Origin of the sequence: Nitratidesulfovibrio sp. 1201_IL3209, from assembly GCF_036763125.1 — a bacterium.
Lineage (GTDB): Bacteria > Desulfobacterota > Desulfovibrionia > Desulfovibrionales > Desulfovibrionaceae > Cupidesulfovibrio.
On the sequence record NZ_JBAIYT010000002.1, the window covers coordinates 115,344 to 173,014 of the forward strand.

General features: G+C 69.5%; 46 protein-coding genes (1 of these 46 only partly in view). 35 read left to right on the top strand and 11 right to left on the bottom strand.

Annotated elements, in window-relative coordinates; genetic code table 11:
• The 4 genes from V6B97_RS02060 to nth form a co-directional block, all read right to left on the bottom strand.
• Positions 1-225 carry the 5' portion of a PilZ domain-containing protein gene (locus V6B97_RS02060; RefSeq protein ID WP_333504825.1) on the bottom strand. It extends 123 nt beyond the left edge of the window, so the window shows 225 of its 348 coding nt (coding positions 1-225); the start codon lies at positions 223-225; the stop codon falls past the left edge of the window.
• A gap of 337 nt (positions 226-562) precedes the next feature.
• Complete coding sequence (locus tag V6B97_RS02065; RefSeq protein WP_333504826.1) at positions 563-1,534, bottom strand: chemotaxis protein; 972 nt, start codon at positions 1,532-1,534, stop codon at positions 563-565.
• A gap of 184 nt (positions 1,535-1,718) precedes the next feature.
• The gene (locus V6B97_RS02070) at positions 1,719-2,552 is read right to left on the bottom strand and encodes a ribonuclease H-like domain-containing protein (protein ID WP_333504827.1); all 834 of its coding nucleotides are present in this window, start codon (positions 2,550-2,552) and stop codon (positions 1,719-1,721) included.
• The gene (nth, locus tag V6B97_RS02075) at positions 2,549-3,301 is read right to left on the bottom strand and encodes an endonuclease III (RefSeq protein WP_333504828.1); all 753 of its coding nucleotides are present in this window, start codon (positions 3,299-3,301) and stop codon (positions 2,549-2,551) included. The genes V6B97_RS02070 and nth overlap by 4 nt, the downstream gene beginning before the upstream one ends.
• Before the next feature lie 424 nt (positions 3,302-3,725).
• Here nth and cutA point away from each other — a divergent pair, with 424 nt between their 5' ends.
• Both cutA and V6B97_RS02085 read left to right on the top strand, forming a co-directional pair.
• Positions 3,726-4,046 (top strand): divalent-cation tolerance protein CutA, encoded by a 321-nt coding sequence (cutA, locus tag V6B97_RS02080; RefSeq protein ID WP_333504829.1) that lies wholly within the window; start codon positions 3,726-3,728, stop codon positions 4,044-4,046.
• A 1-nt stretch (position 4,047) separates the two neighbouring features.
• Positions 4,048-4,974 (top strand): carbohydrate kinase family protein, encoded by a 927-nt coding sequence (locus V6B97_RS02085; protein ID WP_333504830.1) that lies wholly within the window; start codon positions 4,048-4,050, stop codon positions 4,972-4,974.
• A gap of 268 nt (positions 4,975-5,242) precedes the next feature.
• On the opposite strand, the gene V6B97_RS02090 is transcribed toward V6B97_RS02085, so the two are convergent.
• The 3 genes from V6B97_RS02090 to V6B97_RS02100 all read right to left on the bottom strand — a co-directional run bounded on the left by V6B97_RS02090 (position 5,243) and on the right by V6B97_RS02100 (position 6,558).
• Entirely contained in the window at positions 5,243-5,587 is a 345-nt protein-coding gene (locus V6B97_RS02090; protein ID WP_333504831.1) for a ferredoxin-thioredoxin reductase catalytic domain-containing protein, read from the bottom strand.
• Complete coding sequence (locus V6B97_RS02095) at positions 5,584-5,847, bottom strand: glutaredoxin family protein (protein ID WP_333504832.1); 264 nt, start codon at positions 5,845-5,847, stop codon at positions 5,584-5,586. Before V6B97_RS02095 ends, V6B97_RS02090 begins: the two co-directional genes overlap by 4 nt.
• Positions 5,848-6,045: 198 nt before the next feature.
• On the bottom strand, positions 6,046-6,558 hold the full coding sequence (locus V6B97_RS02100; protein ID WP_333504833.1) for a hypothetical protein: 513 nt from the start codon (positions 6,556-6,558) through the stop codon (positions 6,046-6,048).
• Between the two features lie 658 nt (positions 6,559-7,216).
• Between V6B97_RS02100 and V6B97_RS02105 the strand changes: the two genes are divergently transcribed.
• The 33 genes from V6B97_RS02105 to V6B97_RS02265 all read left to right on the top strand — a co-directional run bounded on the left by V6B97_RS02105 (position 7,217) and on the right by V6B97_RS02265 (position 51,609).
• A complete protein-coding gene (locus V6B97_RS02105) occupies positions 7,217-9,283 on the top strand; it encodes an elongation factor G (RefSeq protein ID WP_333504834.1) in 2,067 nt (688 codons plus the stop codon).
• A gap of 195 nt (positions 9,284-9,478) precedes the next feature.
• On the top strand, positions 9,479-10,345 hold the full coding sequence (locus V6B97_RS02110; RefSeq protein ID WP_333504835.1) for a GntR family transcriptional regulator: 867 nt from the start codon (positions 9,479-9,481) through the stop codon (positions 10,343-10,345).
• A 96-nt stretch (positions 10,346-10,441) separates the two neighbouring features.
• Positions 10,442-11,233, top strand: coding sequence for a hydroxypyruvate isomerase (hyi, locus tag V6B97_RS02115; RefSeq protein WP_333504836.1), 792 nt, complete (start codon positions 10,442-10,444; stop codon positions 11,231-11,233).
• A 184-nt stretch (positions 11,234-11,417) separates the two neighbouring features.
• Positions 11,418-12,575, top strand: a complete 1,158-nt coding sequence (locus tag V6B97_RS02120; protein WP_333504837.1) for a lipid II:glycine glycyltransferase FemX — start codon at positions 11,418-11,420, stop codon at positions 12,573-12,575.
• Complete coding sequence (gene garR / locus V6B97_RS02125; RefSeq protein WP_333504970.1) at positions 12,532-13,554, top strand: 2-hydroxy-3-oxopropionate reductase; 1,023 nt, start codon at positions 12,532-12,534, stop codon at positions 13,552-13,554. The genes V6B97_RS02120 and garR overlap by 44 nt, the downstream gene beginning before the upstream one ends.
• A gap of 377 nt (positions 13,555-13,931) precedes the next feature.
• A complete protein-coding gene (locus V6B97_RS02130; protein WP_333504838.1) occupies positions 13,932-15,593 on the top strand; it encodes a ribonuclease J in 1,662 nt (553 codons plus the stop codon).
• 142 nt (positions 15,594-15,735) lie between these two features.
• The gene (locus tag V6B97_RS02135) at positions 15,736-16,518 is read left to right on the top strand and encodes a fumarylacetoacetate hydrolase family protein (protein WP_333504839.1); all 783 of its coding nucleotides are present in this window, start codon (positions 15,736-15,738) and stop codon (positions 16,516-16,518) included.
• 275 nt (positions 16,519-16,793) lie between these two features.
• The gene (rpsB, locus tag V6B97_RS02140; RefSeq protein ID WP_333504840.1) at positions 16,794-17,606 is read left to right on the top strand and encodes a 30S ribosomal protein S2; all 813 of its coding nucleotides are present in this window, start codon (positions 16,794-16,796) and stop codon (positions 17,604-17,606) included.
• Between the two features lie 34 nt (positions 17,607-17,640).
• Positions 17,641-18,243, top strand: a complete 603-nt coding sequence (gene tsf, locus V6B97_RS02145; RefSeq protein WP_333504841.1) for a translation elongation factor Ts — start codon at positions 17,641-17,643, stop codon at positions 18,241-18,243.
• 341 nt (positions 18,244-18,584) lie between these two features.
• Entirely contained in the window at positions 18,585-19,742 is a 1,158-nt protein-coding gene (locus V6B97_RS02150; RefSeq protein ID WP_333504842.1) for a DegT/DnrJ/EryC1/StrS family aminotransferase, read from the top strand.
• A 153-nt stretch (positions 19,743-19,895) separates the two neighbouring features.
• On the top strand, positions 19,896-20,696 hold the full coding sequence (locus V6B97_RS02155) for a glycosyltransferase family 2 protein (protein ID WP_333504843.1): 801 nt from the start codon (positions 19,896-19,898) through the stop codon (positions 20,694-20,696).
• A 114-nt stretch (positions 20,697-20,810) separates the two neighbouring features.
• A complete protein-coding gene (gene pyrH, locus V6B97_RS02160; protein ID WP_333504844.1) occupies positions 20,811-21,527 on the top strand; it encodes a UMP kinase in 717 nt (238 codons plus the stop codon).
• Between the two features lie 6 nt (positions 21,528-21,533).
• Positions 21,534-22,094: a ribosome recycling factor gene (gene frr, locus V6B97_RS02165; RefSeq protein WP_333504845.1), complete on the top strand. Its 561-nt coding sequence runs from the start codon at positions 21,534-21,536 to the stop codon at positions 22,092-22,094.
• A 186-nt stretch (positions 22,095-22,280) separates the two neighbouring features.
• The gene (uppS, locus tag V6B97_RS02170) at positions 22,281-23,048 is read left to right on the top strand and encodes a polyprenyl diphosphate synthase (protein WP_333504971.1); all 768 of its coding nucleotides are present in this window, start codon (positions 22,281-22,283) and stop codon (positions 23,046-23,048) included.
• A complete protein-coding gene (locus V6B97_RS02175; RefSeq protein ID WP_333504846.1) occupies positions 23,045-23,851 on the top strand; it encodes a phosphatidate cytidylyltransferase in 807 nt (268 codons plus the stop codon). Before uppS ends, V6B97_RS02175 begins: the two co-directional genes overlap by 4 nt.
• 239 nt (positions 23,852-24,090) lie before the next feature.
• Positions 24,091-25,611: a pyridoxal phosphate-dependent decarboxylase family protein gene (locus V6B97_RS02180; RefSeq protein ID WP_333504847.1), complete on the top strand. Its 1,521-nt coding sequence runs from the start codon at positions 24,091-24,093 to the stop codon at positions 25,609-25,611.
• A gap of 37 nt (positions 25,612-25,648) precedes the next feature.
• A complete protein-coding gene (gene dxr / locus V6B97_RS02185) occupies positions 25,649-26,986 on the top strand; it encodes a 1-deoxy-D-xylulose-5-phosphate reductoisomerase (protein ID WP_333504848.1) in 1,338 nt (445 codons plus the stop codon).
• Entirely contained in the window at positions 26,983-28,047 is a 1,065-nt protein-coding gene (gene rseP, locus V6B97_RS02190) for an RIP metalloprotease RseP (RefSeq protein WP_333504849.1), read from the top strand. The genes dxr and rseP overlap by 4 nt, the downstream gene beginning before the upstream one ends.
• The gene (gene tsaB / locus V6B97_RS02195) at positions 28,044-29,063 is read left to right on the top strand and encodes a tRNA (adenosine(37)-N6)-threonylcarbamoyltransferase complex dimerization subunit type 1 TsaB (protein WP_333504850.1); all 1,020 of its coding nucleotides are present in this window, start codon (positions 28,044-28,046) and stop codon (positions 29,061-29,063) included. Before rseP ends, tsaB begins: the two co-directional genes overlap by 4 nt.
• Before the next feature lie 235 nt (positions 29,064-29,298).
• Entirely contained in the window at positions 29,299-31,035 is a 1,737-nt protein-coding gene (gene fliD / locus V6B97_RS02200) for a flagellar filament capping protein FliD (RefSeq protein ID WP_333504851.1), read from the top strand.
• 180 nt (positions 31,036-31,215) lie between these two features.
• The gene (fliS, locus tag V6B97_RS02205) at positions 31,216-32,022 is read left to right on the top strand and encodes a flagellar export chaperone FliS (protein ID WP_333504852.1); all 807 of its coding nucleotides are present in this window, start codon (positions 31,216-31,218) and stop codon (positions 32,020-32,022) included.
• Between the two features lie 83 nt (positions 32,023-32,105).
• The gene (locus tag V6B97_RS02210; RefSeq protein ID WP_333504853.1) at positions 32,106-33,371 is read left to right on the top strand and encodes a glycosyltransferase family 4 protein; all 1,266 of its coding nucleotides are present in this window, start codon (positions 32,106-32,108) and stop codon (positions 33,369-33,371) included.
• Positions 33,368-34,741: a hypothetical protein gene (locus V6B97_RS02215; RefSeq protein ID WP_333504854.1), complete on the top strand. Its 1,374-nt coding sequence runs from the start codon at positions 33,368-33,370 to the stop codon at positions 34,739-34,741. Before V6B97_RS02210 ends, V6B97_RS02215 begins: the two co-directional genes overlap by 4 nt.
• 148 nt (positions 34,742-34,889) lie before the next feature.
• On the top strand, positions 34,890-36,467 hold the full coding sequence (locus tag V6B97_RS02220) for a YIP1 family protein (RefSeq protein ID WP_333504855.1): 1,578 nt from the start codon (positions 34,890-34,892) through the stop codon (positions 36,465-36,467).
• 120 nt (positions 36,468-36,587) lie between these two features.
• Complete coding sequence (locus tag V6B97_RS02225; RefSeq protein ID WP_196609794.1) at positions 36,588-36,923, top strand: hypothetical protein; 336 nt, start codon at positions 36,588-36,590, stop codon at positions 36,921-36,923.
• 212 nt (positions 36,924-37,135) lie between these two features.
• Complete coding sequence (locus tag V6B97_RS02230) at positions 37,136-37,888, top strand: hypothetical protein (RefSeq protein ID WP_333504856.1); 753 nt, start codon at positions 37,136-37,138, stop codon at positions 37,886-37,888.
• A 165-nt stretch (positions 37,889-38,053) separates the two neighbouring features.
• Positions 38,054-40,453: an autotransporter assembly complex protein TamA gene (locus tag V6B97_RS02235; protein WP_333504857.1), complete on the top strand. Its 2,400-nt coding sequence runs from the start codon at positions 38,054-38,056 to the stop codon at positions 40,451-40,453.
• Positions 40,453-45,720 (top strand): translocation/assembly module TamB domain-containing protein, encoded by a 5,268-nt coding sequence (locus V6B97_RS02240; RefSeq protein WP_333504858.1) that lies wholly within the window; start codon positions 40,453-40,455, stop codon positions 45,718-45,720. The genes V6B97_RS02235 and V6B97_RS02240 overlap by 1 nt, the downstream gene beginning before the upstream one ends.
• A gap of 218 nt (positions 45,721-45,938) precedes the next feature.
• Positions 45,939-47,120: a 12,18-didecarboxysiroheme deacetylase gene (gene ahbC, locus V6B97_RS02245; protein ID WP_333504859.1), complete on the top strand. Its 1,182-nt coding sequence runs from the start codon at positions 45,939-45,941 to the stop codon at positions 47,118-47,120.
• Between the two features lie 187 nt (positions 47,121-47,307).
• Complete coding sequence (gene hemB / locus V6B97_RS02250; RefSeq protein WP_333504860.1) at positions 47,308-48,309, top strand: porphobilinogen synthase; 1,002 nt, start codon at positions 47,308-47,310, stop codon at positions 48,307-48,309.
• Position 48,310: 1 nt separating this feature from the next.
• A complete protein-coding gene (ahbD, locus tag V6B97_RS02255; RefSeq protein WP_333504861.1) occupies positions 48,311-49,606 on the top strand; it encodes a heme b synthase in 1,296 nt (431 codons plus the stop codon).
• Positions 49,607-49,616: 10 nt separating this feature from the next.
• Entirely contained in the window at positions 49,617-50,120 is a 504-nt protein-coding gene (ahbA, locus tag V6B97_RS02260; protein ID WP_333504862.1) for a siroheme decarboxylase subunit alpha, read from the top strand.
• 121 nt (positions 50,121-50,241) lie between these two features.
• Positions 50,242-51,609, top strand: a complete 1,368-nt coding sequence (locus tag V6B97_RS02265; RefSeq protein WP_333504863.1) for an RtcB family protein — start codon at positions 50,242-50,244, stop codon at positions 51,607-51,609.
• 546 nt (positions 51,610-52,155) lie between these two features.
• On the opposite strand, the gene V6B97_RS02270 is transcribed toward V6B97_RS02265, so the two are convergent.
• The 4 genes from V6B97_RS02270 to V6B97_RS02285 form a co-directional block, all read right to left on the bottom strand.
• Positions 52,156-52,896 (bottom strand): hypothetical protein, encoded by a 741-nt coding sequence (locus tag V6B97_RS02270; protein ID WP_333504864.1) that lies wholly within the window; start codon positions 52,894-52,896, stop codon positions 52,156-52,158.
• 84 nt (positions 52,897-52,980) lie between these two features.
• Positions 52,981-54,135 carry a quinone-interacting membrane-bound oxidoreductase complex subunit QmoC gene (gene qmoC / locus V6B97_RS02275; RefSeq protein WP_333504865.1) on the bottom strand — a complete coding sequence of 385 codons (1,155 nt, stop codon included), beginning with the start codon at positions 54,133-54,135 and terminating at the stop codon, positions 52,981-52,983.
• A gap of 13 nt (positions 54,136-54,148) precedes the next feature.
• Complete coding sequence (locus V6B97_RS02280) at positions 54,149-56,413, bottom strand: hydrogenase iron-sulfur subunit (RefSeq protein ID WP_333504866.1); 2,265 nt, start codon at positions 56,411-56,413, stop codon at positions 54,149-54,151.
• A 6-nt stretch (positions 56,414-56,419) separates the two neighbouring features.
• Positions 56,420-57,658 (bottom strand): CoB--CoM heterodisulfide reductase iron-sulfur subunit A family protein, encoded by a 1,239-nt coding sequence (locus V6B97_RS02285; protein ID WP_333504867.1) that lies wholly within the window; start codon positions 57,656-57,658, stop codon positions 56,420-56,422.
• Positions 57,659-57,671 lie beyond the last annotated feature (13 nt).

Sequence of the window (57,671 nt, forward strand, 5' to 3'; positions counted from 1 at the left end):
GGCCACGTCCACCAGGTAGGCCAGCCGGAAGTTCTCGCCCCGCAGCAGCACGCCGCGCGTGCCCTGCGGGGGCACGGCCCCGCCGTCGTCCAGCAGCAGGCGCGAACCGCCGGGGCTGATGTCGATGAGTTGGGCGATGCGGTCCGCGCCGCCCATGTGCACGCGACAGGACTGGTTCAACCCGTACGCCTTCAGAAAGACGCGCGCATGACGCCTGCGTTCCATGATGTCTCCCCCCTTTGCCGGTCCGCCGCCGCCAACGGCCTGCCTGCGGTCCGGCGTTCTGCCTGTACCCCGTCCCGGCGTGGCGTCCCCCGGCGTGCGGCCGGTGCCGCACGGACCGTGGCGCGCATCCCGCGATGCACGCCCGGCGCCCCCGATGTCCCCCGGTGTTTCCTCTGTCTTCGGGACAAGTCCCGGCCATGGGGGCGCGCCACTCCACCGAACGGCGGCGACACTACCATGGTCCCGAAAAGATGGGAACTCCGTTAGCCGACACCGGTGCGGGACGCCCGGCGTGCCACACACCTCCGATCCACGCCGCCGTGAGCGACCGACAGGATCACGCGGCCGACGTCCGCTGGCGGAACCGTTCGATCAGGCCGCGCACCCGTTCGGTAAGGCCGGGCAGGTCGGGCTTGGATATCTGGTCGTCGGCCCCCACGGCGGCGCCCTTGTGGCGCAGGGCGTCGGTGATCAGCGAAGAGAACAGCACCACCGGCAGCTTCTGCAGCACCTGGTCTTCCTTGATGCGCCGGGTCAGGTTGTGGCCGTCCATCTCGGGCATCTCGATGTCCGACACCACCAGGTCCACGTAGTCGTAGATGTGCCTGCGCTCTTCCTCCGACCGTTTGCGCCAGCCGGACAGCACGTCCCACGCCTCGCGCCCGCTGCTGGTGCGGGTGACGCGAAAGCCCGCCTTCTCCAGGGTGCTGCCGATCATGTTGCGGATGGCCGAGGAGTCGTCGGCGATGAGCACGTGCCACGGCTCGGGCACCGAGGCCGCGGCCACCACGGCTTCCGCCGCGCTGCCCATGTCCAGCCGGGGGTTCATGGAGGCCACGATCTTCTCCATGTCCAGCAGGAACACGATGCGGTCCTCGAAGCGCACCACCCCGATGACCGACTGGCCGCTGTAGGTCTGCATGTGCCTGTCCGGGGCCTCCACCTGGCTCCAGCTCAGGCGGTGGATGCGCGTGACCCCGGACACCAGGAACGCGGTGACCATGCCGCTGAACTCGGAGACGATGACCTTCAGCGCGTCGCTGGCCACCACCTGCTTGCCCAGCCATCCGCCCAGGTCCACCAGGGGCAGGACGCGGCCGCGCAGGTTGAAGGTGCCCAGCGCCGCCGGGTGGTGCTTGCTGGGCACGCCGGTGACCGTGGGCCGCCGGATGATCTCCAGCACCTTGGCCACGTTCATGCCGTAATAGCCCCGGTACACCCTGCCCCCCGGCAGGGTTTCCTCGATGTAGAATTCGATGATTTCGAGCTCGTTGGTGCCCGATTCCAGCAGGATGTTGGTCTGGCTCATGCGGCCCCCCTGAAAGGTCGTGACGTGCGTTCCAGTATGCCACACGGGCCGCCACGGGCAATTGTTTTTCCGCGCCGGGCGCAACGGTGCGTCCTTCCCGCCGTGCATGCGGCGGGGAGGACGGGGTGGGAACGGAATGCTCCGGGGTGAAACGCACCGTTGCGGGGCGGCGGGACGCGGACGCCTACGCCACCCGCACGCCCACCTTGCGCAGCACCTCGGCGCTGGCGCGGAAGGGATTGTCGGCCCGGCCGCACTGCGGCAGCGGCACCTCCGGCAGGGCGGGCAGCCCGGCCAGGTGGGCATTGTAGGCATGCACCGCCAGCGGTTCCAGGGTCAGCACGTCTTCGGCGTTGTAGGCCAGCAGGGTTTCCAGGGCGCGTTCGTCGCCGCTGTTCCGCCAGTGGTGCCACAGCAGTACGGCGGTGTAGCCGTCCACCCCGGCCAGCCCTCCGCGATCCAGCCCGAAGGCCCGCTCCACCCGTTTCAGCCCGCCGGTGTAGCCCAGCGGCTTGAGCACCCAGCGCAGGTCCAGGTGGGCCATGTCCAGCTTCTGGCGGAAGGTCTGCTCGATGAACGGCGCGTCGAAGCCGCGCCCGTTGAAGGTCACCAGCAGCCGGTAGTCGCGGATGTCGTCGGCGAAGGCTTCCAGGTTGTCGCCGTGCCGGTAGGTGCGCAGTTGCCGCCCGTCCCACAGGGCGATGGTGGTGATGTGCGATTCCGGCCAGCCGAGGCCCGTGGTTTCGATGTCCACGTAGGCCGCCTGGTGGCGGAACGTGGCGAACAGCCGCCACTGGTCCGCCGCGCCCAGACGCCGGCCGAACCACGCGGCGTCGCCCGCCGCGAGGCGCGCGTGCGAATCGGCGATGCCGGTGGCGAAGGTGCCCGCCTCGTGGCGGCGGCAGGGAATGTCGCCGCGCGCGGCCGCGTCCTCCCAGGTCAGGCAGCCCCCGCGCCACAGGCGTTCCTCGAAGGCCGCGCCCACGCCGGGCAGGTGGCGGAAGGTGGAGGTGATCATGGCTTGCCGCCGCCACGGGATTTGGCCGGGGTCTTGGCGGGGGCGGCCTTGTTTCCGCTCTTGCCGCTCTTCCCGCTTCGGACGGCCCGCGCCCCGGCGGCAGCGCCGGGCTTTTCCCCCACGCCGTGGCGCGGGCAGACCTCGATCATCTCGCATTCGCCGCAGCGCGGGGCGCGCGCGTCGCACACGTGGCGGCCGAACCACACCAGCATGTGGTTCACGTCGCCCCAGGCATCGCGCGGGAAAAGGGCCATCAGGTCGCGCTCGATCCGCACCGGGTCGGTGGATTCGGTAAAGCCCATGCGAAAGGAGATGCGCTTGACGTGGGTGTCCACGGCGATGCCCTCGTTGATGCCGTAGGCCCCCCACAGCACCACGTTGGCGGTCTTGCGGGCCACGCCGGGCAGTTGCACCAGTTCGGCCATGGTGCGGGGCACCTTGCCGCCGTGCGCCTCGGTCACGCGGCGGGCCGCGCCCAGCAGGTTGGTGGCCTTGTTGTGGTAGAAGCCGGTGGAACGGATGACCTCTTCCAGTTCTTCCTGCGTGGCGCGGGCAAGCTCGGCCGGGCCGGGCCAGCGGCGGAACAGGCCGGGGGTCACCTGGTTCACGCGCACGTCGGTGCACTGGGCGGCCAACACCGTGGCCACCAGCAGTTCCCAGGCGTCGCGGGCCACAAGATGCGTTTCGCGGGTGGGATAGCGCAGGCGCAGGAGTTCGAGCACCCTGGCCGCGCGGTCGGCGGTCTGCATGAAAGGCTCCGTGAAGGGATGTGCGCGCGGCTGCCGGATTAAGGAAACGGGGGAAACAGGGAAACGGGGAGATAGGCCGGACAACGGCCCGGCAGATGCGCGTCCGCCAGTATATGCCACGCCGTGGCCCGCCCCGCAACCATGCGACGGAGAACGGCGGCGCGCGCCCTGCATGGAAGCGTCGCGCCTTGCGCATGGCCGCCCGCCTGCCCGCCACGCCCAGCCGCTTCGCGTCATTCCGGTGCCGGGACCATGATCATCGCGTTGCCGTGCGGTGGCTTCTCCGCTATGCACATGGACGGCGCACGCCGCGCGCCAAGGCCCGATGCGCGGCCCCGTCCGCCAGCATCCGTCCCCATCCGCCACCATCGGGCCTATCGGACCTATCGAGACGGACGCCCCATCACCACCGCAGGAGGTCCCCATGGCGGTCATCGTGTACATGACGGCCCCCAATCCGGAAGAGGCCGAGCGCATCGGCCGCATCCTGGTGGAACGGGGCCTTGCCGCGTGCGTCAACGTGCTGGGGTCCATCCGGTCCATCTACCGCTGGGCGGGCGACATCCAGACCGACACCGAAACCGCGTTCATCGCCAAGACCGCCGACGCCCTCGTGCCCGCCCTGACCCAGGCGGTGCTGGAACTGCACCCCTACGAGGTGCCCTGCGTGGTGGCCCTGCCCATCACCGGCGGCAGCGCCGCCTTTCTCGGCTGGATCGACGAAGAAACCCGCAAGGAGCCCTAGCATGTCCATCTACGTTTCCGGTTCCCTCGCCTACGACCGCATCATGAACTTTCCCGGCAAGTTCGCGGACCACATCCTGCCGGAAAAGATACACATCCTGAACGTGTGCTTTCTCATCGACCGGCTGGAGGAAAAGCGCGGCGGCACGGCGGGCAACATCGCCTACAGCCTGGCCCTGCTTGGCGAGAAGCCGCACGTCCTGTGCTGCGTGGGCAAGGACTTCGACCGCTACGCCGAGGAACTGGACAGGCTGGGCCTGCCGCAGGACGGCGTCCGCAAGCTGGACGACCAGTTCACCGCCGGGGCCTACATCACCACCGACCAGAGCGACAACCAGATCACCGGCTTCAACCCGGCGGCCATGCGCTTTCCGTGCGAATACCCCTTCCCCGCGCTGGACGCGGCGGCCGACATCGCCATCGTCTCGCCCGGCAACGTGGACGACATGGTGGGCCTGCCGCGCATGTTCCGCGAACGCGGCGTGCGCTACATCTTCGACCCCGGCCAGCAGATTCCCGCCCTGTCCGGCGACCAGCTGTACGAAACCATCTGCGGGGCGCACATGCTGGTCAGCAACGACTACGAACTGGAAATGATCATGAAGGCCACCGGCCGCACCAAGGCGGAACTGCTGGAACACACCGGGTGGATCATCACCACCATGTCCGAACACGGCTCGCGCATCGACAACGGCAGCCCGGTGCTGGTGCCCGCCGTCAAGGCCGACCGGGTGCTGGACCCCACCGGCGCGGGCGACGCCTACCGCGCGGGGCTCATCAAGGGCCTGGTGGACGGCAGGGACGTGGTGGAGGCCGCGCGCATGGGCGCCACCTGCGCCAGCTTCTGCGTGGAGCACTACGGCACCCAGGAACACGCCTTTACCCCGGAGCAGTTTGCGGCGCGGCATGCGGCGGCGTTTGGCGTATAGGGCCTGCACCACTATGGGCCTTTTGCCCTCTGCCGGCGTCAGAATGGTTTTTTATTTCGGTCGAATACCACAAAAGTATACTCCCTCCATAAAGAAACCATTCTTCCTTGGCAGAGAACAAAATCCCTCATAGTGGCAACAGGCCCTAGCGGGTACCCACACGCCCGGCCCAAGCAAACAATACAAAAATACCGCCGGGTTCCCTCGGGAATCCGGCGGCGTTTTGTTTTGGGCGATAGTCAAGAGGCCGCATCAACAGACGGGACAGTTAGCCGAACAATTTCTCCGGCGGCCTGCGCTCCGGCACCACCGCGTGGGGAATCTCCTCGTCGTTCCAGGCTTGCGACACGTACAGCCCGCAGAAGCAGGCCCCGAATTCCTTCACGTCGTCCTCGCGGTACACGCAGGGACAGACGATGTCGCGGTCCTTCTCGAACTCGCCGAGGGCCAGGCGGCAGGGGCAGGCCATGTAGCCGTAGCGTTGCCTGTTCACCAGCAGGCTTTCCAGCAGGGGCATGGTCATGTCCATGTCCTTGTTGAAGAAATAGCCCTTGGGTTCCTGAATCTTGCGCAGCATGTCGTGCAGCGCCTGGGCGGTTGCGGGTCCGCTCATAAGTCCAGGGCCTCCTTGATGTCTTCCTTGTGAAAGCCCACGATGACGCGGCCGTTGCCGCAGACCAGAGTGGGGAAGGACAGCTTGGGATTGTGGGCGCGGATTTCCTCCAGCACCGCCTTGCGCTCGTCGCCTTCCAGCTGGTCCACGAACACGCACTTGTAGTCCACGCCGTGCTCTTCAAGATACTGCTTGGTGTTCTTGCAGTGGATGCAGGTGGACAGGGCGAACAGTTTCACTTCGCTGGAGTCGTCGGACATGATGGATACCTCGTTCGGCGCGCGCGCCGCATCGTTCGTTGGAACCGGGCAAGGGGAGTGCGGACCGTCGGCGCATCCTAGCAGCAGCGCCCCCGCGTGACAATCTCGGACGGGCTCGGATGGGCTCGGACGGGCTCGGACGGGCTCGGACGGGCTCGGGCAATCCCGGACAATGCGCCTGGCCGGAGCCCCCGTCCGCTACGTGGATGTCCGCCCGGCCACTGCGTCGGCAATGAGCGAGGCCAGCCGCCGCACCGTTCCGGCAAGGTCGGCGTGCTCCTCAAGGGCGCCGTCCACGCGGATGCCGTAGCGTTCGTCGCGCAGGGGGCGGCGGACGCCGTCCCCGCCGGGGCGGCCCTCGCCGTCGCGGTCGCCCAGCAGCACCGTGAGCGCGTTGTGGGTGACCACGATGGTGCGCCCGCCCGCCTGCACGGTCAGGGTGTCGCCGTCGTCCCGCACCTCGAAGCGCTGGTCCTCCGGCAATTCCTCGCGCATTTCGGCCAGGGCGGCGGCCACCGGACGCAACCGCTCGTGGGCCACGTCGCGCAGCCGTTCGGCCATGCCCGTGGCGCTTTCGCCCACGGCCCGGCGGCGCGAAAGTTCCTCGCGCAGCACGTCGCGCGGGTTTTCCGGGCGGGTCCGCCACACGTAGCGCAACAGCAGGTAGATCAGCAGGACGAACAGGCCGCCCAGAATCAAGCCGCGTATCATGTCATACTCCATGCCGCGAAAGGTGTGCCTCGCGCAAGGGGGGCCGGTCGGCGAGACCGGTCCGTGCCAGCCGGCACCCCGCCCCGCCGGAGTCCATTCCGCCCCCCCAGGCAGGGCGACGCCCACAAACCGTTGCGGGACGCGGATCGCCGGGGCGTTGTCCAGATTGCCCTTGACATCTTTCTTAACGTCTTCCTATGACTTACGTAACTGGAAAGCCATCGGCAAGGCCCGGCGGCACGTCCGGTACGGTCACGATTCCCGCGCGGAACGGTTACGGACCGGCAACGCGCCTTCGCAAACCCCAACCCGCATCGCCGCCCGAAAACCGGACGATACGCCACACGACACGGGGGAGAACGCCCGACAGCGCGACAACCGCAGCCACGGCAGCCACGGCGGCACCACGAGACGCACGGGACCACGCAATGGCCCCACGCAGCGGCAAGGGCACCCGCCACCGCCGCGCCGCCGCCGCACCACGCTGGACAGGCGCCGCACGAACGGCTCCGGCGCATGTCGCCGCAGGGACGACGCCCCGCACGAGGAAGCACGAACGGAACACGGTTTTGTTGGCGGCATCACGCATTCATGGACACTGCGCCCTGCCCGGCAGGGATTTCATCTCCACAACCATCAGGAACAAGGGAGACGGATTATGTCCAAGGCGTTGGAAACCCAAAGAACCTATGCTCTCGTAGGAACCGGAGGTTGCGGTAAGACCTCGCTCGCCGAAATGCTGCTGTATCAGGCGGGCGTGGTCGGCCGCCTCGGCAAAATCGAGGAGGGCACCACCGCCCTCGACTTCGAGCCGGAGGAAACCAAGCGGCGCGGCTCCATCCAGCCCGCCCTGGCCACCTTGCAGCGCAACGGTTCCCGCCACTTCCTGCTCGACATTCCCGGCGACAACAATTTCATCGGCGACATCGGCTACCTGCTTTCGGGCGTCGATGCCGCCGTTTTCGTCATCGACGCGGTGGACGGCGTGCGGCCGCTCACCCGCAAGCTGTGGCAGTCGGTGCGGGCGGCCGGGCTGCCCGCCGCCGTGTTCATCAACAAGGTGGACCGCGACCGGGCCGACTTCGACATGGCCTTTTCCGGCCTTTCCGCCATCCTCGGCATGCGGCCGGTGCTGCTGTACATGCCCATCGGCCAGCAGGCCAGCTTCAAGGGCCTGGTGGACGTGCTGGCGGGCAAGGCCCTGTTCTTCGGCGACGACGGCAAGGTGACCGAGGGCGAGATTCCCGCCGACATGGCCGACGACGTGGCCGCCCTGCGCGAGACCACCATCGAGAACATCGCCGAGGCCGACGAAACCCTGATGGAAAAATACCTCGAAGAGGGCGAACTGACCCCCGAGGAAATGGCCCTGGGCCTGCAAAAGGGCGTGCTGGCGGGCGACCTGGTGCCCGTGGTGGCCGGTGCCGCCATCGAGAACAAGGGCGGCGCGCAACTGCTCGACGCCATCGACCGGCTGCTGCCCTCGCCCCTGCAACGCGCCGCGTGGCTGGACGCCGACGGCAACGAACGGGCCAGCAGCCCGGACGCCCCGGCCGCCTGTTTCGTGTTCAAGACCCTGGCCGACCCCTTCGCCGGGCAGCTCAGCCTGATCCGGGTGCTTTCGGGTACCGTCTCCACCGAATCCACCCTGAAGAACATGACCACCGGCGAGCCGGAACGCCTGGGCTCGCTGCTGTACCTCACCGGCAAGACCCAGACCCCCTGCAAGGACGTGCTGGGTCCCGGCGCCGTGGTGGCTGTGGCCAAGCTGAAGGGCACCCGCACCGGCGACACCCTGTGCGACGAAAAGAACCCCTTCGCGCTGCCCAGGCCCGCCATACCGCCGCAGTTGATCACCTACGCGCTGGCGCCCAAGGAAAAGGGCGACGAGGACAAGGTCTTCGCCGCCGTGCACAAGCTGCTGGACGAGGACATCACCCTCAAGCTGGCCCGCGACGAGGAAACCAGCGACATCCTGCTTTCCGGCATGGGCCAGTTGCACATCGAGCTTTCCGTCGAAAAGGCCAAACGCCGCTACAAGACCGAAATCCTGCTCAAGACGCCCAAGGTGCCCTACCGTGAAACCGTGCGGGGCAAGGCGCAGGTGCAGGGGCGGCACAAGAAGCAGTCCGGCGGGCGCGGCCAGTTCGGCGACTGCTGGATCGAGATGGAAGGACTGCCGCGCGGTTCCGGCTACGTGTTCGAGGATGCGGTGGTGGGCGGCTCCATCCCCCGCCAGTACATCCCCGCCGTGGACAAGGGCGTGCAGGAGGCCGCCGCGCGCGGCTACCTTGCCGGATGCCCGGTGGTGGACTTCAAGGTGAAGCTGTACGACGGCAGCTACCACACCGTGGACTCGTCGGAAATGGCGTTCAAGATCGCGGGCTCGCTGGCCTTCAAGAAGGCCATGGAAATGATGAAGCCCACCCTGCTCGAACCCATCGTGCTGCTGACCGTTTCCGTGCCCGACGAGTACATGGGCGACGTCATCGGCGACCTGTCGTCGCGGCGCGGCAAGGTGCTGGGCTCCGACTCGCAGGTGGGCATCACCGAGATCAAGGCCCACGTGCCCATGAGCGAAGTGCTGCGCTACGCGCCCGACCTGCGCTCCATGACCGGCGGGCAGGGCGTGTTCACCATGGAATTCGACCACTACGAGGAAGCCCCGCCGCCGGTGGCCGAAAAGGTCATCGCCGACTACCGGAAGGAGCGCGGCGAGGAGTAGCCGCCGCGTGGCGGACGCCCGCCAGATGGGAAACGGACAAGAAACAGATGAGAACGAACGCGCCGCCCCCGGAGTTCCGGGGGCGGCGCTTGCGTTGCGAAAGTGCGTGCCGTGGGTTCGAACCGCGCCACCTTCATTTTGCATTCTGCATGCAAAACAGTTGACCCGCCCCCCTCACCCGGCTAGGGTCGCCCCATGAAGCACCCCAAGCCAGCCCCCGGCATCCCCGCACGTGGGGCCGATGCCGCTCCATCCGCCAGCATGCCGGACGACGCCCCGGCCACCACCGGTGTTCCCACCGACGACGCCCTTGCCGTCATCCGGCACGAGAACCTCGACGAGAAGGTCTACGGCCGCATCCGGGCCATGATCGCCGACGGCGTGCTGGCCCCCGGCCAGCGCGTGGCGCAGGAGGCGCTGGCCGTGCGCCTTGGCGTCAGCCGCACCCCGCTGGTCAACGCCCTGAAGCGGCTGGCCCAGGAAGGGCTGCTGCGGGCCATCCCCCGCCGGGGGTTCCGGGTGCGCGAACTTTCTCCGCTGGAACTGGTGCAGTTGTTCGAACTGCGCGAACGGCTGGAACCGCTGGCGGCGGAACTGGCCGCCACGCGCATCGCCCCGGACGAGGCCGACCGCATGGCCGGGGAATGGCGGGCCATGGCAAGCCTGCCGGACACGCCCGAGGCGCACCAGACCTATGTGGAGCACGACCGGGCCTTCCACCGGCGGCTGGCCGAGCTTTCCGGCAATCCGTTCCTGCGCGCGGCCATGGACCCGGTGAGCATGCTGGCCGCAGCCTACCTGCACGGCACCCCCCGCCCGTGGGAAGACACCGTGCCCGACCACCTGGCCGTCATCGAAGGGCTGCGCCGGGGCGACCCGGCGGCCAGCGGCGCGGCCATGCGGCGGCATATCGCGCCGTCGCTGGCGGCGCTGCGGCAGGCCCTGGCCGATGCGGACGCGCAGGACAACCGAACCGAACCCGCAGCTTTTCCGGACACTGCCCCAAATACCGCCCCGGACACTGTCAATGACGACGGGCACGAGCCGCCCAAGGCAGCCTGAAGGAATTTCCGGCCGACAAGGCTTGCCCACGGCCTTGCCGACCGCCCAGCCGCCCGTTCTCCCAACCGCCGGCACACCCCGCCACAAGGAGCGACCATGCCCAGATTCGCCGCCAACCTGACCATGCTGTTCACCGACCTGCCGTTCACCGATCGCTTCGCCGCCGCGCGGGCGGCGGGCTTCGACGCGGTGGAATACCTGTTCCCCTACGACCACGCTCCGGAAACGCTGGCCGCGCTGCTGCGCGACAACGGCCAGACCCAGGTGCTGTTCAACCTGCCCGCGGGCGACTGGGCCGCCGGAGAACGCGGCATCGCCGCCCTGCCCGGCCGCGAGGCGGAATTCCGGGCCGGGGTGGACCGCGCCGTCACCTACGCCAAGGCCCTTGGCGTGCCCCGCCTGAACTGCCTGGCGGGCAAGGTGCCGGACAACGACCCCACCGCCGCGCAGGCCGCGTGGGCAACCCTGGCGGACAACGTGCGCTTCGCGGCCGACCGGCTGGCCGAGGCCGGGCTGGTGCTGCTGGTGGAATTCATCAACCGCAAGGACATTCCCGGCTTCTTCCTGCACTCCACCGCGCAGGTGCTGCGCCTGCTGGACGAGGTGGGCCGCCCCAACGTGCTGTTGCAGTATGACGTCTACCACGCCCAGCGCGAGGAGGGCGAACTGGCCGCCACCCTGCGCGCCCACATGGCCCGCATCGGGCACGTCCAGATCGCGGACACCCCGGGCCGCCATCAGCCCGGCACCGGCGAGATCAACTACCCCTTCCTGTTCGCCGAACTGGACCGCCTGGGCTACGCCGGGCACGTCGGGCTGGAATACGTGCCCGCGCCCGACACGCTGGCGTCGCTCGGCTGGATGCTCCCATACGCCAAACAGGCATAACCTCGTTCACGTGTCCAAAGGACAAGGACCACACCCATGCGCACCACGCTCCCGCACGGGGGCATGACCGGCGTGAAGAGTACGCGGCGGCGCGACGACACCAGCCCGCCCCTTTCCGGCCTGCCCCCTCCCCTCGGCACGGACCGCGCCTGACGGCGCACGCCAACCTCAACAGGGATCAGACATGTTCGAGCTTTCATCGAAACGGACCGATGCGCTGCTGCCCACCGACATCCTGTTCCAGACGGGATACTGGGCGCAGGTGAAGGCCCGGCTGGGATACACGCCGAAAGCGTTCGACCTGGCCGCCACCGAACGCCACGGCGACGTGCTGGTGCTGCTGCAACCCATGGGGCGCGGCCGCGCCATGGCCTGCGTGCCGCAGGGGCCGGAGCACGCCCCCGCCGAGGAGGACTACGGCCCGTTCCTCGAAGACCTTTCCGAAGCGCTGGCCCGCAGCCTTGGCCCGTCCGTGGCGTTCATCCGCTACGACCTGCCGTGGATCTCGCCCTATGCCGACGACATGCGGACCCACGGCAGCAACGCCTACCCGGAGCCGCGCATCCGCGAGATGCGCATGAACATGGGCACCCGCAACTGGAACCTCAGAAAGGCCCATCGCGACCTGACCGTGGCCAGTTCGCTGGTGGTGGACCTGACCGGCACGGAGCAGGACATCCTGGCGCGCATGAAGCCCAAGACCCGCTACAACATCGGCCTTGCGGCGCGAAAGGGCGTGCGCGTGGACCCCGCCCTGCCGGACATGCTGCCGGTGTTCCACGGGCTGTACGGCCAGACCGCCCTGCGCAACGGCTTTGCACCGTGCGGCTACGAACAGTTCCTGGCGCTGTTCCGCACCCGCGTGCACGCCCTGAACCCCATGGGCGCGCTGGCCCCCACCCCGCCGGGCTCCACTCCGGCCAACCCCATCTGCCCGGACCGCGCGGAGGCGACGTCTCCCGGCCGCGACGCCGAACTGCTGTTCCTGCTGGCCCGGCACGGCGCGGACGTGCTGGCCGGGGCCATCGTGGCCCTGTGCGGGGCCACCGCGCACTTCCTGTACGGGGCCTCGGCCGACCACAAGCGCCAGTGCATGGCCCCCTACGCCATGCACTGGAAGGCCATGCGGCTGGCCCGCCAGCGCGGCTGCGCCGCCTACGACATGGGCGCCGTGCCGCCGGGGCTGGACCCGGCCCACCCCTTCCACGGGCTGCACCGCTTCAAGACCGGGTTCGGGGGCCGCGTGGAACTGCGCAGCGGTTCGTGGGACTACCCCATCGACCACGCCGCCCACCGCGATTTCTGCAACCTCGAAAGCCTGGAACGGCACCGGCCGTCCTGACCCCGGCCACGCGCGAACCACGCACCGTCACGGGCGGCCGCCGCAACGCCACGGCCGCCATACCGCAGCAAAGGAGCACGCCATGCAACGCATCGGATTCATCGGGTTGGGCATCATGGGCGCACCCATGTGCCGCAACCTGCTCAAGGCCGGATTTCCGGTCACCGCGTACACCCGCAACGGGGACAAGCTGCGGGCCATGGCCGCCGAAGGGGCGAAGGCCGCCGAAAGCCCCGCCGCCGTGGCCGCCGCCTCGGACGTGGTCATCACCATGCTGCCCAACTCGCCCGAGGTGCGCGAGGTGGCCCTTGGCCCCGGCGGCATCGCCGAGGGCGCGGCCCCCGGCTGCATCGTGGCGGACATGAGCTCCATCGCCCCCTTGGCCAGCCGCGAGATCGCGGCGGAACTGGCCAAAAAGTCCATCCGCATGCTGGACGCCCCGGTGAGCGGCGGCGAGCCCAAGGCCATCGACGGCACCCTGTCGGTCATGGTGGGCGGCGCGCAGGCGGACTTCGACGCCTGCCTGCCGGTGCTCAAGGCCATGGCCGCCTCGGTGGTGCGCGTGGGCGAGGTGGGCGCGGGCAACGTGGCCAAGCTGGCCAACCAGATCGTGGTGGCGGGCAACATCGCGGCCATGTCCGAGGCGCTGGTGCTGGCCACCCGCGCCGGGGCGGACCCGGACCTGGTCTACCAGGCCATCCGGGGCGGCCTTGCGGGCAGCACCGTGCTGGACGCCAAGGCCCCGCTGGTCATGGACGGCAAGTTCGCGCCCGGCTTCCGCATCAGGCTGCACGCCAAGGACCTGGGCAACGTGCTGGAAACCTCGCGCGAGTTGCACGTGTCCCTGCCGCTGGCCGCGCAACTGATGGAAGTGATGCAGGGCCTGATGGCCGACGGACTGGGCGACGCCGACCACGGCGCGCTGATCCGCCACTGGGAAAAACTGGCCGGGGTGGAGGTGCGCCGCAAGCCCTCCTGAGCTTGCGAACCGCACCGCATCGGACAATCGTTGCGCATCGGTTGAACATTCATCTGAACATTGAGCGCACAGGCCCGGTGCGAAATTATCATGTTCCGCGACCACAGCCGCGCCGCCCGCACCGGGTGGCGCGGTTTCCGTTTTCCGACCGGACTCCGCCCCGCCCCCCGCCTGCGCTCCCGTCTCCTCATTCCGGCGCATCCCTCCGCCACCCGCCCGCACCGCCCCTGCTCTTGCCGGAAGACTGTTCAGCCGAACGGCACGCATCGGTGCGCGCGCCGCATCCCCTTGTGAGGGCCGCCTTTTTACGGTAGCAAAGGGAACCGACCCGTGCCTTTCGCACCAGCACCCGACGCGCAACCAGTGGAGCCCCTCGCATGGCGGACCAGACCCCGCACCTGACCATCACCCCCCTTGGCGGACTCGGAGAGATCGGCCTGAACTGCCAGATCTGGTCCACGCCAGACTCCATGGTCCTGGTGGACTGCGGCCTGATGTTCCCCGAAGACTACCACCTCGGCGTGGACGTGGTGATTCCGCGCTTCGACCACGTGCTGCAGAACCGCCACCGGGTGCGCGGCATCGTGCTCACCCACGCGCACGAGGATCACATCGGCGCGCTGCCGTGGCTGATGCCCCACCTGAAGGCCCCCATCTACGGGTCGCGCTTCACCCTCGCCCTCGTCGAGCACAAGCTGCGCGAGCACGGCCTGGCCGACCGGGTGGAACTGGTGCCCGTCTCGCCGGACGCGCCCCTGACCCTCGGCGACATGACCTTCCGTTTCCTGCCCGTGTGCCATTCCATCATCGAAGGGTACGCCCTGGCCGTGGAAACCCCGGCCGGGCGCGTGGTGCACACCGGCGACTTCAAGATCGACCCCAACCCCCTGTCCGGCCCCGGCACCGACCTTGCGCTGTTCCGCGACTTCGCCGGGGACCAGGGCGTGCGCCTGCTGCTGTCCGACTCCACCAACATCGAGCGCGACGGCCATTCGCTGGGCGAGCGCGAGATCATGGACACCTTCCGCCAGTTGTTCCAGGAGGCGGAAGGCCGCATCGTCATCACCCTGTTCTCCAGCCACATCCAGCGCATCCAGGAAGTGTTCGACCTGGCGCGCGAATTCGGGCGCAAGGTGGTGGTCAGCGGCCGCAGCCTGATGAACAACATAGAAATCGCGCGCAACCTCGGCTTTCTGCGGGCCGAGGCGGGCATGATCCTGGACGCCGTGACCATGCCCCCCATGGCCGACCGCGACCTGGTGCTGCTGGTCACCGGCTCGCAGGGCGAACCGCTGTCGGCCCTGTCGCGCATCATCATGGGCGAGCACAAGCAGCTTTCCATCCACCGGGGCGACACGGTGGTCATGTCCTCGCGCTTCATCCCCGGCAACGCGCGGGCCATCACCAAGCTCATCAACCAGTTGTACCGGCTGGGGGCGGAAGTCTACTACGACAAGGTGCGCTCCATCCACGCCTCGGGCCACGCCCACCGCGACGAGTTGCGCGCCATGATCGAGGCGGTGCGGCCCCGCCACTTCGTGCCGGTGCACGGCGAATACCGCCACCTGGTCAAGCACTGTCGCCTGGCGCAGGAATGCGGCGTTGCGCCGGAGCGCACCATCATCCTCGAAAACGGCGACCCCATCACCCTCACCCCGGATGGCGTGCGCTTCGAAGAGCACGTGCCGGTGGAGTTCATCCTTGTGGACGGCAAGGGCGTGGGCGACGTGGGCCATTCCGTGCTCAAGGAACGGCACATCCTTGGCGGCGAGGGCATGGTCATCGTGGTGCTGGTGGTGGACGACACGGGATGGGAAGTGCTGCACGGCCCGGAAATGCTGTCCAAGGGCTTCGTGTTCGAGCAGCACTACAACCACGTGCTGGAAGACGCGAAGTGCATCGTGCTGGACATCTTCGAGAACATCCCGCCCGGCGAGACGGAACGGTTGCAGGACCGCATCCGTTCGTCGCTGCGGCGGTTCTTCCGCAAGGTGCTGGAACGGGACCCCATCGTGGTGCCCGTGGTGACCACCATCTGACCTTCCCCCGGCCGCCATTGCCTGCCGGGCGGCAGCCCCACGTGGGACAGGTGGCAGTCCGTGTCCGGGCCGGGCAGACCCCAATTTCGGGCAATGGCGATGCAACGCGGCGGGCGCCTGCCCGCCGGAGCGGAGCGGCGACATGCGCGTGGTACGGGTGCAATACAAGGGCAGCGTGTTCTTCGGCGCGCTGCAGGACGACGGCGTGGTGTGCCTGAACCACCAACTGGGCCTGAAGGACCCCATCCCGCTGGCGGAACTTTCCATCCTGCCGGTGGTGGCCCCCTCCAAGATCGTCTGCGCGGGCATGAACTACCGTGACCATGCGGCGGAAATCGGCTTTCCCGTGCCGGACGAACCGGTGTTCTTCCTGAAGGCGCCCACCGCCGTCATCGGCAGCGGCCAGCCCATCCTGGTGCCCCAGGGCGTGGGCCGGGTGGACTACGAGGGCGAACTGGCGCTGGTGGTGGGGCGGCAGTGCCGCAACATCACGCCGGACGCCGTGCCCGCGAACATCTTCGGCTACACCTGCGCCAACGACGTCACCGCCCGCGACCAGCAACGGCGCGACGGCCTGTTCGGCCGCTGCAAGGGCTACGACACCTTCTGCCCCGTGGGCCCGTGGATAGAGACCGACCTGCCCGACACCGCCAGCCTGGCCGTGCGCACCCTGGTCAACGGCGAGGTGCGCCAGCAGGGCAACACCGCCGACATGCTGTTCACCCCCCACGAGATGGTCAGCGCCATCTCGCGCGTCATGACCCTGCTGCCCGGCGACCTGATCCTTACCGGCACCCCCGTGGGCGTGGGTCCCATCGTGCCCGGCGACGAGGTGCGCGTGGAAATCGAGCAGGTGGGCCTGCTGATCAACCCCGTGCTGGCCGCCCCGGATGCGGACGAGCACGCCGAGGTTCCGTTGCAGTAGGCGGGGCCGGCCTGTCCGGCGCGGGCATCGCCCCGCCCCTTCCATCCGGCTAGGCGGGCCGGTGACCTTTCCGCCACACGCCCCGCCCGGCATCGCGCGGATTTTCGCCATCCGCTCTCCCGCCACTTGCCATCCGTACCAATCTGGCGTATGCATTCCTGCCTTTTACACCAAGCACACTCCGGTTTCGGCCCGGGGTGCCCGCCACGCTTTGAGCCGCGCGGGTTGAAGGGCCATGGCCGGTGTGGAAGAAAAAACCCGCAAGGAGTTCTGAAATGGCTTACGTTTCCATGAAGCAGATGCTGGAAACCGGCGTGCACTTCGGTCACCAGACCCGCCGCTGGAACCCCAAGATGCGCCCCTTCATCTTCGGCGCCCGCAACGGCATCCACATCATCGACCTGCAGCAGACCGTGAAGCTGTTCCGCACCGCCCACGACAAGGTGGTGGACACCGTGGTCAACGGCGGCAAGGTCGTGTTCATCGGCACCAAGCGCCAGGCTCAGGAAGCCGTGGCCGTGGAAGCCGGCCGCGCCGGGCAGTTCTACGTGACCAACCGCTGGATGGGCGGCACGCTGACCAACTTCACCACCATCCAGAAGAGCATCGACCGCCTGAAGAAGCTGGAAGGCATGTTCGCCGACGGCACCGTCAACAAGTACCAGAAGAAGGAAATCCTGCGCATGCAGCGCGAGATGGACAAGCTGCTGGCCACCCTTGGCGGCATCAAGGAAATGGACCGCCTGCCGCAGCTCGCCTTCATCGTGGACCCCCACCGCGAAGACATCGCCGTGAAGGAATGCCGCAAGCTCGGCATCCCCATCGTGGCGGTCACCGATACCAACTGCGATCCCGACCTGATCGACTTCGTCATTCCCGGCAACGATGACGCCATCCGCGCCATCAAGCTCTTCGTGGCCGCCATCGCCGACGCCTGCATGGAAGGCGACGCCATGCGCAAGGAACGCAAGGGCAAGGACGCCGAGGAAGAACTGAAGAAGGCCGCCGCGCCCAAGGCCGCGCCCGCCCCCGAAGCCGCGCCCGAAGCTGTCGCTGACGCCCCCGCCGCCGAAGCCGCCGCCGAGTAACCAGACCTCCACGACATCTCAGGGAGACCGCACAATGGCAATTACCGCCCAGATGGTTAAGGAACTGCGCGAAAAGACCGGCGCCGGCATGATGGACTGCAAGAAGGCCCTGGAAGAAAACGACGGCAGCCTCGAAAAGGCCGTCGACTGGCTGCGCCAGAAGGGCCTGTCCAAGGCCGCCAAGAAGGCCGGCCGCGCCACCTCCGAAGGCGTCATCGGCAGCTACATCCACTCCAACGGCAAGATCGCCGTCATCGTGGAAGTGAAGTGCGAGACCGACTTCGTGGCCCGTAACGAAAAGTTCCAGGAATTCGCCAAGAACGTGGCCATGCAGATCGCGGCCACCAACCCCGCCGCCGTGGACGCCGAGTCCGTGGACCCCGCCGTCATCGAGCGCGAGCGCGAAGTCTACCGCCAGAAGGCGCGCGAGGAAGGCAAGCCCGAGAACATCATCGAGAAGATCGTTGAAGGCGGCATCAAGAAGTTCTACAAGGAGGTCTGCCTCCTGGAACAGCCGTACATTCGCGACGACAAGATGACCATCCGCGACCTGCTGAACGACGTCATCGCCACCCTGGGCGAAAACGTCACCGTCGGCCGCTTCGTCCGCATGCAGCTGGGCGCGGAAGAAGCCTAGCCGCAGGACGGAACGCCGCCATGCCGCACGGATGCAACAGCACCGCAGCCGACATGGAGCAGACCGTGCATGCATCATGAATGAAAGGGGGGTCGAAAGACCCCCTTTTTCGCGGGCTGCGACTTGGGGTATGTTTTGGGGGGTATGCTCCCCTACGGCAGCCGCGCGGGCGGGACCACGGACCTCCCGCCGCCTGCCACACCCTCGGGCGGCCCCGCCGCCGCAAGCCCCCACGGGACGGGGTTTCGTCCCTCCCCGGCGCGCCCCGCGCGCCCCACGCAACCGGCCCCGCGCGCGAACGGCCCAACGCCCCGCCGCCCGGCCCCGGAGAAAGAACACCCATGCGCGACACCTTCCTCGTCTTCGGCCAGCCGCTCATCGAACAGGCGGAAATGGACGAAGTGCTCGACAGCATGAAGCGGGCGTGGATCGGCACCGGCCCCAAGGTGCACCGGTTCGAAAAGGATTTCGCCGCCTACAAGGGCATGCCTTACGCCGCCGCCGTCAACTCGTGCACGGCCGCGCTCCAGCTTTCCTGCCTCGCCCTCAACCTTGAGCGGGGCGACGAGGTGATCACCACGGCCATGACCTTCTGCGCCTCGGTGAACGCCATCATCCACTCCGGCGCCACCCCGGTGCTGGCCGACGTGGACCCGGCGACCCAGAACATCGACCCCGCCGACATCGAGCGCCGCATCACCCCGCGCACCAAGGCCCTGCTGGTGGTGCACTTCGCCGGGCGCGCCTGCGACATGGACCCCATCATGGACATCGCGCGGCGGCACGGCCTGGCCGTCATCGAAGACTGCGCCCACGCCATCGAAACCACCTACAAGGGCAGGCAGGCGGGCGACATCGGCGACATCGGCTGCTTCAGCTTCTACGCCACCAAGAACGTGGTCACCGGAGAGGGCGGCATGATCCTCTCGCGCGACAAGGCCAAGATCGACCGCATGAAGATCATGGGCCTGCACGGCATGAGCGCCGACGCCTGGGCCCGCTTCTCCGATTCGGGCTACAAGCACTATTACGTCGTCGATCACGGCTTCAAGTACAACATGATGGACATGCAGGCCGCCCTCGGCATTCATCAGCTGAAGCGGGTGGAGACATACTGGAAGCGCCGCGAGGCCGTGTGGCGGCGCTACATGCGGGCCTTCGCGGACCTGCCCGTGGGCCTGCCCGCCGCGCCGGAGCCGGACACCCGCCACGCCTACCACCTGTTCGCCATCCGGGTGAACGAGGCGCGCTGCGGCGTCTCGCGCGACGCCATGCTGCCCATGATGACCGCCCGCAAGATCGGCGTGGGGGTGCACTACCTGGCCATTCCGGAACACCCCTACTACCGGAAGAACTACGGCTGGAACCCGGACGACTACCCCAACGCCGTGGCCTATGGCCGCGAAACCATCTCGCTGCCGCTTTCGCCCAAGCTCGGCGAACAGGACGTGGACGACGTCATCGAGGCCGTGCGCGACATCGTCACCGGCAAGGGGTAACGCTGACGGTCAGCTGTTTTTGTCAGCCTCCGGCGGGCAGGGGGCAAAGCCCCCTGCACCCCCTGAATTGAAGAAAAACCGGGGCTCATTTGCCCGCCTTTCCGGCCTTCCCCCCACCCCCCAACCTCAACCCCGCCGCCACGGCAGGTCCGCATGCCCCCCGCCATCACCGGCCTCGTGCTCACCTACAACGGCGAACGCCTGCTCGACAGGTGCCTGGCCTCGCTGTCCTTCTGCGACAAGCTCCTGGTGGTCGATTCCTTCAGCACCGACCGCACCGTGGACATGGCCCGCGCGGCCGGGGCAGAGGTCATCCAGCGCGCATGGGAAGGCCCCGGCCCGCAGTTCCGCCACGCCCTGTCGGTCATCGACACCGAATGGGTGTTCAGCCTGGACCAGGACGAAATCTGCACCGAAGAACTGCGTGAAAGCGTGCTGGCCGCCGTGCGGGCGCAGGTGCGCGGGGGCGACGGCAGCCACGGCACCCACGCGCGCCGGGCAGGCTACTGGGTGCCCCGTCGCTCGTGGTACTTCGACCGGTTCATGAAGCACAGCGGCTGGTACCCGGACTACCTGCTGCGCCTGTTCCGGCCCGAAAAGATGGACGTGCACGTCTCGGGCGCGCACTACTCGTTCCACCCCAAGGGCGAAACGGGCCGCCTGCGCGGCGACATCCTGCACTACCCGTACGACAGCTTCCGCCAGCACCTGGACAAGATCAACTCCTACGCCCAGCAGGGCGCGGACGACCTGCGCGCCAAGGGCCGCCAGGGCGGCGTGGCCGTGGCCACGGCGCACGGCCTGGCCCGGTTCCTGAAGCTGTACGTGGTCAAGCTGGGCTTCCTGGACGGGCGGGCGGGCTACATCAACGCGGCGCACGGGGCGTTCTACGCCTTCCTGAAATACATCCGGGTCCGCGAGGGCGATTGGGGCTCCCCCTTCGACCACCACTAGGACGCATCCACGGCTTCACCACGGGCGGGCACTGCGGCGAGCGCGCCATCACCCCCGCCAGCGAACCCGAATTTACGACGATGCAACACCAAACCACCACACCGAGGGACGGACATGAGCGAACTCCGCTACAAGCGCGTGCTGCTGAAACTCAGCGGCGAAGCCCTGGCGGGCGAAAACAAGTTCGGTATTGACCCCCAGACTGTTTCGAAGATATGCGAGGAAATCGCCGAGGTTGTCGACATGGGCCTGCAAGTGGCGCTTGTCATCGGCGGCGGCAACATCTTCCGTGGCCTCTCCTCGTCCGCCAAGGGCATGGACCGCTCATCGGCCGACTACATGGGCATGCTGGCCACGGTGCTCAACGCCCTGGCCGTGCAGGACGCCCTGGAAAAGATCGGCCATCCCACGCGGGTGCTTTCGGCCATCACCATGCAGGAAGTCTGCGAGCCGTACATCCGCCGCCGGGCCGACAGGCACCTGGAAAAGGGCCGCGTGGTCATCTGCGCGGCGGGCACCGGCAACCCCTACTTCACCACCGACACGGCGGCCGCGCTGCGCGGCATGGAACTGAAGTGCCAGGCCATCATCAAGGCCACCAAGGTCGACGGCGTCTACGACAAGGACCCCATGAAGCATGACGACGCCGTGATGTTCCGCAGCCTCGGCTACGTCGAAACGCTCCAGCGCAAGCTCGGCGTCATGGACTCCACGGCCATCACCCTGGCCATGGAGAACAACGTGCCCATCATCGTCTGCAACATGTTCAAGGGCAGCATCAAGCGCGTGGTCATGGGCGAAGACGTCGGAACCATCGTACACGGAGGCTAACCCCCTATGGATATGGACACCATTCTTCTCGACGCCGAAGAGCGCATGGAAAAGGCCATCGGCTCCCTGGACCGCGAATTCGCCAAGCTGCGCACCGGCCGCGCCTCCACCTCGCTGGTGGACAACATCAAGGTGGACTATTACGGCACGCCCACGCCCATCAACCAGCTGGCGTCCGTCAGCGTGCCCGACAGCCGCACCCTGACCATCCAGCCGTGGGACCGTTCCGCGTTCGCGCTGGTGGAAAAGGCCATCATGAAGTCGGACCTCGGCCTCAACCCGGTCAACGACGGCAAGATCATCCGCATCTCCATCCCGCCGCTGACCGAGGAACGCCGCAAGGACCTGGTGAAGGTGGCCCGCAAGTACACCGAAGAGGCCAAGGTGGCCGTGCGCAACGTGCGCCGCGACGCCAACGACGCCCTGAAGAAGCTGGAAAAGGCCAAAGAGGTGTCCGAGGACGACGTGCGCAAGGCCACCGACGACGTGCAGAAGCTGACCGACCGCTTCGTGGCCAAGTCGGACGAGAAGTGCACGGCCAAGGAAAAGGAAATCATGGAACTTTAGGGGGGCTGCCCCCAGCCGCACCGGCACGAATGACCGAGCGGCCAATGATTCCACATGGCCGGTCGCGCCCGCAGCAGTCCCGCCCCGCGCACGCGGATGCACGGACGGGCGGGCGGGACCGGCCATGGCGCATATGACGCGGACGCAACGCCCGCGTACCAGAGGCTTATCGTGAACAACGCCCCCATGGCTGGCTCCCCCCTGCCAAACACGCCGTCACCGGACACGCCGTCACCGGGCACGCTCCCGCCGGAAACGCTGCCCCGCCACGTGGCCGTCATCATGGACGGCAACGGACGCTGGGCCACGCAACGCGGCCTTTCGCGCAGCGACGGCCACCGCGCGGGCACCGAGGCGGCCCGGGCCATCGTCACCGAATGCCGCACCCTGGGCATCCCCCACCTGACCATGTACACCTTCTCCAAGGAGAACTGGGGCCGCCCCGGCGCCGAGGTGAAGTTCCTGTTCGACCTGCTGGTGGAATTCCTGCGCGAGGAGTTGCCCAACCTCATCAAGCGTGACATCCGGCTTTCGGTGTTCGGCCAGCTGGCCGACCTGCCGCTGGCCGCGCGCAAGGCGCTGGAGCACGCCATCGGCCGCACCGCCGCCTGCTCCGCCATGCGCCTGAACCTGGCGCTCAACTACTCCGCCCGCGACGAAATCCTCATGGCCTGCCGCGCCCTGGCCGCCGAAGGCTTCGCGCCCGAGGCCATCACCGGGGAAGCCTTCGCCGCCCGGCTGTGGACCGCCGGCCAGCCCGATCCGGACCTGGTCATCCGCACCAGCGGCGAGGTGCGCATCAGCAATTTCCTGCTCTACCAGAGCGCCTACAGCGAATTCCACTTCACCGACACCCTCTGGCCAGACTTCACCCCCGAGCATTTCCGCGCCGCCCTGCGCGACTACGCCGGGCGGCAGCGCCGCTTCGGCAAAACGGAGGCAACCCCCGCGTGACCCCGGCATCCCCGCATTTCCAACGCGTCGTCACCGGCACGGCCCTTGCCGCCCTGCTCACCGTGGGCCTCGCCATCGGCGGCTGGGTGCTGCTGATCATGGTGGTGGCCGTGGCCAGCCTGGCCCTGCTGGAATTCTACACCATGTTCTGGCCCGGCAACGCCCGCCTGCCCCTGAAGGCCGCGGGCATGGCCCTCGGCGCGGCCGTGCTGGCCGCCGGGCACATGGACCGCCCCTGGATGGTGCTGGGCTGCGTCGCCGCCGCCTTCCTGGTGGGAGCCGTGGGCTTTCTGCTCACCTGGGGCGGCGGCGACGACGACTGCCGCTTCACCGAAGGACAGGTGCTGGCTGGCGGCATCCTGTACGTGCCCGTGCTGCTGCTGCCCGCCCTGCACTTCAACCGCTGGGAACAGCTGGCGGTCGTGCTGGCCGCCGTCATCTCCGACACCGGCGCCTATTTCATCGGCACCTGGTTCGGCAAGGCCCGCATCTGGCCGCGCGTCAGCCCCAAGAAAAGCTGGGCAGGCAGCCTTGGCGGCTTCGTGCTGTGCGTGGCCGCCTGCACCGGCGTGGGCTTGGCCGCAGGCACCGCCCCGTGGTGGGCCTTTGTCCTGCTGGGCGGCCTGCTGAACGTCGCCTCGCAACTCGGCGACTTCTTCGAATCCGCCCTCAAGCGCACCCTCGGCGTCAAGGACTCCGGCGCGCTCCTGCCCGGACACGGCGGCCTGCTGGACCGCATCGACAGCCTGCTGTTGGTCGTGCCCGCCTATGCCGCCGTGTTTTGGTTTTTGCGTTTGTTTTAAGGTTGGCGGGGGGATTGGATGGAACCTTGGGCAAAAGTGTCGTTCCTCTCCCCCGCACCCCCTCTCCATCCTCCCAAACTTTTCAATTGAAAAGCCGTTGTCGCCAGACCTATTGAAAAGTTTTGTGGAAAGGGGGATGGGGGTCCGGGGGACGGGGGGAAACCACTTTTCCAAAAGTGGTTTCCCCCCTTCCCCCGGAATAGTTCCAGACACGCCACAACGCGCATAATTTACACCCCATGCAACGACACGAGACACTCGACCTGGAAGATTTCGAAACCCTGCTGCACCGGGCGGCGGCCATGATCGCCGACCGGGTGGAGCGCATCGGCCCGCGCGCCGAGGGTCCGGTGGTGCACCCGGCCACGTTCGACGAACTGGCGGCGCTGATTCCGTCCGACTGGCCCGAGCACGGCGCGGGCGCGGACGCGGTGCTGGACGAGGTGGCGCGGTGTATCGAGCCGTACGCCACGCGCATCGGGCATCCGCGCTTTCTGGCCTGGATCACCACCAGCCCGGCCCCGGCGGGCACGCTGGGCGACATCGTGTGCACGGGGCTGAACCAGGCCCCGCTGTCGTTCAAGGGCGGCCCCGCGGCCACGGTGCTGGAGCACGTGGTCATCGGCTGGCTGGCCCGGCTGTTCGGCCTGCCGGAAGCGTCCGCTGATGGGACCGGGGCGGACGGACTGGACGGCGCGGGCGGCACCATCGTGTCCGGCGGCACCATGGCCAACCTGATGGGGCTGACCGTGGCCCGCCACGCGCACTTTCCGGAGGCTGCCGCCAAGGGCCTCGCGGGCCTCGGGCGCACGCCGGTGCTGTATGTCTCGGACCAGGGGCACATGTCCATCGAGCGTTCGGCGGTGCTGCTGGGCCTGGGCGCGGACAACGTGCGCGCGGTGCCCTCCGGCGCGGACAACCGCATGGACGTGGCGGCCATGCGCGCGGCCATCGCGGCGGACAGGCTGGCGGGGCTGGCCCCGTTCTGCGTGGTGGCTCAGGCGGGCTCGGTGACCACCGGCGCGGTGGACCCGCTGCCGGACATCGCCGACGTGTGCGCGGCCGAGGGGTTGTGGTTCCACGTGGACGCGGCCTACGGCGGCGCGGCCATGCTAACGGACGAGGGTCGCGCGCTGCTGGCGGGCGTGAACCGGGCCGACTCCATCTGCGTGGACCCGCACAAGTGGTTCTTCATCCCCCTGGAATGCGGGGTGACCCTGTTCCGTAGCAAGGCGCAACAGATCGCCACGTTCCGGGCCCGCGCCTCGTACCTGGGCGAGGAACACCCGCACGACCTCAAGAACACCACGTTCATCCTCAGCCGCGCCAACCGCGCCCTGAAGGTGTGGTTCGCCTTCCGCACCTACGGCCGCGACCGGCTGCGGCGCATCGTGGCCCGCAACATGGAACTGGCCCGGCACTTCCGCGACCTGTGCGCCGCCTCGCCGGAATGGCGGGTGCTGGCCCCGGTGCAGTTGTCCATAGCCTGTGCGCGCTACGTGCCGCAGGGGGACGGTTGGACCGAGGAACAGGTGGACCACCTGCAGGTGCGCCTGCTGGAACGGCTGGAGGCGTCGGGCGAAGGGTTCCTGACCCCGGCCATGGTGCGCGGCCGGGCCGGGGTGCGCCTGTGCGTGGCCAATCATCGTACGTCCGGGGCCGACATCCGCCTGCTGTTCGACCTCATGACCTCGCTCGGCCGCGACCTTGCGGCGCAGGGTCCCCAGGCCCCCCAGGCTCCACAGACCCCGCAGGTTTAGACCCGCCCGTGCACGGCGGAAAGGGAAGGACACGGGCATGATCCGCTACATCTCGCGCATGCCGGACCGGGCCTGGGAAGACGCCCGGCCGCGCACGGTGGCCCTGCTGGGCAGCACCGGCTCCATCGGCACCAGCGCGCTGAAGGTCGTCGAGGCCCACCCCGGCCTGTTCCGGGTGGCCGCGCTGGCCGGGGCGCGCAACGTGCGCCTGCTGGCGGAACAGGCCGCCCGCCACCGGCCGCCGCACCTCGGCGTGCTGGACGAGGCGGGCGCGGCGCAGCTGCGTGGGCTGCTGCCCGCAGGCTACGCGCCGGAGATTCACGTGGGGCCGGAAGGCTACGCCGCGCTGGCCGCCCTGCCGGATGCCTCCACGGTGCTCTCGGCCCAGGTGGGCGCAGCCGGGCTGCGCGCCACGGTGGCCGCCGCGCGGGCAGGCAAGGTGATCTGTCTGGCCAACAAGGAATCACTGGTGCTGGCGGGGGCGCTCATCCGGCGGATTTGCTCGGAAACAGGCGCGGTGGTGCTGCCCGTGGATTCCGAGCACAACGCCGTGTTCCAGGCCCTGCGCGTGCACGATACCTTGCGGGACGGGGGGCGCGCGCCCGATGCCGTGCGGCGGATCATCCTCACCGCGTCGGGCGGCCCGTTCCGGGGGCGCGACCGGGCCTTCCTGTCCACGGTCACCCGCGAGCAGGCCCTGAATCATCCCAACTGGTCCATGGGCGCCAAGATCACCATCGACTCCGCGACGCTGATGAACAAGGGGCTGGAGGTCATCGAGGCCTACCACCTGTACGGCGTGGCCCCAGACGACATCGAGGTGGTGGTGCACCCGCAGTCCATCGTGCATTCGCTGGTGGAATACGCCGACGGTTCGCAGATCGCCCACCTGGGCACGCCGGACATGCGCATCGCCATCGCCTACTGCATGGCCTGGCCGCGCTGCGTGGACACCGGGGTGGCCCCACTGGACCTGGTGCGGGCGGGCTGCTTGACCTTCGAGGCCCCCGACTTATCCTCTTTCCCGTGTCTTGCGCTGGCGCGGCGCGTGCTTGCGAGCGAGGCGCGCACCCCCGGCGGCGCGGGCCTGCCCGTGGTGCTCAACGCGGCCAACGAGGCGGCGGTGGAGCTTTTCCTGCACGGGCGCATCGGGTTCATGGACATTCCCGCGCTCATCGAACGGGCGCTGGACGCCCACCAAGCCGAATCGGCAGACGCCGAATCGGCAGACGCGGAACCGGCGGATCAAGCGAATACAGACGGATACATGCCGATGCACGACATCGACCACATAGAGGCGCTCGACGCCGCAACCCGCCGCCGCGTGCGCCTCTGGGCAGACGTGGCAGGCACGCAAGGAACGGGCAACGCATGAGCAGCTTCCTTTCGGTCCTTCTGGTCCTCGGGGGCCTGATCTTCTTCCACGAGCTGGGGCACTTCCTGGTGGCCCGGCTGTTCGGCATCGGCGTGCAGACCTTTTCGCTGGGCTTCGGCCCGCGCCTGTTCGGCTGGCGCGGCGGCCAGACCGACTACCGGCTGTCGCTGGTGCCGCTGGGCGGCTACGTGTCGCTGGTGGGCGAAAGCGAGGACGCCGAACTGCCCGAAGGCTTCCAGAAGCGGCACAGCTTCACCCTGCGCCCGGCGTGGCAGCGGCTGCTGGTCATCGCGGCCGGGCCGGTGTTCAACCTGCTGCTGGCGTGGTTCATCTACTGGGGGCTGTTCTGGGCTCATGGGCAGTTCCATCTGGCCCCGGAAGTGGGCCGGGTGCAGCCGGAAAGCCCGGCCGCCATCGCGGGCGTGGCCCCCGGCGACCGCATCGTGTCCATCGGCGGCAGGCAGGTGCAATGGTGGGACGACGTGGCCGGGTCCATCGTGGCCAGCGAAGGCCGCGAACTGACCATCGCCATCGACCGCAACGGCACGGCCCTGACCCTGAACGTGCAGCCCGAGGTGCGCACCCGCAAGACCATCTTCGGCGAGGACGAGCGCACCTGGCTCATCGGCATCCAGGCCTCGGGCCGCACCGTGTCGGTACCCCTGGACGGCTCGTCGGCCATGAAGGCCGGGCTGGACCAGACCTGGCGGATGATCGTCATCACCGGCCAGAGCGTGCAGAAGATCTTCGAGCGGGTGGTGCCGCTGGATTCCGTGGGCGGGCCCATCATGATCGCCCAGATGGTCAGCGAGCAGTCGCGCCAGGGGCTGGACAGCGTGCTGGCCCTTACCGCGCTGATCAGCATCAACCTGGGCCTGCTGAACCTGCTGCCCGTGCCGGTGCTGGACGGCGGGCACATCATCTTCCTGACCATGGAAATGGTCATGCGCCGCCCGGTCAACGCCCGCCTGCGCGAGGTGACCACCCGCATCGGCCTGGCCTTCCTGCTGGCCCTGATGCTGCTGGCCACCTACAACGACATCGTGCGGAACCTGCAATGACCCAGATGGAGGGGATGGCGGGGGCCACAGGGACGATCGGGGCCACAGGGACGATTGGGACCTGCGCCGCACACGGCGACGGGGCCATCACCCTGGCCCTGAACGCGGCGGAATCGCGCGTGCAGGCCGCCGCCCTGCGCGACGGCGAACCCCTGTTCGCCCAGGAATGGCACGTGCCCTCGCAAGGCACGGAACTGCTGGCCCCGGCCCTGGCCGACGCCTTCGCGCGGATGCGCCTTTCGCTGCGCGATGTGCGGCGCATCGCCTGCGTGCAGGGCCCCGGCAGCTTCACCGGGCTGCGCCTGGCGCTGTCCACGGCGGCGGGCATGGCCCGCGCGCTGGGCGCCGAACAGGCGGGACTGTCCTACACGCAACTGCTGGCCTGCGGGCCGCTGCTGCCGCGCGGCGCGGTGCTGTGGGTGCTGACCCACGCCCGGCGCGGGCTGGTGCACATGCAGTCCTTCCGCATGCCCGGCGAGACGGCGGACGCGACCAGTCTGGCGGACGTCGCCGGGGCCGCCACCGCCGTGCCCTCCCCCCTGCCCGAAGCCCTGACCCCGGTGGAGGCGGCGACGCTGAACGCCGCCGTGGCCCGGATAGTGGCGGCGCGATTCGGCAACGTGAATCCTGCGGCCGGAACACCTGCGGCCGGATGCGCTGCCGCCGCCGCCCCGGTGTACCTGATGGGCAGCGGGGCCACCCGCAACCGGGCCGCCCTGGCTCCGGCCCTGGCCGCGCTGCTGCCGGGGGCGCGCTTCCTGCCCGCCCGGTTCGACCACCCTGCCCCCGCCCTGCTGCTGCCCCTGGCCGCCACGGCCGCCTACGGCCCCGACGACGTGCAGCCGCTGTACGTGCGCCCCTGCGACGCCGAGGAAAACCTGCCCGCCCTTGCCGCCGCGCGCGGCATGGACCCGGACCAAGCCCGGCGCGAACTGGCCCGCCTGACCTCCGCCCCCCTGGCCGGCGCTCCCTTGGCTGGCGCTCCCTTGGCCGGCGCTCCCTTGGCCGACGCGTAATCCCTTCCCGGCCTCACTCCGGTTCCCTCCGCTCCCCGCATCCGCTGGCCTTTCCGGCCCCGTCCCGCTTCCTTCCCCGCCCCCCGTGGCGTACGCCGCGCCCCCCGGCCTAAAGCCCTCCGTTCCCCCGCCGATAAGGTTCACGAGGGAGAGGGCGGTCCACTCTGGCACCAGCCTTGCAGCCCCACGGCGGGAGACCCCCATCGGGAAATTTCTTCCGGCGAAGAGGTGCATCATGGTTGAACTGGCATCCGGCGGCGTATACTTTTCCGGGCTCGGCAACGGCACGGACTTCTCCAAGGTCATCGACCAGTTGAAGTCCATCGAGCAGATCCCGCAGAAGCGTCTTACCCTGTGGAAGGCCGACTGGCAGCGGCGTCAGGACGCCTTTGGCGAGTTGCGCACGGAAATCGCCTCGCTGAAGGACATCGTGGACTCCATGAGTTCCATGAGCAAGTTCCTGGTGAAGACCGCATCCAGTTCCGCCGAGACCGTGGCCAGCGCCACCACCGATTCCAGCGTGCTCGAGGGCAACTACAAGATCGAGGTGGGGCAGATGGCCTCCAGCTCCATCTGGACCTACAACACCGCCTTCGCCGCCAAGAACACCAAGGTCAACGACTCCGGCAGCGACCAGCAGTTCGTCTACACCTACATGGGCAAGACCCGTTCGATCACCGTGCCCAGCGGCACCACCATCGAAGGGCTCAAGAACATGATCAACAACGACCCCCAGAATCCGGGGGTCAAGGCCATGCTGGTGCAGAACGGCACCGGCTACACTTTCCAGTTCCGGGGCATGGACCTGGGGGCCAACGCCACGCTGTCCGTGGGCTCGGGCACCACCGTCAGCGGGCTGCCCAGCGATGCCGCCAACTGGACGGTACAGGCCAACCAGAACGCGCAATACCGCGTCAACGGCTGGCCGGCCACCACCTGGCTGGAATCCATGTCCAACACGCTGACCGGCGCCGTGGAAGGCATGACCATCACCCTGAAGGACGTGGGCACCACCCAGATCTCGGTGGTCACGGACACCGCAAAGATCAAGGAGAACGTGGTCGCGTTCGTGGACGCCATGAACGCCGTGCGCTCCAAGATCAAGTCGCTGACCGCCGTCAACAGTTCCAAGGACGTGGACAGCCCCGACGACGCCTCGTCGCTGTACTCCATGCAGAAGGGGTCCGTCCTTACCGGCAACTACGGCGTGCAGTTGCTGGCCACCCAACTCAAGATGGCCACGGCGGACAAGGCCGCGGGCTTCGAATATCAGTACAAGGACGGCAACCTCATGCGCGGCGACGTGTTTTCGTCGCTGGCGCACATCGGCATCCTGACCAACGCCGAAACCAACAGCCTGAACGCCGGCCTGCTGGAACTGGACGAAGAGAAGCTGGACGAGGTGCTGAAAAGCAACCCCACGGCCGTGGCGGAACTGTTCGCCGCCGACGGGCTGCCCGTGTCCGATTCGTCCGACTTCAGCTATTACTCGCACGTCAAGGGCGTGACCAAGGCGGGCATCTACGACGTGACCTACGACGTGGACGCCTCTGGCAACATCGTCAACGCCTACGTGGGCGGCAAGCGCGCCAACGTGGACAACGTGAACAAGCAGATCACCGCCATGGAAGGCGACGCCCGAGGCCTGGCGCTGCAGATCGACAACCTTTCGCCGGGCAGCTACTCGAGCCGGATGCGCATCAAGGAGGGCAAGCTGGGCGGGCTCAGCGACACCCTGAAGGACATGCTGGGCAGCGACGGCGCGCTGAAGATCCTGGAGGACAACTACCAGGACATCATGGACGACATACAGAAGAAGATCGACAAGGAAGTGGACCGCGTCACCCAGTGGGAACGGCGCGAACGGCTGCGCTACTCGCGGCTGGAGGCCACCCTGGCCCGCTACGACGCCCTCGGCAAGTCGGTGGAAAGCCAGATCAAGTCGCTGTCCTCGTCGTCGTCTTCTTCGTAAACGGGGTAAATGGGGTACATGGGGTAAACAGGGCAATCCGGGTACTCCGGGCGACCCGGCCGGCCGCCCCATGCCCGGCCGCGCAACAGACGTACACCCCCCGCCCCGGCGCGGGGATCGACCACCACCCGCGGCGCACTCACCGCACCGGCACGCGGGCGCATACATCGGGAGAATGCAATGCAGAAGGCTGCGCACGCCTACCTACAGACCCAGGTCACCACGACCACCCAGGGCGAACTGTTGCTCCTGCTGTATGACGGGGCCATCAAGTTCCTGACCCAGGCCAAGGAGAAGATCGCCGAACGCGACTACGCGGCCAAGGGCATCCTGATCTCCAAGGCCCTGGACATCGTCAACGAGCTGGACGCCAGCCTGAACATGGAAAAGGGCGGCGAACTGGCGCAGAACCTGCACAAGCTGTACTTCTACTGCTCCACCCGCCTGCTCAACGCCAACCTCAAGATGGACGTGGCGCTCATCGACGAGGTGATCAAGATTCTGTCCGGCCTGCGCGGCGCCTACGGCCAGATCGTCAACACCCCCGAGGCCATGGCCATCGGGGCCAGCATGGCGGCCAACCGCGCGCCCGCCAACGCAGCGCCCTCGCGCGCGCCGCTGCCCGCCGCGCAGATGCCGCCGCTGGGCAGGCCCGCGCAGTTCGGCCGCGCCCACGCCCAGGCCTACGGCCAGCAGGCCCCCGCGGGCGAGGCCGCACCGCAGGCGGCAGCCGATGCCCCCGTCCAGCCCGCTCCGCAGGGACTGCCCGCGCAGCCCGTGGCGGCCGCCGCGCAGGCGGCGTCCGTGCAATCCACACAACCGGCGCCAGCGGGCGCGCCCACCAATGCCCCCGTAACTGCCCAGGCCGACGCCCAGACCGGGCCTCAGGCCGACCCACAGGCCAATGCCGACGGCCAGCCGGTGAAGGGCTTCGCCCCCAGCCGCATGGCCGCGGCCAGCCTGTACCGCAAGTTCGCGCAAGGCTAGGGGCTTGCCCGCATGCCCGGACGGGGGGAGAGCGAAGGGGCGAACCCTTCCCATGCCCGCCCCGCTGGGCTAGAACACGGCCCATGGTCACCGCCGCACCCCACGCCCCCGCGCCGGGTCATTCCGGCCCGCAGCCCGTCGCCGCACAGCGCCGGGTGTTGCACGTGGTCCCCTCGCTGGGGCTCGGCGGCACCGAAAAGGTTATGCAACTGCTGCTGACCCGGCTGGACCCCGCCCGCTTCCACCGCGCGGTGTGGAGCCCGTCGGACGGCCCCCGCGCCGCCCTCCTGCGCGAGGCGGGGGTGACCACCTTCATCGGCGGCGACCTGGGGGGCGTGGCCGCGCGCCACCTTCCCCATATCGTGCACGTGCACCGCGCGGGCTGGCCCCAGCCGGAACTGCTGCGCCCCCTGCGCACGGCCTTCCGCCAGGCGCCCGCCCCCCCGATTGGTTCCCCCCCAACTGGTTCCCCATTGCCCAACTCCCCGCCGACCGGCGCCGCCACGCATTCTCCCGGCACGGGCACGGTCATGCCCCGGCGCCTGCCCGCCATCGTGGAGACCAACGTCTTCGGACGGCACGACCCTTCGCCGTCGGGGCGGCTCATCGACGTCACCCTGTTCGTGTCCCGCTTCTGCGCCGAACGCTTCGCCCGCGTGCAGGGCATCCCCGCCGTGCCCCCGCGCTGGCGGGTGCTGTACAATCCCGTGGACACGGCGCTGTTCGCCCGGCTGACCCCGAACCCGGCGGACCCGGCCGCGCGCGACTACTCCCGCCCGGTGCTGGGCCGCCTGTCCCGGCCGGACCCCGGCAAGTGGTCGCCGCTGGCCCTGCACATCCTGCCCGTGCTGCGCCGCGAGATGCCCCACTTCCGCTACGATGTCATCGGCGGCACACCAGAGGCGCAACGCTACGTGCGCGGGCACGGCCTCGCGGACCATGTGCGCTTCCTGCCGCCGGTGCGCGACGACGCGGAACTGGCCGGGTTCTTCAACGAACTTTCCCTGCTGGCCCATGCCAACGACACCGGCGAGAGCTTCGGCCTGGCCATCGCGGAGGCCATGGCCGCCGGGCTGCCCGTGGTCACCCACCCCTGCCCCGGCCTGCGCGACAACGCCCAACTGGAACTGGTGGAGCACGGCGTCACCGGGCTGGTGGCCGACACGGTGGAGGACTACGCCCAGGCGGTGCTGCACCTGCTGCGCCACCCGGAGACGGCCCGGCGCATGGGCGAGGCCGGACGGCGCAAGGCCGCCGCGCTGTTCGACGCCGACGCCCAGGCCCGCGCGCTGGAAGCGCTGTACGACGAATTGTGCCCGCCGGAACTGGCGGCCGGGGAGGCTTCATGAGCGACGCGTCCGCTAGGCCCGCGCCCGCCGCGTCCGCCATGTCCGCCATATCTGGGCCGGACGCCGCCGACGCCCTGCTGGCGGCCTACACCCGCGCGGTGCTGGAATTCCGGCTGGGCAGCCCGGACACGCCGCCTCCGGCGGATGCCCCGGACGCGGCGTCCATCACGCAGGCGGTGGAAAAGGCGGTGCGCCTGGCGCTACGCAGCGGGCGCCCCCATCTCGTGCTGCTGGGCACCGGGGACGGCAGCCTGGCCGACGCCCTGGCCGATGCCCTGGCCTCCATGGGGGAGGGACCGGACGCCCCGCCCCGCCTGACCCTGTGCGACCTCGCGCCGGACCGGATGCGCGCGGCGCTGGCCACCGGCCGCCTGAAGGATTTCACGTCGTCGCGCCCCACCCCCACGGCCCCGCGCCTGCTGGCCGACACCTCGCCGTGGGCGCTGCTGCTGTTGCTGCGGGCCACCGGCATCGCGCCGGAAACCGCCACCCTGTTCCCCAACCCGTTCCTGCCCGGAACGGAGGCTGAAGCCCTGCGCCGCTGGCGGCGGCTGTTCGCCGCCTGCGTGCCCGTGGACCTGCCCCCGGCTCGGGAAGGCGGCGACCGGGACGCCCACCCCACGCCCGGCCCCGATCTTGGCGTGGGGGCCATCCTGCACCCGGACGAGCCGGACCTGCCCGCGTTCTTCGCCCAGATACCCGCCTGGGTGCGCGAAATGGCCGTGGTCTGGGACGGCGCGCCGCCCGGCTTCGACCCGGCGGCCCTGTGCTCCGTGCCGCTGCGCCAGGCGGTGCGGCCGCTGGGGAGCGACTTTTCCGCCCAGCGCAACGCCATGCTGGGACTGCTGTCCGCCGGATGGTGCCTGTATCTGGACGCCGACGAACGCCTGTCCCCCCGCACATGGGCGCTGCTGCCGCGCCTGATGGCCGTGCCCGAAGCCGGGGCGTGGCTGTTCCCGCGCGCCACGGCCTATCCCGATGCGGACCACTTGCGCGCGGGCTACGGCCTGTGGCCCGACGTGCAGTTGCGGCTGTTCCGCCGCGCGCCGGGGGTTCGCTTCGAAGGCGCGGTGCACGAGCGGGTGGTGGGGGTGCGCGGCCACACCTGCCTGCTGGCCGATGCCTGGATCGACCACCTGAGTTGGACCGCCAAGGACCGGGACGTGCTGGCAGAACGCCTGCGGGTGTTCGACGCGGCGGGAACCGCCGGGGACGGCCGTCCCGCCCCGGGCGGGCCGCACCGGCTCAGCGCGAAGTACCCCGCCCTGCCCCGCCGCCTGTTCGCGGCGGCCGGGTTGATGCCCGGCGGCGGGGAACGGGACGGCGCGCCGCGCCGCCATCCGGCCCTGCGCCTGCCCCTGTCGCCCTGACGCCCTGTCACACTGCCACCAGGATGAGGGGCCAGCGCCGGACGACGCCACCGGTCCGCGACGCAAAACAGCGCGCGGGACCGCCCACCTTGATTTGCGCTGCCCGATGCCCTACACTGGGCATATGCAAGGAAGCAAAGGATTTCCCATGATTATACGCTGCCCGGAATGCCAGTTCGAGCGGAGCATCGACAGCAGCAAGATTCCGTCCTCGGCCGCCATCGCCACCTGTCCCAAGTGCCGTCACCGGTTCCGCTTTCGCGCCCTCGCGCCCGACGAGGCCCCCGACGCCGCCCGGCAGGCGAGTACGGACGCTTCGTCCCGCGCGGCTCCCGCCAACGCGGCGGCCGGACGCGCCACCCCCGCCGGACAGGATGACGCCATGCCTCCCGCAGCCAGCGCCGATGCCGCGCCCGGCATGGCGCGGGACGAGGACGACGGCCTGCCCGCCGCGTTCCGCCGCCGTCCCTCCGCCCCTCCGGCGACCTCCGCACATGGCGCACATGGCGCGCCCGGCGCACCCGGCACAGAGGACGAGTATGTGGGCGAGGACGACCACGTGGGTGAACCCCGCCCCGTATCCGGCGCCACCGCACCCCATGCGTCCGGTACGGAAGCTCCCGATACGGAGATGTCCGGCCCCGATGCGGGCGCACCCCGCGCCCCCGGCGCCCCCGACCTCCCCCATGGGCACACCGATCTTTCCCGCCCCGGCGACGACCCGCTGCCCCCCGGCGCGGTGATCCCCGGCCGTGGCCGCGCCCCGGCCCCCGACGACGACCATGACGGGCGCGACGACAACAACGGGCACGACGCCCCCGCCAATGGCCAGCGCCGCCCCGGCTCGCCGCGCGACATCTGGGACGCCGTGGCCTCGGTGGGCGACCGCTGGCGCAAGCAGTCCGGACCCAAGGCCCGTCCCGGCGACGAGCGGCAGGCCGACGACCGTGGCGCCAACGGCGGGCATGGCGCCCCCCATGAATCCCATGACGCCCATGGCAGCAGGCAGGACTCCGACGGCCATGGCGACCCCTTTCCGCCGCGCGACGGCCAGCGCCCCGACGAACGGGACGCCCCCCGGCCGCCGTGGGCCGCGTCCGCCCGCAGCGAGGTGCCGTGGGAAAACCTGGACCGCCTGGGCTTCTTCCCCGGCCTGTACCAGACCATCCTGCGGGTCATGCTGGCGGCCCCGCGCTTCTTCGCCGGGGTGCGCTCCTCGGGTTCGTTGAAGCGCCCGGTGACGTTCTACCTGCTCATCGGCATCTTCCAGGCGCTCACCGAACGGCTGTGGTACCTCATGAGCATGCGCGCCTTCGGCGGCTTCATCGAGGACCCGCAGTTGCAGGCCTGGATGGGCAGCGTCACCCACGACATGAGCCTGCCCATGACCCTGCTGCTCTCGCCGTTCACCCTGCTGCTGCAACTGGCCGTGCTGTCGGGCCTGTACCACTTCATGATCCGGCTGGTGGAGCCGCGCGCGGCCGACCTGCCCACCACGGTGCGGGTCATCTCGTACAGCGCGGCGCCCACGGTGCTCAGCGTGGTGCCGCTGGTGGGGCCGGTGGTGGGATCGCTGTGGTTCGTGGTATGCACCTTCGTAGGGGTGAAGTACGCGCACCGGCTGCCCTGGTCGCGCACGGCGCTGGCCATCGGGCCGCTGCTGGGGCTGGGCTTCGCGCTGACGGTGCAGTTGCTGCGCATGTTCATGTCCTCGGCGCCCATGTAAGGCGGCGCAGGGCGCGCATCCCGCCGGACCACGCGAGATGCGGGGAACATGCGGGAGCATGCGAGAACAGGGGGGGACGTACGGACGAGGGAACCGGCCGGGACAACCGGGGAGGCGGCCATGTTCAGGAAACTGCGCGCCCTGTGGAACGAACTGCGCGAACGGCGCAGGCATTCCCGCGAGATCGCGCCGCGCACCATCCGCGACCTGGCCGCCGAACTGCGAGAACTGGCCGAGATCGCCGAACGGGTGGCCCCCGTGGACGCCGAGACGCTGGTGCGCCTGCGGCGCATCCGCCACGAGATGAACGACCTGATGGACCTTACCCGCCGCCCGGAATTCCACCGCATCCCCGCCCAGCGCAGGCTGGACCTGCACAACGGCATCCAGCGCACCCGCGAGCAGATCCTGGAATCGGCCCAGGCCGCGCCCACGCCCACCCCGCGCCTGCAATAGGCCGCCGGGCGCCCTTGCCGTCCTGTCCGGCTCCCGCGCCTCACCCCGCCCGCAGCCCGGCACGCGCCCCCACGCATTCCCGGCACCCCCCCCGGCACCATTCTTGCTTCGGCATATCCACATCCGTCCGCGCGACGGCTTTCCGACATCACCGCCCGTGCGCCCGCCGCCATGGCGGCCCGTGGCCCACGGTCATCCCCGGAGCGTTGTCCATGCCCTTCATGCCCTGCCCGGCCAAACCCGCCGCCCCCGGCAGCCATTCCGGCCGGCGCGCCCGCCCCGCCGCGCGCCTTCGGCTGTTCCTGCTGTTCCTGTTGCTTCTGCCGCTGGCCGCCTCCTGTTCGGGGCCGCCCAAGGCCGGGGTGTACCTCGACCTCGGCAGCCAGCCCATCTTCTACATGGACGACTGGGTGCGGCGCGGCAATCCGCAGGTCAGCGTGCGGCCCGTCACCCCGCCCGACCGGCAGCTGACCGCGCTGTTCGTGCCCTTCCGGGTCACCCAGCAGATGGAGAAGCCCAGCGTGGTGGGCCTCGAGGTGTCGCGCCAGATATGGCAGGCGTGGCTGTCGGAAAAGGTCTTTCCGGTCATCGAGTTCGCGGAGAACGCCACCCCCTACCGCCGCGACCTGGCCATGCAGATGGCCGCCCTGCGCGGGGCGCAACTGCTCATCGGCGGCTACGTCACCCACTACGTCAACGGCGGCACCTCCGGCGATTCCAAGCTGTCGGTGTCGCTGGAGATATGGGACGTGAACACCGGCCAGATGATCTGGGCCATGGGCCACGCCGGGGTCATGGAACACCAGTTCGCCAACGATTTCATCCTGTTCTCCGCCAAGGCCCGCATGCCCAGCGACCCCATGTGGGCCATCACCCAGACCGTTTCGTGGGACATGGCGCAGGAGGTCAAGCTGTGGATCAACCCGCCCGCGCCCAAGGGGCTGTCCAAGGAGCCCGCCTTCTAGGGGGCCGCCCCCCAGCCATCGCCCATTTTCGCGGGGTGGCCCCATGGCCACCCCGCAACGTTTACGCCGCCGCCCGCCTCACGTTGTCAAATCGCCGTCCAGCCGCTATCCTGCGGCATGCCGTGCATCCGTCCTTGCGCCGCCGTGGCGTGGTGGTTCCGCCTCGTGCCGCTTCAGCTGGCGCTGGCCCTGTTGCCCCTGCTGCCCCTGCTGTCCCTGACGCTGGCGGGCTGCGCGGCCACCGGCAACGGCGCTCACACCGTTTCCGAGGCGCCCGGCCCTTCCGCCCCGGCTGCCGAATCCGGCACGGACGGGCCTGCCGGGTCTGCTCCCCCGCGCGATGCCGCGCACGCCGACGATGCGGCAACCCGCGCCTTCGGCGCCATCACCCCGCCGCGCACCCCGCCGGACCTGTGCCCCAGCCCCACGGACACGGGCGCTCCCCCAATTCCGGCCCCCCCTCCCGGAACATCCCCTGACGCGAACGCGGACCAGCCCGTGCACAAGGTGGCCTACCGGGTATCCTTCGTCATCGTCCCGCCCGACGGCGACACGTCCCCCAACGGCGCATCCACGGGCGGTGCATTCCCGGACGGCGCGTCCACAGACAGCGCGTCCACAGACGGCACACCCGCCATGCCGCAGCCCGCCGCCGCGTCGCCGCCTTCACCCGACGCCGGAGAACAGGCCCTGCTGGACGGCGTGCGCGACGCCAGCCTGCTGCACCGCCTGGCCGACACCCCGCCCGACAGCCTGACCGGCCTGCACCGCCGCATGCTGGCGGACGAGCAGGAGGCGGAGAAGGTGCTGCGCGCCCACGGGTATTACGCGGGCACGGCGGAAGGCAGCATCGACGCCGCAGCGTCGCCCGTGGCCGTGCGGCTGGAACTGCGCCCCGGCCCGCGCTACGTGGTGGGCGCCACACGTATCCGCATCATCGACTGGATGCGCCCGCCCGCCACGGAACCCGCCCCCGCGCCGCCGCGCACCCTGGCCGACGTGGGTCTGGCCCCCGGCGCGCCCGCCGCGTCCGACGCCGTGCTGGACGCCGTGGACCGCGTGCCCGCCGCCCTGCGCGACATGGGCTACCCGTTCGCGCGGGTGGCGTCCGCCCGGTACGGAGTGGACCACGCCGCACGCACCCTGGACGCCGCCGTGGACGTGGAGGCGGGGCAGCCCACCCTCATGGGGCCGCCGCAGGTGTTCGGCACGCGCACGGTGCGGCCGGAATGGCTGGAATCCATGGCGGACTGGCAGCCCGGCCAGCCGTGGGACGAGCGGGCGGTGGATCGCTACCGCGAACGGCTGCGCGCCACCGGGCTGTTCAGCGCGGTCAGCGTGGGAGCCGTGCCCATGGCGGATTCCGGCGCAGGCGGCCAGGCCGGGGACGGAAGCACGTCCCACCCCGACACGCCCCCCGGCACACCCCCCGGCACACCACCTGACACGTCCGCCGACGTGCCCGATCCCACTCCGGGCACCGTCTACACCAGCCCGGTGCGGACGGAGGTGACCGAAGGGCCGCACCGCACCGTGGGCGGCGGCCTGCGCTACGATTCCACCCTTGGCCCCGGCGTGCTGGCCTTCTGGGAGCACCGCAACCTGCTGGGCGAAGGGGAACGGCTGCGCCTGGAACTGCCCGTCTGGGACAAGCGGCAGGAGGGCAAGGCCAGCTTCCGCAAGCCGTCCTTCCTGCGCCCCGACCAAGAACTGCTGGCCGAAAGCTGGGTGCGCAACGAAACCTCCGACGCCTACGACCAGCAGGCGGCCTTCGCCTCGCTGGGCCTCGCGCGCGACCTGGCCCCCGGCTGGCGGGCCGGGGCGGGCGTTTCCACCGAAGGCGGCCGCATCGAGGACGCCAACGGACCGGAACGCTCGTACACCATGTGGGGGCTGCCGCTCTTCCTGCGCCGCGACGGCACCGACGACCTGCTGGACCCCACGCGCGGCACGCGGGCCGAACTTTCCGTCACCCCCTACACCGGGGTGTACGGCGAACCGTTCAACGTGGTGCGCTCGCGGCTGGACGTCAGCGCCTACCACGTGCTGCTGCGCGGCAGGGCAGACCGGCCCGGGCAGGACGGGCCGGGCGGCCGGGACGGCGATGGAACCCCGCCCGCCGACGGGCCTGACGGCCCCGACGGACGGCTGGTGCTGGCCGCCAGCGCGGCCGCCGGTTCGCTGTCCGGGGCGTCCAGCGGGGCGGTGCCCGGCTCCATCCGCTTCTACGGCGGCGGGGGCGGCTCGGTGCGCGGCTACGCCTACCAGTCGCTGGGCCCGCGCGAGGACGGCGACCCCATCGGCGGCTCCTCGTTCGGCGAAGCCAGCTTCGAACTGCGCTACCGCATTTCGGAAACCCTGGGCATCGTGCCCTTTCTGGACGGCGGCAACGTCTACGAACAGGAAACGCCCCGCTTCGGCGACGCCATGCGCTGGGGCGCGGGCATCGGCGTGCGCTACTACACCGTGGCCGGGCCGCTGCGCTTCGACGTGGCCACCCCGCTGAACCCGCGCGAGGACGACGCACCCCTGCAATTCTACATCAGCATCGGGCAGAGCTTCTGATGACCGACCCGCACCGCCATACCGCCCCCGGCACCGCACCGCCGACGCCGCCCGCACCCCCCGAAGGGAAGCGCCGGACGCGGCGGCCGTGGCGCACCCTGGGGTTTGCGGCGCTGGCGACGCTGGCGGCCCTGCTGCTGGCGCTGGGGGCCGGGGCGGCCTTCCTGCGCAGCGCCCCCGGCGAGGCATGGCTGGCGGCACAGGCCGTGCGGCTGCTGGCGGCGGCGGGCGTCACCGCCACGCTGGACGGGCTGGAAGGCCCCCTGCCGCAACGGCTGCTGCTGCGCAACCTGACCCTGGCCGACGGGCGCGGCCCCTGGCTGCACGTGGACGAAGCGGAAATCCGCCTGCGCCCGCTGGCCCTGCTGCATGTCACGCTGGACGTGGAACTGGTGCGCGTGACATCCCCCCGCTGGGAACGGATGCCGGAAATGCCGGACAGCGGAGAACCGAATCCGGACGACGGGGCGGCATTCGACCCGCTGGCCCTGCCGGTGCGAATGCGGCTGGGGGAACTGGCCGTGCACCACGCCGTGCTGGGCGCGGAACTGCTGGGCCGCCAACTGACCTTTTCGCTGCGCGGCGCGCTGGACGCCCCCGTGGGGGCCGTGTCCGCCCGGCTGCAACTGGACCGCGAACCCGTGCCCGCTGGCAACGGACCGGATATCCCTGCCCCGGACGGCTCCGCTACGAATGTTTCCGGGACGGCACCCCCCGGCGGCCTTGCCCTCGCCCTGTCCTACGCCGCCCGCAGCGGCGACCTGCAACTGGACGTCACCGGCGGCGAGGACGCGGGCGGCCTGCTGGGCTGCCTTGCGGGCCAGCCGGACCTGCCCGCCTATGGCCTGCGGCTGGCCGGACGGGGCAGCGGCGGCCGGTGGCACGGCTGGCTGGCGGCCTCGGCGGGCGACCTGCTGCGGCTGGACGGCGAGGCCGACGCGGAACTGGACGCCAGCGCCCCGGGCATCGCCGCATGGCTGGCGGGCCGGAAGGATTCCGTCTGGCGGGCCGACCTGCACCTGACCGCGCAGGCTGGTGCCGACGCCCCGGCGGAACTGCGCCGCTGGACGGGTTCCTCCGGCATGCCGGATTCGCCGGACACGGGCCTGACCCTGCGGGCGCAGGCCTCCGGCAGACACGGGCGCGACGGCATGGCGCTGGACATCCCCCTGCTGGCGCTGGATGGCGGCGCATGGAGCCTGGAACTTGCCGACGGCACGCTGCACGCCCCCGCCGGAACGGCCTTGGCCGCCCCCATGGACCTGCGCGCCAGCGTGCGGTCACGGCTGCGCGACGCAGCCGCCCTGCTGCCTGATGCCCCCCTGCGCACGGCCGAGGCCGCACTGACGGTGCATGGCCGCCTGAACGGGCCGGACGGGGACGCGCTGGCCCTGAGCGGCCGGGGCGATCTGCGCGGCGTGGCGGCGGCCGCGCACGCGGATATTGCCGTGGACATGGATGGTACCCTGCACCGCACCGGCCAGCGGCTGGCATTGGACGGCCTGCGGCTTGCCGCCGGTCTGGCCTCCGACCCGGCGGCCAGGGACGGGAACGGCGATGCGGGCAGGCCCGACGGGGACGCCGCCCCGCAAGCGGTCCCCTCCGTTCCGCTGACCATCCTGACCGCCCTGACCGGCGGGGGCGCGTGGGATGCCGCCACCCGGCAGGCCACGGCCAGCCTTGCGGCCGAACTGCCGGACCTTCCCGGCCTGCTGGCGCTGCTGACGCCGCCCGCCCCGGCCACGGGCAGCGGACCTGGCCTGACACCCGGAACTCCCGGCAAAAGCCCGGCCACCCCGCCCCCCCTGCTGGCGGGCAACGCGCGGCTGGATGCGGACCTGGACCTGCGCCTGCCGCCCGTTCCGGGGGCTGAGCCCACCGGCGTCCCCCCCGGCCTGCGCCTGACGCTGCGCGGCCAAGGCGACGGACTGCGCTGGCATTCCCCGCAGCTTCAGCACCTGCTGGGTGCATCGCCCGCCCTGTCCGCCCAGGCCAGCGGCGGCTACGCAGCCCCCCTGCGGCTGGAACTGCGCGAGCTTGCCGGTACCCGGCTGTCCGGCCGGGGCACGGCCAGCCTCGCCGCCCCCGCATCCGAAAACGGCACGGCACCCGGCCTGCTGCCTCCGGTAACCGGCGCGTCCGTGCTCGACGCCGCGGCCCGGCTGACCGTGACGGATGTGAACGGCCTGCTGGCCTCCGACGGGCAGCAGACAAAGGGCACACCCACGCGGGCTGCCCACAACGACGAGGACACCCTGACCCTCGACCTCGACGCCAACGGCATGCTGGCCGCCCCCAAGGTGCGCCTGTCGGCCGTCCTGCCGTCTCTCGTCCTGCCCACGGTCGGGGTGCGCGGGCTGGCGGCCCGGCTGGAGGCGGACCTGAACCTGCCCGTGGCCGCCCCCCACCCCGCCGGAACTACGCACCCCGGCGGCATGGCGGCCCCCGCCACACCGCCCGCCGAATCTCTTGCCCCTCCGCTGTCCGGCCGGGGCAGCCTGAACATTTCCGCCTCCGACGCCCTGGGCGCGCCGCTGGCCGTGGACGCCCACTGGCGGCTGGAACAGCGCGGCGAACGGGGTGAAGAACGGGGCAACGCACGCGTGGACCTCACCCGCGCCGAGGGGGCGGGCCTGCGCGGGCTGGCATCCCTTGCCGCGTCATGGCGGAATGCTGCCGCCGCACCCACCCTGTCCGGTACCGCCGACATGGCCGTGGCCGACTGGTCCGCGCTCTCCCGCGCGGCGGGCACGTCGCTGTCCGGCGGGAGCGCCCGGCTGCGGGTACGGCTGGGGGACGGAAGCCCCCTCCCTGCCCTCGCCGCTGCCGGGGGGGCCGCCACCCCGCTGCACGCGGAGGCCACGGCGGACCGGCTCTCCATCGGCGGCGCGGCCACACTCGACACCCTGTCCCTGACCCTCGACATACGGGACATACAGGACATGCGGGACGGGGCACCCCCGCGCGGCGCGGCCCGCCTGCGCACCGGACCCGGCAGGGCGGCCGGGCTGGCCTGGGATGCGGCCAACGCCACGCTGGGCATGGGGGACAGCGGGGGGAACAACGGGGGGAACAACGGCGCGCCCACGCCCGGCGCGGCCTTCGCGCTGGCCCTGCGCGGGCGCAGCACGGCGGACGTGCGGGGCGGCTACGATGCCGCCGCGCAAATCCTGCGGCTGGACACCCTGCACCTGTCGGACGCGACCCACGGCGCCAGGGTGGCCCTGGTCCGCCCCACGGACATCGCATTGGCCGACGGAGTGCGGGTGGACGGCCTGCGTCTGGCGCTGGACGCCACGCCGCCGGGGGCCCCGGGTTCCCGACGCGCTGGCCGCAACGGGCGCCCGGCGGCGTCCGCTTCCACCTCCTCCACATCCTCCACGGGCACCCCCACCACCGGCTCCCTGGATGTTTCCCTGGACCTGCACGGCGATGCCGCCGCCCGCAACGTCACGCTGGACGCCGCCCTTACCGGCGTACCCCTGCGCGTGCTGCGTCTGGCTGCCGACCTGCCGCTGCCGGAGGGACGCATTTCCGGCTCCGCGTCGCTGCGCGGGCAGGGGAATTCCGGCTCCGGCCATTTCCGGCTGGAGGCCGAAGACGTGGCCTACCCCGACCCCGGCCAGATGCCCGCCGCCTTCCGCTTGGCAGGCTCCATCGAACCCGGCGCCATCGAATCCGGCGGACCCGCTCGCGGCAACCCCGCTACCCCACCCGGCGCCGGGCTGCTGCGCGCCACCCTGTCCGCAGAAGGCTTGCAGGCCGACGTGGCCGAAGCGGCCGCCACCCTGCCCCTGCGTTTCACGGCGGGCCTGCCCGCCCCGGACCTGACGGGAGACATGGCGGCAGATATCCGCTGGCGCGGCCCGGTGGCCCCGGTGTGGCGCTTCGTGCCGCTGGCCGACCGCCGCCTGACCGGCACGGGCGGCCTGACCGCCTCGCTGCGCGGCCCGGTCACCGCCCCCCGCGTGGAAGCGGATGCCTTCCTGTGCGGCGGGCGCTACGAAGACCTGGTGTCCGGCGTGCTGCTGGCGGACATCCAGATGGACGCCCGGCGCGAGGACGACGGCACCCTGTCCGTACGCGCCCGGCTGGGCGACGGGCGCGGCGGCGCGGCGGCCCTGGAAGGGCGGCTCTCGCCGCCCCCGTCCGCTCCACCCGGCCCGTCCACCTCGTCCGGCCCGCACGCTCCCGCCTTCCGCGACCTCACCCCGCGCATCGACCTGCGCGGCCGGTTGCTGCGCCTCAGCCCCCTGCACCGCGACGACCTTTCACTGACCCTGTCCGGCGGGGTGGAGGTCACCGGCCCGCTCACCGCGCCGCTGGTGCGGGCGGACATCACCGTGCCCGAGGGCGAACTGCGCCTGTTGCGCGGGCTGGGCGGCGGGGTCACCACCCTTGACGTCACTGATGACGTGACCGAAAAGGCCGCCTCCCCGCCGTCCGCTTCCGCCACGGCCATCACCCCGCCAACGCCCCCTCCCGGCCCGCAGTTGGACCTGCGCATCGTGGTGCCGCAGCGGTTCTTCATCCGGGGGCGCGGGCTGGACAGCGAATGGCAGGGCGACCTGCGCGTTTCCGGCCCCGCCGCGTCCCCGGCGCTGGTGGGCGCGCTGTCGCCGGTGCGCGGCCGGTTCGACCTGCTGGCCAAACCGTTCACCCTGTCGCGCGGCAGCATCGCCTTCACCGGCGAACGGCCGCCCAACCCGGCGCTGGACCTGGACCTGACCAACGAGGGCCCGGCGGTCACCGCCGTGGCCCACGTGGGCGGCACGGCCCGCCGCCCCGCCCTTTCCCTGTCCAGCACGCCCGCCCTACCCCAGGACGAGGTGATGAGCTACGTGCTGTTCGGCAAGCCGCTGACCGAACTCAGCCGGTTCGAGGCGTTGCAGGCCGCCAACGCCCTGCGCACCCTGTCCGGCGCGGGCGGCGACTTCGACGTGCTGACCTCGGTACGGCGCACCCTGGGCGTGGACGTGCTGCGGGTGGGCTCGTCGGACCCGGCCCGCCAGCGCTCCGCCACTGCCCCGCGCGACCCGTCCATGGCCGGATCCGCGCGCCCGGACGGCGACGTCCGGGAGGGCCAGCCCACGCTGGAGGCGGGCAAGTACCTGCTGGACAACGTGTACGTGGGCGTGGAGCAGGGCGCGGAGCCGGGCACCACCGGCGCGCGGGTGGAAGTGGAACTGCTGCCCCGCCTGAATCTGGAAGGCCGCAGTTCGCCCACGTCGAGCGAACTCGGCATCATGTGGAAAAAGGACTACTGACCCCGCACCCTTGCGCCCGCCCCTGCCCCCGTCCGCGCGTCCCGCTCCGGGCCGTTGCGCCGCAATGCCCGCCGCGCCGGAGTTGCTTTCCCTCCGTCACGATTTATGCTAGGGCGTGAGGACGTTTTTCCGGTGCCAGTCCGCCGCGCCACGCCCCGTGCCCCAAGGCCGGGGCCTCTCTTGTGGGCGCGTCCGGCGGCCAGCCAACAGGAGTGAGAATGATCGGCATCTCCAAGCTTTACTGTGGTCAGGTCGAACCCTCCGACGCCCTTCGTTACGGGCGCCATTCGGGCCAGCTTCCCTCCCACCTGCTCCAGTTCTCCAAGGACAAGAAACCGGTGGTGGTCTGGAACATGACCCGCCGTTGCAATCTGAAGTGCGTGCACTGTTACGCCCAGGCCGTGGACCCCGACGGCAAGGACGAAATCTCCACCGAACAGGGCAAGGCCATCATCGACGATCTCGCCGCCTACGGCGCGCCGGTGATGCTCTTTTCCGGCGGCGAACCGCTGGTGCGCCAGGACCTGGTGGAACTGGCCAAGCACGCCACCTCGCGCGGCATGCGGGCGGTCATCTCCACCAACGGCACGCTCATCACCAAGCAGAAGGCCCGCGAACTGAAGGAAGTGGGCCTGTCCTACGTGGGCATTTCTCTGGACGGCGGCGAAGAGGTGCACGACAGGTTCCGCGCCGTGCCCGGCTCGTTCCGCCGCGCGCTGGAAGGCATCGAGAACTGCAAGGCCGAAGGGCTGAAGGTGGGCCTGCGCTTCACCATCAACAAGCGCAACCAGGGCGAGGTGCCCAAGCTGTTCCAGCTGCTGCGCGACCTTGAAGTGCCGCGCATCTGCTTCTACCACCTGGTGTACTCGGGCCGCGGTTCCGAACTGATCAAGGAAGATCTGGACCACGCCGAAACCCGCGCCATGGTCGACCTGCTCATGGACAAGACGCGCGAACTATTCGACGCCGGGCTGCACAAGGAAGTGCTGACCGTGGACAACCACGCCGACGGCCCCTACGTGTGGATGCGCATGCTGAAGGAAGACCCCAAGCGCGCCGCCGAGGTGTTCGAGCTGCTCCAGTACAACGAGGGCAACAGCTCCGGGCGCGGCATCGGCTGCATCTCGTGGGACGGCAAGGTGCACCCCGACCAGTTCTGGCGCCAGCACGTGATGGGCAACGTCCTGGAACGCCCCTTCTCGCAGATCTGGGACGACCCGAACATCGAACTGCTGCACAAGCTGAAGGACAAGAAGCAGCACGTGGGCGGCCGCTGCGCCACCTGCCGCTTCCTGAACATCTGCGGCGGCAACTTCCGCGCCCGCGCCGAAGCCTACTACGGCGACATCTGGGCGCAGGACCCCGCCTGCTACCTGACCGACGACGAAATCCGCGCGTAGGCCAGCCCGCGCCGGAACCATACCTGCCATAACGGTACCCGGACGGCCTTGGGCCGTCCGGGTGCACGCCGCGCCCACGGCGCCGCCGCCCCGGCGGACCGCCCATCCGCGCCGCTGCCGCCCTGCGGCCCTGCGGTACGGACGCACCGCGCGAAGCGTTTCAACCCTGCCTACTCCAGGAGACGGCATGTCCGAATTCGGGGACTTCTTCCGGGGGCGCAGACTGCGCCGCACCGCCGCCCTGCGCGAGATCGTGCGCGAAACCGCGCTGCACGCGGCCGACCTGATGATGGCCTACTTCGTGGTGGAAACCGACGACCCCGCCTTCCGCAAGGAGATCGGGGCCATGCCGGGCCAGTACCAGCTTTCGTTGCAGGAACTGGAAAAACAGGTGGAAGCCGCCGTGGCCACGGGCCTGCGCAGCTGCATCCTGTTCGGCATCCCGAAAGAGAAGGACTATCGCGGCAGCGAGGCCTACAACAAGGACGGCGTGGTGCAGCAGGCCGTGCGCCTGCTGAAGAAGCGCTGGCCGAGCCTGGTGGTGTGCACCGACGTGTGCCTGTGCGAATACACCGACCACGGCCACTGCGGCCTGGTGCGCCAGGGCGACACCTCCGGCGAGGTGCACAACGACCCCACCCTGTCGCTGCTGGCCAAGACCGCCGTGAGCCACGCCGAGGCGGGCGCCGACATGGTGGCCCCGTCGGACATGATGGACGGCCGGGTGCAGGCCATCCGCCGGGCGCTGGACCAGAACGGGTTCACCCACATCCCGGTCATGTCCTACGCGGTGAAGTACGCCTCCAGCTTCTACGGCCCGTTCCGCGAGGCGGCCGAATCCACCCCGCAGTTCGGCGACCGCAAGACCTACCAGATGGACCCCGCCAACCGGGTGGAGGCCATGCGCGAGGCGGCGGCCGACATCGCCGAGGGCGCGGACATGCTGATCGTGAAGCCCGCCGGGCCGTACCAGGACATCATCCGCGACGTGCGCGACCGCTTCGACGTGCCCGTGGCCGCCTACCAGGTGAGCGGCGAATACGCCATGATCCGCGCGGCCGGGCTGAACGGCTGGATCAACGAGGACGCCGTGGTCATGGAAGCGCTGCTGGGCATCAAGCGCGCCGGGGCCGGGCTGATCATCACGTACTTTACCGAAGACCTGCTGCGCAAAGGGCTGGTGAACTAGCATGAGCCATCCGCAACACCCCGGCGACGAACGCACGACCGGACACCCCGGCGGACATCCCGCCAGCCATCCGGGTGGTCATCCGGCCAGCCCGCAGGGCGATCATCCGCACGGACATCCGGGCGGGCATCTCGCCAGCCTTCAGGGTGGACATCCCGGCGCGGGTCATCCCGGCGGCCATCCGTCCGGCCATCCTTCCGGAGTGGGCGCGCCGCAGATGCCGCGCACCCTGCCCGACGGCACCCCCACCTGCAAGCTCATCGCGTGGGAGGTGACCCGCTCGTGCAACCTGGCCTGCAAGCACTGCCGGGCCGAAGCGCACGAGGAGCCCTACCCCGGCGAGTTCTCCACCGCAGAGGCCAAGGCCCTCATCGACACCTTTCCGCAGGTGGGCAACCCCATCATCATCTTCACCGGCGGCGACCCCATGATGCGGCCCGACGTGTACGAGCTCATCGCGTACGCCACCGGCATCGGCCTGCGCTGCGTCATGTCGCCCAACGGCACCCTGATCACGCCGGAAACGGCCCGCATGATGAAGGAATCAGGCGTGCAGCGCTGCTCCATCTCCATCGACGGGCCGGACGCCGCCAGCCACGACGCCTTCCGGGGCGTGCCCGGCGCGTTCGACGCCTCCCTGCGGGGCATCGAATACCTGAAGCAGGCGGGCATCGAGTTCCAGATCAACACCACGGTCACCCGCGACAACCTCGGCAGCTTCAAGGACATCTTCAGGCTGTGCGAGCGCATCGGCGCGGCCGCGTGGCACATCTTCCTGCTGGTGCCCACCGGGCGCGCGGCGGGCCTTGGCGACCAGGTCATCTCGGCCACGGAATACGAAGATGTGCTGAACTGGTTCTACGACTTCCGCAAGACCACCTCCATGCACCTCAAGGCCACCTGCGCGCCGCACTACTACCGCATCATGCGCCAGCGGGCCAAGGAAGAGGGCGTGGCCGTCACCCCCGACACCTTCGGCATGGACGCCCTGACGCGCGGCTGTCTTGGCGGCATCGGGTTCTGCTTCATCAGCCACGTGGGGCAGGTGCAGCCGTGCGGCTACCTGGAACTGGACTGCGGCAACGTGCGCGAAACGCCGTTCCCCGAAATCTGGCGCAACACGCACCATTTCAAGCAGTTCCGCGATCAGGACGCCTACACCGGCAAGTGCGGCCCCTGCGAATACCACAAGGTGTGCGGCGGCTGCCGCGCGCGCGCCTACAACATGAGCGGCGACCACATGGCCGAGGAACCGCTGTGCTCGTACACCCCCCGGCGCACCGGCGCGTGCCGCTGACGGAGGCATCATGACCGCATCCCACGCCGAAAGCTGCACTGCCCCGTACTCTGTCAACGATACGCTGGACCAGATCGACAAGCGCATCCTGGACGTCATCCAGTCGGACTTTCCGCTGGAATCGCGCCCCTATGCCGTCATCGGCGAAAAGTGCGACATCACCGAGGCGGAAGCGCTGGCCCGCGTGCGCGCCATGCGCGAGCGCAGGCTGATCCGCCGCCTGGGGGCCAATTTCCAGTCGGCCAAGCTGGGCTTCCGCTCCACGCTGTGCGCGGCCAAGGTGCCCGCAGAGGCCATGGACGCATTCGTGGCCGAGGTGAACCGCCACGTGGGGGTCACCCACAACTACCTGCGCGACCACGAATACAACATCTGGTTCACCTGCATCGGCCCCTCGTGGGACAGCGTGTGCGCCACCCTGGCCGAGATCACCGAAAAGACCGGCATCCCCATCCTGAACCTGCCCGCCACCAGGCTATACAAGATCAAGGTGGATTTCCAGATGGGCGAGTAGCCCGCAAGAATGCGCCGCTGTTGCAGCCAAGGCCCCGGACTTGCATGACCAGTCCGGGGCCTTTTCATGCCGTATGGTTGCCCGGCTTGCCCGCCCGCGTCGCCTGCCCTATGGATGGGGCATGGGACGCAAGACACACAGCAAACACACCGGCAAGCGGGGGGCACAGCCACCTGCCGACGACTCCCGCCGGGAACGCGGCAAGCGGCGCGCATCCGGCGCGGCCCGCCAGGCTCCAGACGACCGCATGGCCTACGCCACCTGCACCGGGGTACGCCACGCCCCGCCGCGCCTGTCCCTGACCATCCCGCCCGACCGCCTCGACGCCGCCACCTGGGACCAGATCGAAAGCGCGCTGGCCCTGCCCTGCATGGTGCATCTGGCCGTCATGCCCGACGCCCACGCGGGCTACGACCTGTGTATCGGCGGGGTGGCCCTGCTGGACGGGCACATCAGCCCCAGCTTCGTGGGCTATGACATCGGCTGCGGCATGTGCCACGTGAACACCGGTCTGCCCGCCGACGAAGTGCTGCCCGACGAGGCCGCCCGACGCCTGCTGTTCGACCGGCTGCGGATGGCCATTCCCGTGGGCACGGCCACCCGCGCCCACGGCGAGTATGACCTGCCGCTCTTCACCAGCGCCAGCGGCGACACGCAACTGACCGACGCGGTCAACGCGCGCCAGTCCATCCAGTTGGCCACCCTTGGCGGGGGCAACCATTTCCTGGAAGTGGGCGTGAACCGCCGGGGCGAGATCGGCGTCACCGTGCATTCCGGCTCGCGCCGCTCCGGCTGGGACATCGGCGCGTGGTACATGAAGCAGGGGCGGCTGTTCCCCCTCGATTCTCCTCTTGGCCGAGCCTACCGGCAGGACATGGACTGGGCGCTGGACTACGCCCTGCTCAACCGCCGCCTGATGCTGGAACACGCCCTGCGCGCCCTGGCCGACGTGCACCGGCAACTGGCCGGGACCACCCGCAAGCGCGTCCCCAGCCCTGCCACCCCCACGGTTTCCACGGTTCCCTCTGTCCAGCCCCCCCTTTCCGAGCACGAAATCGCCCTGCTGCTGGGCCGCATGATCAACGAGAACCACAACCACGCCGTGATCCAGAACCAGCCCGGCCCTTCCGGCGCGCCACTGGTGCTGCACCGCAAGGGCGCCACTCCGGCGGACGCGGGCCAGCCCGGCATCATCCCCGCCAACCAGCGTGACGGGGTGTACGTTACCGAAGGACTGGGCAACACCGAGTACTTGTCCTCCGCCTCGCACGGCGCGGGCCGCCGCATGTCCCGCAACGAGGCGCAGCGCACCATCCCGCTGGAACGGTTCCGGTCGCAGATGCGCGGCATCGTCTGCCGCGCCGACAAAGGCGTACTGGACGAAGCCCCGGACGCCTACAAGCCCATCGCCGAAGTGCTGGCCGCCCAGGACGGCGTGCTGGTGCGCGTCATCGACCACTTCCGCCCCTTGGTGGTGCTGAAGGGCTAGGAAAAGGTTGGGGAAAGAGCAGCCTCATCCGCAACACCCGAAGGAAACGTGCCGCGCGTAGAAGCGTGTGACGCCGCGCCTTGGCGGCGGCACATGCGTCGCGGCGGGGGCGTGGGCAGGGCACCCAAGTGAAATCAGGGCTGCGGGAGATGCGCGCGCATTGGCGGCACCGGCGGCAGATCACCCGAAGGCGCCCCGCGCCGGAGGGAAGCTGGCGCCGTAGGGACGCCGCGCAAGATACGTTGGGGGTCCAGGGGAGGCGAAGCCCCCCTGGAACGCGGGGGTGCAGGGGGTGTTCGTTAAAACCCCCCCCCCCCCCCCCCCGCCGGAGGCATAACGAAATCGAGGGTAGCTGGAGAGGTGGGACTGTCTTCGTAGAAGCCGCCCCCATCAAGGCACAACATCTTCCCCGTTCCTCTCCTCCCTCCCCTCCCCCCTCCTCGCCACCAACGTAAAAGCGCCCGGCCATACCGACCGGGCGCTCTCTTCTCACATCAAGCCGCCTCGCGGCTCTACACCGCGTGGCGACTCGAAACCGCGTAGCGACTAGAAACCGAAACCGTCGTCGCTGGCGCCGGAAGCGCCGAAACCGAAGGTATCGGGCACGCCGCCGCTGGTGTCCTCGGCGGGCGCATCGAACCCGGCGGCGGCATCGCCACCCTCGGCGGCAGCGGCACCGGCGGCTGCCACGGGCAGGGCCTTCAGGGCGTCCTTGACGGCGCGGGAAACGATGTCCTTCACGCTGGACTCGATTTCCTTCTCGTCAATGGCCACCTTGCCGTTGAAGGGAGCCAGTTCCTTCTTCAGGTTGGCGATGTCGCCGTTCAGGCTCTGGACCTTCTGTTCGGACTGGCCGAGCTTCTTCTCGAGGTCGGCGGCCTGGCCCTTGAAGGGGGTCAGTTCCTTCACCTGGGCTTCAAGCCCGGCGATGGCGTCTTCCTGTTCGGCCACGGTGGCCTTCAGGGCCGCGATCTTGTCCAGCACCACGCTGATGCCGGCCAGTTCGGCGGCGGAAATGGGCTGAAGGGACACGTTGTCACCAAGGCGGCCACATTCCTTCTTCACCCAGTCGTCGTAATTGCCTTCGGCTTCGCCGCACTGCATGAACGCGGGGTTCTGGCTGTACAGCCAGCCCTTGGCCATGGGCGCGACGGCGGCTTCCTCTTCGGTGGCCAGGGCGCGCTGGGCAAGGTAGCCCAGCAGGTCGGACACGTCGGCACCGGCTTTCCCGGCGACCAGGCCGAGAACGGTTTCCATCTTGAACACTCTGCGACCTTCGTCAGACATTGCAGCCTCCTGATATCGGAAGAATGACTTCTCGGTTCGTTGTTCCGGCCGGGCGCGCACCCTCGCGCGCCGCCTTCTCTGCCGCTAGCGGCGGCCCATGGCGCGCACGTAGGTGAGCGCGGCGGTACGGTACACAAGGTGGCCGAGCTTCGACCACGGCAGGTAGGCGAACAGCATCCACACCGCCACAAGGTGCAGGTAGTACATGCTGTACGCGACCGGAGCGATGCCCGCGAGGCGGAGCAGTTCGCAGAGCACGCCGGTGACGGCCACTACCCAGATGACGCCGAGCAGATACCAGTCGTAGTAGCTGGAGCCGGTCTTCCTGGGGTCCAGGGCCTTGCGGCGCACCGTAAGGATGGCAAGGCCCACCAGCAGCATCACCGCGCCGATGTTGGCCAGGATCTTGACCGGGAAGGTCAGGGGCATGGGCGTGTGGATTTCGATGGCCGGAATCACCTTGCCGCCCCAGTGCCCCACGGCTACCACGCCCGTGACGATGGCCAGGATGACGAAGGCGTACATGAGGGTCATGTGGCCCACCTTGCGGTCGGACTTGTCCGCGCCGCAGTCCTTGAACTTGGAGTGGGTCACCACTTCCTCGAGGATCACGTCGATGAGGTGCAGCGTCCAGTGCTTGGTCTTGCCGAGCATCATGGTGCGCCCCTCGGGCTGGAACGAGGCGAGGAGGTTCTTGGTCCCCTTCCACAGGATGCCCACCGCCGTGAAGAAGGTGAGGATGAAGATGGGGTCGATGGTGAAGTCGCCGGGGAACAGCTTGCCGTACACGATTTCGCCTTCGGGGAAGACGGAACCGTTCACGCCGGCCATGATCATCCACACCACCGCCCACAGGATGGCGGGAATGGCGATGAGGATGGGCAGGTACTGGGGCGAGGACAGCCACTTGCCCACGATGGAGGGCTGGGTGAGCCGCGCGTAGGTCATGTTGCGCAGGGCGGCCAGCAGGTCGCCGGGCTTGGCGCCGCGGGGACACAGGTCGGAGCAGGTGCCGCAGTTGTGGCACAGCCAGATGTCCACATCGGTCAGCAGCTTGTCCTTCAGGCCCCACGAGGCCCAGACCATCTCCTTGCGGGGATAGGGGTTGTTCGTGGGGGAGATGGGGCAGGCCACGCTGCAAGTGGCGCACTGGTAGCACTTCTTGAGCGATTCGCCACCGACTGCCTGCAGTTCTTTGACGAACTCAAGATCGGGTTGAATCCTGACGGGTTGAGCCATGTTCCATCTCCTCCTAGTACCCCTTGAACGGGTTCGGACCCTTCTCAAGGATCATGTTCATGAAGTCCTCGATCACGCCGGGGAGCTTGTCGTACTCGTCAATGGCGACTTCGTACTGCTCCACGCGGTCCGGTTCCACGCCAAGGCGGTTCAGCGTCTCGGCAATGTTCTCCTTGCGGCGCTTGCAGATTTCCGACCCCTTGACGAAGTGGCACTGGTAGTCGTCGCCGTACTTGCAGCCCAGCATCATCACGCCGTCGATGCCCTTGGACATGGCGTCGGCAACCCAGATGGCGTTGACCGAGCCAAGGCAGCGCACGGGAATGACGCGCACGTACGGGCTCCAGTGCTTGCCGCGCAACGCGGCCATGTCCAGCGCGGGGTAGGCGTCGTTCTCGCAGGCCAGGATGACCACGCGGGGGCCGCCCTTCTTCATGTCCGGCGGCACGTTGATCTCGCGGATCATGGAGCCGATCTGGTCGATGTTGTAGTTGGCGAAGGAGATGACGCGCTCGGGGCAGGCGCCCATGCACGTGCCGCAGCGGCGGCAGCGGGCCGGGTTCGGCTTCGGCGTGCCCTTTTCATCGTCGTCCAGCGCGCCGAAGGGACATTCCTCGGTGCAGCGCTTGCACTGGGTGCAGCGGACGAAGTTGAACAGCGGGTACGACAGGTCGCCCGAGCGGGGGTGCACCGCGACGCCCCGGTTGGAGGACTCGATGCACTGGATGGCCTTCATGGTGGCGCCCACGGCGTCTTCCTCGGCCGCGTCCAGCATCATGGGCTGGCGCACGCAGCCGGCGGCGTACACGCCCGTGCGGCGGGTTTCGTAGGGGAAGCAGATGTAGTTCGAGTCGGCGTAGCCCTCGAACAGTTCCAGGTCCGGGAAGGCCGGGCCCTGGCGGTAGTCGAAGTTGACGATGGGATCCTTGGCCGTGGCGGGCACGATGCCGGTGGGCAGCACCACCATGTCCACGTTGATCTCGATGTCGTCGCCGATCAGGGTGTTGTCGCACAGCACGTTCAGGCTGCCGTCGGCGGCCTGGGTGACGGAGCGGATGTCCGCCTTGGACATCATGACGCCCAGGCGGTCCTGCGCGGCCTTGTAGAACCGCTCGTGGATGCCCTGCACCACCATGCTGTCATACAGGATGAACGCCTGCGCGCCGTCGAAGGCGTCGCACACGTAGCCGGCCTGCTTCAGGGCCACGACGCTGCTGATGGCGTTGGAGATGGGCAGGTGGCGCACGCTTTCGTGGTCCTTGACCACCGGGGCGGCGGCTTCGCCTTCCGCCGGGGCGGGCGCTTCGGCCGGGGCCTCGGGCGCGCACAGTTCGACATAGGGGTCGGCCGGTTCGGCCAGGGCGGTGTTCAGGATGAAGGCCACGCGGCGGGCCTTGATGCCCCCGTTCTTGGCCATCTTCTCGAACTCGGCGGCGGTGACCACGTTCTGCAGGCTGCCGTAGCCGAAGGGCTCGAGCACCTTGGTGTCCTGCGGCTGCCAGCCGGTGGCCAACACCACCGCGCCCACCTTCACTTCCTGTTCGCCGGAAGCAAGGACGATGGTGGCGGTGAAGTCGCCGGGCTGGCCGGACAGCTTGGCCAGCGTGGCCTTGGTGTACACGGTGATGTTTTCGTCACCCTGCACGGCGGCGATCTTCTTTTCGATGCCGGTCTCGTGCACGTCGGTGTACGGGTGGACGAGCGGCACGGTCTTCAGCAGGCCCAGGGCGCGGCCGCCCAGGACTTCGTCCTTTTCCACCAGCACCACTTCGTGCCCCGCCAGCGAGCCGTTGACGGCCGCGGTAAGGCCGGTCCAGCCGCCGCCCAGCACCAGGATGCGGCGCACGCCCTCGGAGGGCGAACCGTCGGGCGCGGTGGTCTTCTGCAGGCGGACGACGCCCATGTTCACGTAGTCGGTGACCAGCAGTTCAAGCAGTTGGGGGGCCGCTTCGGGGTCGGCCAGCGAGCCGTCGGGGTTCTTGTAGCTCATCACGCCCTGCTCGCGCAGGTTCACGCGGTCGACGAGCACGTCCCCGAACTCGTAGAGGTCCCAGTCCACGCGGGGGGAAGCGCCGCACAGCAGCACGCCGTCCAGCCCTTCTTCTTCGATGTCGGCAGCGATCTCGTCGCGCGCCTTCTTGTCGGCAAGGACGGGAAAGACCTTGCAGACCGGCGTGAGATCGCCCCATTTGCCGCCCACGGTGTCGGCAAGGGACTCAAGGTCGAGACCGCCGCCGATGCTCGACTGGTCGAAATAGACGCCAATTTTGGTGGCCATTCTGTATTACCTCCCTCTCACCGTTTGAATCGCCTTCAGGGCGGCGCTGGTGCCGGACTGGGCGGTGCGCATCACGTCGAGCGGCTTCTGGGCGCACCCGGCGGCAAAGATGCCCTTTTCCTCGCCGCCGACGATGAAGCCTTCCTCGTCGACGGGCACGTCGAAGGGCAGCTTCTGCCCGGCAAGGCTGGGCTGCATGCCGGTGGCCAGCACGACGAGGTCGTAGCGGTGCTTGCGCTTTTCGCCCTTCACCGCGTCTTCCACCTCGACGATGACGTCGCCGGTGGCGGCGTCTTCCTCGACGCCCGCGACCTTGCCCTTGACCAGGGCGATCTTTTCGTCCGCCTTCACCTTGCGCAGGAACTTGTCATAGCGGCCGGGGGTACGCAGGTCGATGTAGTACACCGTCACTTCCGCGTCGGGGTACTGCTCGCGCACGTACAGGGCCTGCTTGAGGGAGGCCATGCAGCAGATGTAGGAACAGTAGTTCAGGTGGTTCTGGTCGCGCGAGCCCGCACACTGCACGAAGGCCACCTTCTTGGGGGCCTTGCCGTCGGAGGGGCGCTTGATCTGCCCGGCGGTGGGGCCGCTGGCCGAGGCCAGGCGCTCCAACTGCATGTTGGACACGCAGTTGGCGAACTTGCCCGCGCCCAGGTTGGAAAGCCTGGTCACGTCGTACGGCTTCCACCCGGTGGCGACCACGATGCTGCCCACATTCAGCTCGATGTCGCGGGGGGCTTCGTTCATGTCGCAGAAGGCGCTCTTGCCGACCTTCAGCTCGTCGGCGCGGGAAAGCGCGGCCTTGTCGAGCACGAAGCGGCTGGGGAAGGCGAAGGGCACGCTCATGTACAGCGGCTTGCGCTTGGCGAGGCCCAGTTCGAACTCGTTGTCGACGTCGCTTTCAAGGGAGGAGGCGAGCAGGGAAAGATCGGCGCTGCTCGGCACGGTGCCGCGCGGCTCGATGTGCACCTTGACGGTGTAGTTGCCGGCGTCGCCGGACACGGCGGTCACTTCCGCCTGGGTGAAGAACTTGATGCGGGGGTTCTTCTTGATGCGCTGGAACTGGATTTCCAGGCCGCAGGAGGGAGGGCAAAGCTTGGGGAAATACTTGTTCAGCTGCGCAACCCGCCCGCCAAGAAATGGTGTTTTCTCGACGATGTACACTTCATAGCCGACTTCCGCGGCTTCAATGGCGGCCGTAAGTCCGCTGAAACCGCCTCCGACGACGAGTATGGAGTTCGACATTCTCGCTATCCTC

What these genes read in the sequence shown, in the direction of transcription:
- V6B97_RS02065 (WP_333504826.1), bottom strand. Translation starts at nt 1,534, where the DNA reads ATGAGCCAGACCAACATCCTGCTGGAATCGGGCACCAACGAGCTCGAA.
- V6B97_RS02070 (WP_333504827.1), bottom strand. Translation starts at nt 2,552, where the DNA reads ATGATCACCTCCACCTTCCGCCACCTGCCCGGCGTGGGCGCGGCCTTC.
- nth (WP_333504828.1), bottom strand. Translation starts at nt 3,301, where the DNA reads ATGCAGACCGCCGACCGCGCGGCCAGGGTGCTCGAACTCCTGCGCCTG.
- cutA (WP_333504829.1), top strand. Translation starts at nt 3,726, where the DNA reads ATGGCGGTCATCGTGTACATGACGGCCCCCAATCCGGAAGAGGCCGAG.
- V6B97_RS02085 (WP_333504830.1), top strand. Translation starts at nt 4,048, where the DNA reads ATGTCCATCTACGTTTCCGGTTCCCTCGCCTACGACCGCATCATGAAC.
- V6B97_RS02090 (WP_333504831.1), bottom strand. Translation starts at nt 5,587, where the DNA reads ATGAGCGGACCCGCAACCGCCCAGGCGCTGCACGACATGCTGCGCAAG.
- V6B97_RS02095 (WP_333504832.1), bottom strand. Translation starts at nt 5,847, where the DNA reads ATGTCCGACGACTCCAGCGAAGTGAAACTGTTCGCCCTGTCCACCTGC.
- V6B97_RS02100 (WP_333504833.1), bottom strand. Translation starts at nt 6,558, where the DNA reads ATGATACGCGGCTTGATTCTGGGCGGCCTGTTCGTCCTGCTGATCTAC.
- V6B97_RS02105 (WP_333504834.1), top strand. Translation starts at nt 7,217, where the DNA reads ATGTCCAAGGCGTTGGAAACCCAAAGAACCTATGCTCTCGTAGGAACC.
- V6B97_RS02110 (WP_333504835.1), top strand. Translation starts at nt 9,479, where the DNA reads ATGAAGCACCCCAAGCCAGCCCCCGGCATCCCCGCACGTGGGGCCGAT.
- hyi (WP_333504836.1), top strand. Translation starts at nt 10,442, where the DNA reads ATGCCCAGATTCGCCGCCAACCTGACCATGCTGTTCACCGACCTGCCG.
- V6B97_RS02120 (WP_333504837.1), top strand. Translation starts at nt 11,418, where the DNA reads ATGTTCGAGCTTTCATCGAAACGGACCGATGCGCTGCTGCCCACCGAC.
- V6B97_RS02130 (WP_333504838.1), top strand. Translation starts at nt 13,932, where the DNA reads ATGGCGGACCAGACCCCGCACCTGACCATCACCCCCCTTGGCGGACTC.
- V6B97_RS02135 (WP_333504839.1), top strand. Translation starts at nt 15,736, where the DNA reads ATGCGCGTGGTACGGGTGCAATACAAGGGCAGCGTGTTCTTCGGCGCG.
- rpsB (WP_333504840.1), top strand. Translation starts at nt 16,794, where the DNA reads ATGGCTTACGTTTCCATGAAGCAGATGCTGGAAACCGGCGTGCACTTC.
- tsf (WP_333504841.1), top strand. Translation starts at nt 17,641, where the DNA reads ATGGCAATTACCGCCCAGATGGTTAAGGAACTGCGCGAAAAGACCGGC.
- V6B97_RS02150 (WP_333504842.1), top strand. Translation starts at nt 18,585, where the DNA reads ATGCGCGACACCTTCCTCGTCTTCGGCCAGCCGCTCATCGAACAGGCG.
- V6B97_RS02155 (WP_333504843.1), top strand. Translation starts at nt 19,896, where the DNA reads ATGCCCCCCGCCATCACCGGCCTCGTGCTCACCTACAACGGCGAACGC.
- pyrH (WP_333504844.1), top strand. Translation starts at nt 20,811, where the DNA reads ATGAGCGAACTCCGCTACAAGCGCGTGCTGCTGAAACTCAGCGGCGAA.
- frr (WP_333504845.1), top strand. Translation starts at nt 21,534, where the DNA reads ATGGATATGGACACCATTCTTCTCGACGCCGAAGAGCGCATGGAAAAG.
- uppS (WP_333504971.1), top strand. Translation starts at nt 22,281, where the DNA reads ATGGCTGGCTCCCCCCTGCCAAACACGCCGTCACCGGACACGCCGTCA.
- V6B97_RS02180 (WP_333504847.1), top strand. Translation starts at nt 24,091, where the DNA reads ATGCAACGACACGAGACACTCGACCTGGAAGATTTCGAAACCCTGCTG.
- dxr (WP_333504848.1), top strand. Translation starts at nt 25,649, where the DNA reads ATGATCCGCTACATCTCGCGCATGCCGGACCGGGCCTGGGAAGACGCC.
- rseP (WP_333504849.1), top strand. Translation starts at nt 26,983, where the DNA reads ATGAGCAGCTTCCTTTCGGTCCTTCTGGTCCTCGGGGGCCTGATCTTC.
- tsaB (WP_333504850.1), top strand. Translation starts at nt 28,044, where the DNA reads ATGACCCAGATGGAGGGGATGGCGGGGGCCACAGGGACGATCGGGGCC.
- fliD (WP_333504851.1), top strand. Translation starts at nt 29,299, where the DNA reads ATGGTTGAACTGGCATCCGGCGGCGTATACTTTTCCGGGCTCGGCAAC.
- fliS (WP_333504852.1), top strand. Translation starts at nt 31,216, where the DNA reads ATGCAGAAGGCTGCGCACGCCTACCTACAGACCCAGGTCACCACGACC.
- V6B97_RS02210 (WP_333504853.1), top strand. Translation starts at nt 32,106, where the DNA reads ATGGTCACCGCCGCACCCCACGCCCCCGCGCCGGGTCATTCCGGCCCG.
- V6B97_RS02215 (WP_333504854.1), top strand. Translation starts at nt 33,368, where the DNA reads ATGAGCGACGCGTCCGCTAGGCCCGCGCCCGCCGCGTCCGCCATGTCC.
- V6B97_RS02220 (WP_333504855.1), top strand. Translation starts at nt 34,890, where the DNA reads ATGATTATACGCTGCCCGGAATGCCAGTTCGAGCGGAGCATCGACAGC.
- V6B97_RS02225 (WP_196609794.1), top strand. Translation starts at nt 36,588, where the DNA reads ATGTTCAGGAAACTGCGCGCCCTGTGGAACGAACTGCGCGAACGGCGC.
- V6B97_RS02230 (WP_333504856.1), top strand. Translation starts at nt 37,136, where the DNA reads ATGCCCTTCATGCCCTGCCCGGCCAAACCCGCCGCCCCCGGCAGCCAT.
- V6B97_RS02240 (WP_333504858.1), top strand. Translation starts at nt 40,453, where the DNA reads ATGACCGACCCGCACCGCCATACCGCCCCCGGCACCGCACCGCCGACG.
- ahbC (WP_333504859.1), top strand. Translation starts at nt 45,939, where the DNA reads ATGATCGGCATCTCCAAGCTTTACTGTGGTCAGGTCGAACCCTCCGAC.
- hemB (WP_333504860.1), top strand. Translation starts at nt 47,308, where the DNA reads ATGTCCGAATTCGGGGACTTCTTCCGGGGGCGCAGACTGCGCCGCACC.
- ahbD (WP_333504861.1), top strand. Translation starts at nt 48,311, where the DNA reads ATGAGCCATCCGCAACACCCCGGCGACGAACGCACGACCGGACACCCC.
- ahbA (WP_333504862.1), top strand. Translation starts at nt 49,617, where the DNA reads ATGACCGCATCCCACGCCGAAAGCTGCACTGCCCCGTACTCTGTCAAC.
- V6B97_RS02265 (WP_333504863.1), top strand. Translation starts at nt 50,242, where the DNA reads ATGGGACGCAAGACACACAGCAAACACACCGGCAAGCGGGGGGCACAG.
- V6B97_RS02270 (WP_333504864.1), bottom strand. Translation starts at nt 52,896, where the DNA reads ATGTCTGACGAAGGTCGCAGAGTGTTCAAGATGGAAACCGTTCTCGGC.
- qmoC (WP_333504865.1), bottom strand. Translation starts at nt 54,135, where the DNA reads ATGGCTCAACCCGTCAGGATTCAACCCGATCTTGAGTTCGTCAAAGAA.
- V6B97_RS02280 (WP_333504866.1), bottom strand. Translation starts at nt 56,413, where the DNA reads ATGGCCACCAAAATTGGCGTCTATTTCGACCAGTCGAGCATCGGCGGC.
- V6B97_RS02285 (WP_333504867.1), bottom strand. Translation starts at nt 57,658, where the DNA reads ATGTCGAACTCCATACTCGTCGTCGGAGGCGGTTTCAGCGGACTTACG.